The sequence below is a fragment of the Mesorhizobium sp. EU05-FHT14A09 genome (genome assembly GCF_058790995.1).
In genome coordinates this window covers 728,467-783,335 of sequence record NZ_JBYTDF010000002.1, presented here as the reverse complement: position 1 = coordinate 783,335, position 54,869 = coordinate 728,467, and the positions used below count along the sequence as shown (strand labels likewise).

Here is a 54,869-nt window from a genome sequence, read left to right as displayed (position 1 = left end):
CTGCTCGGCGCCGTCGTCAACATCTCGACGTCGCAGACCGTCAAGGGTAGCGAAGGCCCAGGCGCCGTGCCGATGCCACAGCTACCGGAAGGCTCGCCGTTCCAGAACTTCTTCGACGACTTCTTCAAGGATCGCGGCGGTCAGAAAGGCGGCGGCTCGCAGAAGGTGCAGTCGCTGGGTTCCGGCTTCGTGGTCGACGCCGTGGAAGGCATCGTGGTGACGAACAACCATGTCATCGCGGACGCCGACGACATCGAGGTGAATTTCTCCGATGGCGTGACGCTGAAGGCTAAGCTGGTCGGTACAGATACCAAGACCGATATTGCGGTGCTGAAGGTGGACCCTAAGGGCCACAAGCTGACGGCTGTGAAGTTCGGCGATTCCAATAAGATGCGCATCGGCGACTGGGTGATGGCGATCGGCAACCCGTTCGGTCTCGGCGGCACCGTCACGGTCGGTATCGTCTCGGCGCGCAACCGCGATATCAATTCCGGTCCCTATGACGACTTCATCCAGACCGATGCTGCCATCAATCGCGGCAATTCGGGCGGACCGCTGTTCAACATGAACGGCGAAGTCATTGGCATCAACACCGCCATCATCTCGCCGTCGGGCGGTTCGATCGGCATCGGCTTTTCGATCCCGTCCCAGCTTGCCGCCGGTGTCGTGGATCAGTTGCGGCAGTTCGGCGAGACGCGGCGCGGCTGGCTGGGCGTCCGCATCCAGCCGGTGACCAAGGACATTGCCGAGAGCCTTGGCATGAAGGAGCCGAAGGGCGCGCTGGTCGCTGGCATCATCAAGGGCGGTCCGGTCGATAACGGATCGGTCCAGGCCGGCGATGTCATCACCAAGTTCGACGGCAAGGATATCGAGGAAACGCGCGATCTGCCACGCGTCGTCGCCGAAAGCCCGGTCGGCAAGGCCGTCGACGTGGTCATCATCCGCAAGGGCAAGGAGCAGACGGTCAAGGTGACCCTCGGTCGGCTCGAGGACGGCGAAAAGCTGGCCGATGCCGAAGGCAAGGACGAACCCGGCAAGGACGGCAAGGTTGCGCCTGTTGCCGCCGCCAAGGTTCTCGGCATGTCGATCGGCGAATTGAACGATGACACGCGCGGCAAGTTCGGCATCGCTGCCGATGTGTCTGGCGTGGTGGTTACCGAAGTTGCCAAGGATTCGGCTGCAGCCGAGCGCGGTATACAGCCGGGCGAGGTGATCACCGAGATCGGACAGGAATCGGTGGCAACGCCCAAGGATGTCGTTGACCGCATTGCTTCGCTGAAACAGCAGGGTCGCAAGAACGCGCTGCTGATGCTGGCCTCCAAAACCGGAGAGCTGCGCTTTGTGACCGTGCGGATGGATTGATTCCGGAAATCGACGGAAATCATTGATCGTGAATTGAAAAGGGCGGCTGCTTAGCCGCCCTTTTGTTGTTCCCAATCCTTGCGCTTCAGGCTGTAGAAGGCATGAGGGCGCAGATGCGGATGGCTCTCGGGAACACCTGGGTGATCGAAGTCGCGCGCTGGATCGGCCGTCATGCCGATCCTTTCCATGACTGCCGTCGAGCGGCGGTTGTCGCGAACCGCGAAGGAAACGATCTCGTCGGGGCCGAGCGTTTCGAAACCGAACGCCAGCCAGGCACGGGCCGCCTCGGAGACATAGCCATGTCCCCAGAATTCCGGCGCAAGGCGCCAGCCGATCTCGAGAGTGCCGGCGGGCAGGAAGGGCAAGTGCTCGGTACCGGTGAGGCCTACGAAGCCAATGCATTCACCGGTGGTGGCGATCTCGGCAGGGGCAAAGCCAAAACCCCTGCGCTCGATTTCAGCGCGCAATTCGACGATTTTCGCATCCGTCTCGGCGCGGGTTCGGCGGAACGGAAAGAACTCCATCACGCGTTCGTCGCTGTTGATGCGGAAGAAGAGTTCGCGATCGCGATCTTCCCAGTTGCGCAGGATCAGTCTTGTCGTGCGCATCGGTTTCATTCGACGAAGTCCTCGCGACGATAACCCTGCAGATAGAGCAGGGCGGTAAGGTCGCCGTGATCGATGCGCACCTTGGCTTCGGCTGCAACCGCCGGTTTTGCATGAAGTGCAACGCCGGTACCGGAAAGCCGGATCATGTCGAGGTCGTTGGCGCCGTCACCGACCGCGATGGCATCCGCGGGTGTGAGGCCGAGCCTTGCGGAGATATCATGGAGGGCCTCAGCCTTGGCTGCGCGACCCAGTATCGGCTCAGCGACTTCACCGGTCAGATGGCCGTTGGCCTCCAGAAGCCGGTTGGCGCGGTTTTCGTGAAACCCGAGCATGGCGGCGATGCGGTTGGTGAAGACGTCGAAGCCGCCGGAGACGAGCGCGGTGTGTGCACCGGCCTTGCGCATCGTCTGCACGAGTGCCCGCCCACCGGAGGCAAGCGTCAGCCGGTTGGAGATGATGCGATCGACCACCGCGGTGTCGAGATTCCTGAGCAGCGCGACACGTTCGCGCAAGGCCGGCTCGAAGGCGATCTCTCCGTTCATGGAACGCGCAGTGATTGCTGCGACCTTCTCTTTCAACCCGACTTCGTCGGCCAGTTCATCGATGCACTCCTGGTCGATCATGGTTGAGTCCATGTCGGCGATCAGAATTTTCTTGCGACGGTAGGCTTCGAACTGGACCGCAATATCGATCGGCTCGCCAGCGAGGGTTGTGCGCAGGTTTGCCAGGGCTTCTTCGGCTTCGATGCCTGCCGGCAGGACCAGATCGCAGGCGATCGTTTCGGCGAGCCAGTGCGTTGTGCTTGCACCGACCGCCTGGGAGGCCTTATTCGCAAGAGCCGGCGTGAGTGCGCCGCCGGCTGGACTGGAGACGAGCGTGGCGACAAGCGGCATGGATGCAACCCAGGGAAAAGCGGCGGAAGGTGGCCGCGTGAAGGACGCGATCCTGATAGCTGGCCCGACCGCGAGCGGCAAGTCGGCGTTGGCGCTGGAGATAGCCGCCCGACTCGGTGGCGTCATCGTCAACACCGATTCCATGCAGGGCTATTCGATCCTGAACGTGTTGACCGCACGACCTGGGCCACAGGATCTGGATCGTGTTCCGCATCTTCTCTATGGCCACGTCCATCCCTCCACTGCCTACTCAACCGGGGCATGGTTGCGCGATGTCGTCGCGCTCATTGAAAGGGGTACTTTCGCCGACAGTCGGCCGGTCTTCGTCGGCGGTACGGGGCTCTATTTCAGAGCGCTTGCCGAGGGTATCTCCGACATGCCGGAGATACCCTCGCACATACGCGAGCGTTGGCGCCACGAATTGATCGAGCGCGGTGCGCCGCGCCTGCATCGCGAGTTGATGTTGCGGGATTCGGCTATGGCCATGCAGCTACGGCCAAGCGACGGCCAGCGCATCGTGCGGGCTCTGGAGGTTCTGGACGCCTCCGGTCGTTCCATCCTGTCCTGGCGAGGCCAGCGTAGCGCGCCACTGATCGACCGGGCGAGCGCGCGTTTCTTCGTCATCGAGCCGGATCGTGAAATGCTGGGCGAGCGCATCAACCGACGCTTCGATGCCATGATCGAATACGGTGCGCTGGAAGAGGTTCGACAGATCCTGGCCCTCGACCTTGATCCGGTGCTTCCCGCCATGAAGGCGATTGGCGTGCGCGAACTGCAATCAGTGCTGGATGGGGAGATTGATGCCGGAGCGGCGATGGAGCGAGCCAAGATCGCCACAAGGCAGTATGCCAAGCGCCAATCCACGTGGTTCCGTAACCAGTTTGGCGTCGAGTGGCAAAGATTGTTGCCAAATGAAACCATAGTGGAGACAGTGTGGACGGCAATCAAAAAGGAAATTGAATAGACTTTTTAGTATTAACTTTGCACTCGCAAGGATTGTGCAAGTTAACCGTGGCGTAAGCCTGCGCATGCCATAAAGCTCTCGTGTCGCGACGGGCTGGGCAGGAATGCGATTTCACAAGGCTGAACACGCCTTTTTCGTCTTTATCTTCGTGATCCTTGCTGCGGGCATGGTGACGCTGCATGCCTATGGTTTGCTGGACACGACTGCAGCGCAGATCGATGATGTTGCCGCAGCCCGTCAGAATATCGACTATCTGGGTTCATTGCTGTTTGCTGTCGGTGTGCTTCTGGCGACTGCCTTTTTCTTCGGCGTGTTCTTTATCTATCCCTTGATCCGGGATCAGGTGCGTGAGGAGGGCAAGCTCAGGGCGATGACGGCCACTCTCAGTGCCCGCTCCGAGACGCTGGAACATGCGGCGCTGACGGATGGCCTGACCGGCATGCAGAACCGACGCTTCTTCGATGATGCGCTGCGTGAATACATCGCCGAATTCCGTCGCATCGGCAAACCGGTCGGTTTGATGATCCTCGACCTTGATCACTTCAAGTCGATCAACGACACGCACGGCCATGATGTCGGCGACGAAGTCCTGCGTGCCGTTGCCGGCTGTCTGAAAGGCATGACCCGCTACCACGATGTCGTCGCGCGGCTTGGCGGCGAGGAATTCGCGGTCGTGACACCCAACATGGATATCGAACTGCTGCGGAAGTTCGCCGAGCGCATCCGCAAGGGGGTTGCCAACCTGACCATCCTCAACGGCAACGTGCGGCTGAAGGTGACCACCAGTGTCGGGCTTGCGGTCTGGGAGGATTCCGAGACCGCCGAGGCATTCTATCGCCGCGCCGACAAACAACTCTACGAAGCCAAGCGCCAGGGCCGCAATCGGGTTTGCGCCGCCTGAGGCGATCTCCGGCAAAATTGTCGTTGCCGGGTAATTTCAGGAAAAGCGCGTGGGGTTTTCCGTCCGGAATCGCGTGAAAACAAAAACAGTTGGAACGTCTCGGTAAAAACGAAAACGTTCCAACGTCCGTCGAATGCTGTCGCGATCAGTGATGTACGCGGTCAGTTGTTTTGCGGCTTGAGCCCGAACGTTGCCGGTTTGAGACCATAGCGCGTGTCGAAATCATCGTCCGGCTGCGGCCGTGGCGTCACCACAGGCTTGCGATAATCTGTATCTCCAGCCTGTCGCATCGTGTCGACGGTTTCCGAGAAATTCATCGCCGGCTGCGGCTTTGGTACATTGCGCAGCCGCTCGACGATGCCGACAAGGTCGACATCGCGGCTGTCTGCCGATGGGGCTTCCATCGCGTGTTTGGCGGCGCCCGGGATCAGGCTCTGGTCGATCTTCTCGAATTTTAATCGCATTGTGGTGGCGACACCTTCACCAAAGGCAATCGCCTCGCGCTGGCCCATCGAGGACAGGAAGGCGAGGCTCGAGGCTGAAGAATCGGCGATGGCCGACCGGATGATGGCCTGGTCCTGCTCGTTGGCGAGGCGCATGGCAAAGAAGGTCGAGCATTGCGACAGAATGGTCGGATCGAGTTCGCCCGGTCGCTGGGTGACGACACCGAGGTAGCAGCCATATTTGCGTCCTTCCTTGGCGATGCGCGAGAGCGCATGCCGGGTCGGCTCGAAGCCCAGGCGCGGGTCGGCGGGCATGTAGCGATGCGCTTCTTCGCAGAGCAGCAGCAATCGCAGTTTCCCTTCGCTCCACAGCGCCAGGTCAAAGGCAAGCCGTGCAAGGACCGAGCAGACCGAATTGACGACTTCCGATGGCAGACCTGCCATCTCGAAGCATGTCACCGGGCGGCCATGATGCGGCACTCGGAAGATGTTGCCGATCGTCTCGTGAAGGGTGTCCTCGATCAGGCGGGAATTGAACATGAAGCGGTAGCGCGGGTCAGCGGCAGCCGATTCGATGCGTATGCGCAGCGACTTGAGGACCGGCCGTTCAGCCTTGCTTTCGAGCAGGCCCATGCGTTCGTCGATCTGCTTTATGAGATCGGCGACGCGGTACGGGACCGGCGTGTCCGCGGTCATGGTGTCGGCGCCGCGGCGCACATAGCTGGTGCCACCCATATTGCGGTAGAGGTTCTTGGCGACGGGGATCAGGTCACGCAGCAGGTCGATCTCTTCGGGCGGCGCCTCGCGCCCTCGGAAGATAACCTCCGCGAATTCTTCCAGCTTGAACATCCAGAATGGCAGATCGAGTGTCGTCGCATCGACCTTGACGCATTGGTCCTGCAACGAGGCCGCGAATTCGTTATGCGGGTCGAGGATCAAGACCCTGAGGTCGGGCCTCGCGGCGATCGCCTTGCGCAAGAGCAGCGACACTGCCGTCGATTTGCCGACGCCGGTGGTGCCGACGACAGCGAAATGCCGGGACAGTGTGTCGTCGATGGCGATGTTGGCGGAGATGGCTTCGTCCTGCGACAGGGCGCCGACGGTGATGGCGCGGCGACCCGCGAGGTCGTAGACGGCCGCAAGGTCGCGGCTGCGGATGCGGTGGGCAATCGCGCCGATGTGCGGATAGATCGTGATGCCGCGATCGAACATCGGCTTGGCACCTGGTTCCGCGCCATCGCGCACCTCGCCGACCAGTTCGACGCTGACCTCGATCGGGTTCTGTCCGCTGTCGTTCCAGGCGAGGTCGGCCTTGGAGATGGCATACACCAGGCCGACAGTGCGTGTACTGCCCAGATTGATCGAGATCATCTTGCCGACCGACCAGTGGCCGGTGACGAAGCCTTCTTCGCCATCGGCGAAGGCACTGATGGTGGCGCGGGCGCCGTCGCAGCGCACGACATGGCCGAGGATGCGCTTGTCGGTCTGGGCAGCATCACGCCGCTCTTGCGATATCGGCTCGCCACCGGAAGCTGCACGTTCGACAAACATAAACGACGACGGTCCCCATTATCTCCGTGGATGCTAATCAATCTCGGTTAAGGTCGTGTGTGAGTGGATGGTGTAGAGGCGGTTAACAACATCGCGACAATTCGAACGAGGTGCAGAAAAGCCCTTCCGTTCAGGCGGCCATATGATATCTTGGACATATGTCTGATATACCGGATGATCTTTCGACCAGGATTGCTGCCCGCATTCGTGCGGAGCGTATGACCAGAAACTGGTCGCTGGCGGAACTTGCCGACCGATCCGGCGTATCGAAAGCGATGTTGAGTTCTATCGAGCGCGGCTCGGCAAGCCCGACCGCACCGATCCTGGTACGCATTGCAACGGCGTTCGAGCTGACCCTTTCGAGCCTGATCGCACGTGCCGAGTTGCAGGGTGGAAGCGTCGCCCGGCGCGGTGACCAACCGGAATGGCGAGATCCCGGAACCGGCTACATCCGGCGCCACGTGTCGCCGCAGACCGACATGCCGCTCGAAATGGTGCAGGTCGAACTCCCGGCGGGCGCGAGCGTCAGCCTGCCGGCGAGCAGTTACGCCTTCATCCGCCAGCAGATCTGGTTGATGGAAGGGCGGCTCGATTTCACCGAAGGGGAGGTGGTGCACAAGCTGGAGCCCGGGGATTGCCTGGCGCTCGGGGCACCAGCCGACTGCGTCTTTCATGCGCCCGGGCCGGAGTCTGCCCGCTATCTGACGGTACTTATCAGGACATGATCATGCCGCGACTGCCGAAGCGAAACCACAATGGCGGACCGCCGCTCGACGACTACAAAGGACCGGCATGGGGCAGTGGAGATCCGCATCGCTTCATCCACTGGCGCACAGCCCACAAAGCTGCCTGGAAGCCCAAATCGCGCGACGTCGCACTGTTTCGGTTGGTGAAAGCCGAGGCGGTTGGCTTGACCTATGAAGAATACACGCTGGAGCTGCTGGAACGCGGCCGCCATCTTGGCGCCGACGACGAGGCGCGTGTCGACGAGATCAAGCGCTCGCGCAAACGCCGCAGTTTCAGCCATTTCGACTGACCTCCCGCACTCCAATCAGAAAATCGAAAATGACTGCAATTGATATCAGGCCGCTTGCCGCTTCGGCCAGGACGACAGAAGCGCTGGCCGAGATCCTGGTCGAAACCGTCGCCGCTGGCGGGTCGGTCAGTTTCATGCATCCGCTCTCCTCCGAGGTCGCCGAGGCCTTCTGGGACAAATCGCTGGCCGCCGCGGCGCGAGGAGAGAGGGTTGTGCTCGGTGCCTTCGACGATGGTATCCTGGTCGGCACGGTGACGTTGTTGCTCGATCTGCCGGAAAACCAGCCGCACCGCGCCGAGATCGCCAAGCTGATGACGCGACATAGCCATCGGGGCAAGGGCGTCGCCACCAGGCTGATGCAAGCCGCAGAGGATCTCGCCCGGCTGCGCGGGCGTACGCTTCTGGTTCTCGACACGGCAACGGATGGCGGTGCGGGTTCGCTGTACCGGAAGCTGGATTTCACGCTGGCCGGCGAGATTCCAGACTATGCGCTGAAACCCCATGGCGGACTGAGCGGCACGCTGCTGTTCTGGAAGCGCATCGGGGCGTCCGGGCCGGCGATTGCAAGCGTGGTGGAGGCCTGATAGATGACATTTGCAATCGCGCTCGAAGATCCGGCCAAGCCCGAAATCATCGCCCTGCTTGAGGATGGCGAGCGCTATGGCGCTTCGCTCTACCCCGCCGAGAGCAATCATTTCCTGTCGATCGACGAATTGCGGGCGGACAATGTTCGTTTCGCGGTGGCGCGCGACAGTGATGGCGTTGCGGTCGCGACAGGGGCGCTGGCGCTCAATGAAGACTGGGCGGAATTGAAGCGCATGTGGGTGGTGCCGTCGGCGCGAGGGAAAGGATTGTCCAGGGCGCTGCTGACGGAGCTGGAGGCGAGGGCGCGGGAGGCTGGCGTCACCTGGCTGCGACTTGAGACCGGCATTGCCAATCACGAGGCTCTGGGACTCTACGAACGCACCGGCTTCGTCCGCATCGGGCCATTCGGCGACTATCGCCCCGACCCGCTCAGTGTCTTCATGGAAAAACGGTTGGTCAGTTTTTCATAGGCTTCAGAAATTCGGCTATCCGGGCGACGAAAGCCTGCAGGAGCGGATCATCGGCGCGGTCGGTGGCTGCGACGAAATAATAAGCGCGTGCCGCATTGATGGCGGTAGAGAAGGGTTGGATAAGGCGCCCTTCGCTCAGGTAGCTGCCTGTAAGAACATCAGACAATAGAGCGATGCCTCGCCCTTGCACGGCGGAGGCAACAGCGTGTGCCACCGAAGGTACACGCACGCGGGCACTGCCTTGCAGGTCGACGCGGGCAGCGATTGCCCATTTGTTCCATTCCTGCCCGTCGTCTTCATGCAGCAAGGTTATGCCGTTCAGCCGGCGCTCCCGATGTTGCAGGTCTAGGCGTGGAAACAACACCGGCGAACACACCGTCTTGAGCCGGACTTCGGAGAGCAATTGCCACCAGCGGCCGGCGAAGGGAGGATTGTCATAGACGACGGCGATGTCACTGCGCTCCCAATCGACGGCGTCGGCGATGATCGCCTCGTTGATGATCAGGTTGGAAATGCCCCTGCTTTCGGCGAATTCGACGACGGCGCCACTTAACCAGGCAACGCCGAGTGCTGTCGGTAGCGAGATTGACAACGAGCGCGCGTGGTCATGGCCGTCATGTCGACCGGAGTCGCGCACAGCCATCGAAAGCTGCGCCAAGGCCTGCGAGACAGTGCGGGAAAAATCCCGCCCGGCTTCGGTCAGCGCCACGTTGCGGCCGTCACGCTCGAACAGGACGATGCCGGTAGCATCGCCAAGTTTGCGCAACTGCAGCGAAATTGCGCTTGGGCTGAGATGAAGTTCGTCGGCGGCACCGCGCAGCGTTCCCAGCCGCGATACCGCTTCGAATACTTTGAGGTAGGGCAAAAAAGCCAGAGGTCGGGCCATCGGCAAGGTACCCAGCGGGCGTCTTAACACCGCGTAATGGTGAGTTATCCTGAACGATTTTGGTCAGGATAAATCGTTTTTGTCAAACGGTTCTGCCTGTTACCAATAGAAAGCATCGATCCGAGGAGGACTTCATGATTTCGGCCCAGCCGTTCGACTTTCCCTATGACGGGAACTTGTCGGCCAGTTCGACTGCTCTGGTGGTTATCGACCTGCAGGAAGATTTCCTCTCCAACACCGGCTATTTTGCCAAGAGTGGCTACGATCCCTCACCATTGCGCGCCATCCTGCCGACGGTCAACAAACTGATCGTTGCCGCCCGTGCCGCCGGTGTGCGCGTTATCCACACGCGCCAGGGGTATCGCGGCGACATGGCTGACATGACGCCTTATGAAAAATGGCGGCGCAAGCGCAACGGCCTGGAGGGGACGCAGGTGCTGTTGCGGTCCAGCCCTGGTTTCCAGATCGTCGAAGACATCGATGTTCGCGACGAAGACATCATCGTCGACAAGACGTGCAATGGCGCTTTCACCTATACCGACTTCGAACATGTGCTGCGTGCGCAGGGGATAAGCCATCTGCTCTTCAGTGGCTGCACGACGGATGTCTGTGTCCATACGACGTTGCGCGAAGCATGCGATCGCAACTTTCAATGTCTGACCATTTCAGACGCCTGCGCCAGCGGCGACCAGTATGCGCATGAGGCAGCGCTGCACATGGTGACCGTCGAGAACGGCATTTTTGGCACGATTGCCGATTCTGCCGCGGTGCTCGCCGGACTCGCCAAGCTGCCGAGGGCAAAATGAGCCGGGATCTCATTGAGGCCGGCGCAGAGGTGGTTTCCGAGCCGCAACGTTACATCTCCCTGATGCGGCTGACCGCCAAGGGCCTGGCTGAACTCTCGGACAGCGCCACACGTCGAAAGCGCAGTGAAGAGCGGGTAGCCGCACTGGGTGGCCGCTCCATCGCATTCTACGCAACCATGGGACCTTATGACTTCGTGCAGGTCTTCGAGATGCCGAGCAACGAGGCGATGATGCAGTACGTGCTCACTGCCCGCCGCGATGGCCATGTCGATCCGTTGATCATGCCTGCCTTCGATCCTCAGGCCTATGGCGGGATCGTCGCTCGCGTGGGTTAGCCGCGACAAACAAACAACAAAAAAGGGGAACGCAATGATCCGATTTTTCATCCTGGGAGCTGCCGCTTTGATGGGTACGCAGGCGGCCTTGGCAGGTGCGCCGAGCTTCGTATCGGATGGCACGATAAGTGTCTGCACGACGGCTGCGTTTCCGCCGCTGTCCTACAAGAAAGATCCCGGCGACGCAGTTCCGTCCGGCATAGACATAGAAATTGCCGAGGCTCTGGCCAAATCCTGGGACGCCAAGACCGCTTACGTCATCACCGATTTCGCTGGCCTGCTGCCAACTCTTGGATCGGGCCGCTGCGGCATGATCGTTTCCGGAATCTACGTCAATGAGGAGCGCCGCAAGACCTACGATGGCGTGCGATACATGAAGTCGGCAACGGTTCTGATCACCAAGGCCGACAATGCCGAGATCGTGGCGCCTGCCGCACTGAGCGGCAGGACCGTCGCGCTGGAAGCCGGCACCTATTATCGCGAGGAGCGGCTGGATCCACTCAACAAGGAACTCGCGGCAGCCGGCAAGCCTGAGGTGATCATCCAGAACTATCCCGCGCAGCAGGGCGCTTATCAGCAGGTGTTGGTCGGACGCGCTGATGCCACGCTGACCGAGGAGGCGGAGGGGGCCTTCCGTGTCGCCAGCGCTCCGGACCAATTGAAGGTCGCTTATACCTGGCAATCGGATTTCACCTACGGCATCTATGTCGTGCGCAAGGAGGGCGATGCCGCGGCGATCAAGCTGGCTCTGAAGACGCTGCGGGACGAGGGGTTCTTTGCCAAGCTTGCGGAGAAATACGGGCTCAATCCGGCGGTGTTCGACGTGGACTACGAGTCCTGACCGCCTCTAGCCCGAAAGGCCGCTGGCGATGACCTTTGATGTCGAACTCTTCCTGAAGGCGATGGTATCGCCAGCCATGCTGCAGGGCGCGGTCATAGCATTGCTGTTGTCGATCGTCGTGCAGACAGTCTCCTTCGCTGCCTGTCTGCCCCTCGCGCTTTGCCTCAATTCCCGAAAGCGCGGCCGCAACGCCGCAGCGCAGATCTATGTGTGGGTGTTTCGCGCGGCACCATTGCTGCTCGTGCTGCTGCTGATCTGGAATGGAGCGCCACAACTCATTCCAGCGCTGCTCAAGGCCAACTGGTATACGCCATTCTTTGCGGCCACGATCTCGTTCAGCCTGGTCACCGCAGCCTATATGGCCGAGATTATGAAGGGCGCGTTGCGGGCCATTGGTCCTGGGCAGTACGACGCTGCTCAGGCCCTCGGCCTGACGCGCATCCAGGGATTCCGCCTCGTGATCCTGCCGCAGGCTCTGAGAATTGCGCTGCCGTCCCTGGTCAATGAATTCATCAATCTGGTGAAGCTGACCTCACTTGCCTACGTCATTTCGCTGCGCGAGATCATGGCGGTGGTCAACGATGCCATTGCTGCGAGCTTTCGTTTCGTCGAGTGGTACTGCGCTGCTCTCGTCTACTATCTTGTCATCGTATCGGTGCTCATGGTGGTGCAGTCGGCGATCCAGAAACGTTTGGGGTGACAGCGGCTCGTGCGGCCGCTGCCGCCGTAATGAGGATATCCCGGTGTTGGTGTGGCAGATGCCCACCACCTAGCCCTTGTGATGCACTTCCTGCAGTCCGTAGACCTGCGTCGGAATACCCGCATGCCGGGCCTTGAGCTGCAGCGACAGGAACTGCGAATAGTGGCGCGACTGATGCAGGTTGCCGCCATGGAACCACAGCGCTTCCTGCTGCGTCGGCTTCCACATGTTGCGTTGCTCGCCTTCCCAAGGGCCAGGATCCTTGGTGGTGCTGGAGCCCAGGCCCCAGCATTTGCCAACCTTGTCGGCAACGCCCTGGCTGATCAGTTCAGCAGCCCAGCCGTTCATTGAGCCATAGCCAGTGGCGTAGACGATAACGTCTGCGGGCAGCTCGGTGCCGTCAGCGAGCAATACGGAATGTTCCTTGATCTCCTGGACCTGTCCACGCTTCAGCTTGATCTCGCCGTCGATGATCAACTGCGAGGCGCCGATGTCGATGTAGTAACCGGAGCCGCGGCGAAGGTATTTCATGAACAGGCCGGAGCCGTCATCGCCCCAGTCCAGCATGAAGCCGGCCTTTTCCAGTCCCTGATAAAACTTGGCGTCGCGTTCCTTCATCTGCTGGTAGAGCGGGATCTGGAACTCGTGCAGGATCTTGTAGGGCACCGATGCGAAGATCAGGTCAGCCTTGGCGGTGGTGACGCCGTTACGAACGGCTTGTTCCGAATAAAGCGGCCCCAGCCCAATCTCCATCAGCGTGTCCGATTTCACGATGTGTGTGGTGGAGCGCTGCACCATGGTAACATCGACGCCGTTCTCCCAAAGGGCGGCGCAGATGTCGTGGGCGGAGTTGTTGGAACCGATAACGACCGCCTTCTTGCCCGCATATCTGTCCGGCCCCGGATGCCTGGACGAATGGTGCTGCTCACCCTTGAAGGTTTCCATGCCCTTGTATTTCGGCAGATTGGGCCGGCCCGACATGCCGGTTGCGAGTACGAGCTGCTTCGGCTTCAGAACGATATCCTTGCCGTCGCGTCGTACCGTGACGGTCCATTCTTTCTTCTCGTCGTCGTAGGAAGCGCTCTTGGCCTCGGTCGAGGACCAATAGTTCAGCTCCATCACCTTGGTGTACATTTCCAGCCAGTCGCCGATCTTGTCCTTGGGCGAGAAGACCGGCCAGTTCTTCGGGAAGTCGATATAGGGCAGGTGATCGTACCAAACCGGGTCGTGCAGGCAGAGCGACTTGTAGCGCTTGCGCCAGGAATCGCCGGGGCGTTCGTTGCGCTCGATGATGATGGTGGGCACACCGAGTTGCCGCAGCCGCGCCCCGAGCGCGATGCCGCCCTGGCCACCGCCGATGATGAGTGTATGCGGCTGGGTGGTAAAGCCGAGTTCGGCCTGTTCCTTCTCGCGCTCCTCCTTCCAGCTTGGACGGTTCTTGCCCTGGCCGTGCCTGGCGCCAAGCGGACGGGTGAAGCCGGCTTTCTCTTCATGTCCCTTCAGTTCGGCCATGGTGGTGAGCAGCGTCCAGATCTTGCCGTCCTTCACCCGGATTTGGCCGTAGCCGCGGGCGGCCTTCGTCTCGAAAGTGATCCAGCCTTCCAGCAACCCGTCGCTTTCGGTAGCGTCTTCACCCTCGGCGACCGTGAAGTTCGAGGGTTTGACGGCGCCAAGCTGGCTCTTCAGCATGGCGCGGATCTGGTCGCGGCCTTCCATCGTCTTGATGTTCCAAGTGAAGGCGACGAGGTCGCGCCAGAAACAGTCGTCCTGGAAGAAGGAGACCGCCTTGTCGACGTCGGCGGCGGCGAGGGCGGCACCGAAATCGGCGAGCAGTTTGGCGAGCTTTGCGTGGGGCGCCTTGTCGAGCATGCGAGGGTTCCTCCCAAGGAAGCGTGATGGTCGTTGCGGCTTCGCCGATCCCCCGGTCGGCTCGCAAAAGTATCGGCAGAGACCGTGGCTTTCGTCACGCCCCACCATAGTTTGTCGCCTTTTCAAGGGGTTGAGCCATTTTGGCGCGAAAGAGCGTGTCATGCTGGCACGGCAATTCTTCCGCTACGGCACGTCGTTTCAAAAAAACGGTGCAGCCCGTTGACTTGGCCGGCGAACTCAACCTATTGTCCGCCACCATGAAGAAGGCACTTATTCTCGTACGAAGGCGCGTGGGCAGGGCGGTGTAACCGCCGGGCGAAATCCTCCCATGCGCAACACACAGGCTCCCTCCGGGGGCCTTTTTTATTATCCAGAATATGACAAAAATACCAGCAAGTGCTTGAAAAAGCAGGAAAAAGACGGAACGAGACCCATGAGCAACGGACAAAGCGAGCGGCGCGAGATGACAGGCGCCGAAATGGTCGTGCAGGCGCTGATCGACAACGGCGTTCAGCATCTCTTCGGCTATCCGGGCGGCGCGGTCCTTCCTATCTATGACGAACTGTTCCAGCAGGATGCCATTCAGCACATTCTGGTCCGTCACGAGCAGGGCGCCGGCCATGCTGCAGAAGGCTATGCGCGTTCCACGGGCAAGGCGGGGGTCATGCTGGTTACCTCCGGTCCTGGTGCCACCAACGCGGTGACGCCGTTGCAGGACGCGCTGATGGATTCCATTCCGCTGGTGTGCCTGACCGGGCAGGTGCCGACGTCGCTGATCGGCTCCGACGCCTTCCAGGAGTGTGATACAGTTGGCATCACGCGTCCCTGCACCAAGCACAATTGGCTGGTGAAGGACGTCAATGAACTGTCCGCCATCATCCATGAGGCATTTCATGTCGCCACGACCGGACGTCCGGGACCAGTGGTTGTCGACATCCCGAAGGATGTGCAGTTTGCCAAGGGCATCTACACGCCGCCACAGACGGCGCCGCGCACCTCCTATCAGCCCAAGGTCCAGGGCGATCTCGATAAGGTCAAGGCTGCGGTCGAAATGCTGGCCGGAGCCAAGCAGCCGATCATTTATTCCGGCGGCGGCGTCGTCAATTCAGGGCCGGAGGCAAGCCATCTGCTGCGCGAACTGGTCGATCTGACCGGCTTCCCGATCACTTCGACGCTGATGGGCCTCGGCGCCTATCCGGCATCCGGCAAGAACTGGCTCGGCATGCTCGGCATGCACGGCACCTACGAAGCCAACATGGCCATGCACGACTGCGATGTCATGCTGTGCATCGGCGCGCGCTTCGACGACCGTATCACCGGCCGGCTCAATGCGTTCTCGCCGAATTCCAAGAAGATCCACATCGATATCGATCCGTCCTCGATCAACAAGAACGTGCGTGCCGATATCGGCATCCTCGGCGACGTCGGCCGGGTGCTGGAGGATCTCGTGCGGCTGTGGCGCGCCACGGCCAAGACCGACAAGAAGACGCTCTATCCCTGGTGGGAGCAGATCGCTCGCTGGCGCGCCCGCGACTCGCTTGCCTACAAGCCGAGCAAGGACGTCATCATGCCGCAATATGCGATCGAGCGGCTCTACGAGCTGACGAAGGATCGCGATACCTACATCACTACCGAAGTCGGCCAGCACCAGATGTGGGCGGCGCAGCATTTCCATTTCGACAAGCCGAACCACTGGATGACCTCCGGCGGCCTCGGCACGATGGGCTATGGCCTGCCTGCGGCGCTCGGCGTGCAGATCGCGCATCGCGATGCGCTGGTCATCGACATTGCCGGCGACGCTTCGGTGCAGATGACCATCCAGGAGATGAGTGCTGCAGTGCAATACGAGGCACCGATCAAGATCTTCATCCTCAACAACCAGTACATGGGCATGGTGCGCCAATGGCAGCAGCTGCTGCATGGCAACCGGTTGTCGCACTCCTATACGGAGGCCATGCCGGACTTCGTCAAGCTGGCCGAGGCCTATGGCGGCCATGGCATCCGCTGCGAGAAGCCGGATGAGCTGGACGACGCCATCAAGGAGATGATCTCGGTCAAGAAGCCTGTGCTGTTCGATTGCCGCGTTGCCAATCTTGCCAACTGCTTCCCGATGATTCCCTCGGGCAAGGCGCACAACGAGATGCTGCTTCCGGACGAGGCCACCGACGAAGCGGTCGCCAACGCCATCGACGCGAAGGGCCGGGAGCTGGTGTGACGGACGGCGTGACTTTGCCACGCGTGGCATAATCAACGAGTTAGCGTAGATTCCTTAGATCGAGATTCATCTTATGAACGCACAGCACCTTCAACCCACCGGTTCCGCCTATTTCATCGCCAAGGAGACGGAAAAACCGGAAAACCACACTTTGTCGGTGCTGGTCGATAACGAGCCGGGCGTGCTTGCCCGGGTCATCGGCCTGTTCTCGGGGCGTGGTTACAACATCGAAAGCCTGACGGTGTCGGAGACCGAGCACGAGAAGCATCTGTCGCGCATCACTATCGTGACGCGCGGCACGCCGCATGTGCTGGAGCAGATCAAGCACCAGCTCGAGCGCATCGTGCCGGTGCACCGCGTGGTCGATCTTACGGTGCGATCGACCGAGCTCGGGCAGGAACGGCCGCTGGAGCGGGAGCTTGCCCTGGTCAAGGTGGCCGGGACCGGCGACAGCCGTGTCGAGGCGCTTCGACTGGCCGATGCCTTCCGTGCCAGCGTGATCGACGCCAACACCGAGCATTTCATCTTTGAGATCACCGGCAAGGGCTCGAAGATCGACCAGTTCATCGCCATCATGCGCCCGCTCGGCCTTGTCGAGATCTGCCGGACCGGCGTGGCGGCGATGAACCGCGGCCCCCAAGGCATGTAGGGCACTGCTGCTGCGGCGGCATTGTCACCGAGACAACAATTCTCGTGACTTGGACCAGAGGACAGGTCAACTAGCCTGACCTGTTTTGCCGGCGCCATACCGAACCACCGCGATGACCTTCGAAGCCTTTATCGCCCTTGTCGTCTATGCCTTCGTCACGTCGGTGACGCCAGGGCCGAACAATTTCATGCTCCTGGCCTCCGGTGTGAACTTCGGTTTCGCGCGCAGCATTCCGCATATGGTCGGCATCAGCGTCGGTTTCTTCGTTCTGGCGCTTGCCGTCGGCTTAGGCCTCGGCGCCGTGCTGACGGCATTTCCGGCACTGCATACGGGGCTGAAGATCGCAGGTGGTGCCTATCTGCTCTACCTGGCCTGGAAGATAGCGATGTCCCGTTCGATGGGGGCCGGTGGCGAGCAGAAGGCGCGCCCGATGACGCTGCTGGAGGCGGCCGCATTCCAGTGGGTCAATCCCAAGGCGTGGGTGATGGCGGTAACTGCCATGGCGGTCTACACAAATCCCGACAGACCTTTCCTTTCGGTGGCTGTGATTGCCCTGACCTTCGCCGTCGTGAACCTGCCCACCATCTCGGGCTGGGCCGGCTTCGGCGTGGCCTTGCGTGGCTTCCTGTCCGATCCCGTCAAGCTGAAATGGTTCAACATCGTCATGGGTTTGGCGCTTGCCGCGACGCTCTGGCCGATGCTGCGCTAGCGCATGACCCCGAAAATCGGGGTCGATTTTCGGGGGCATGCGCCAAGTCAAAGCGTTGGAGCGACCTTTGCGCGTCCTAAAGGACGCGTGGCACTCCAAGGCGCCGATCACGCCGCCGTGAATTTGTGCAGCGCATTAAATCTTTGTAATGAAGGCGTTTTGACCATTTTCAGTCGCGAAGTTGCGCTATCTTATCCTCGAATTCATCGCGCACGACCTCATTCGATGAGGTGAATACGGATGCGCCGTGACCGGCAGGCAAGGGCCTGACCTTTGATCGAGAGGGCGCATTGACGGTTCGCAACAAAGCACTGATCGGGCTCATAGCAGGCGTCGTTGTCGTCGCTGGGGGCGCCTATCTGTGGCCGGCCGGGACCGCGAAGGTCCTGCAGATGCTGCCATTCGGCGAAAAAGAAATCGCAGCCCAGGCCGCGACCAGAGGAAATGCAGATGGCGGCCGTGCGCAGGGCGGTGGTCGCGGCGCCGTAACCGTGGCAACCGCAACGGCGAAGGTCACCGACTTTCCGATTCAGCGCTATGCCATCGGTTTCCTGGCGTCGCCGGCAGTCGCCAACATCAACGCGCGCGTCGCCAGCCAGGTCATGACCATTGCCGTCGAGGACGGCCAGATGGTCAAACAGGGCGATGTCCTGATCACGCTCGATAACCGTGCGCTGACCGCGCAAGTGGAGAAGGACAAGGCGACGTTGGCCAAGGACCAGGCGCTGGCAGTCGGCGCCGACGCCGACCTTGAGCGGGCCAAGAGCCTGCTTGCCAGGCAGACCGGGACGCAGCAGGCCTATGACCAGGCCTTGGCGGCGCAGAAAGCCGCGCAGGCGACGGTGGCCGCTGATCAGGCGGCATTGGATGCCGATCTCGTGCAACTGGGCTACACCACCATCACCGCGCCGATTTCCGGGCGCCTGGGCGCCGTCAGCGTCAGTGTGGGCGACCTGGTGACCGCTGGCGGCACCAGCGGTACGGGCGCCACGCCCCTGGTGACGATCACCGAAATGGACCCGTTGCGCGTTGCCTTCAACCTGCCTGAGGCCGATCTTTCCCTGCTGCAACAGGCAACGGCCAAACCCGGTTCCGTTTCTGTGACGCTGCACAAGGACGGCAGTCCGGCGCCGATCGGCTCCGGCACCGTCGATTTCGTGAACTCCACGGTCGACACGGCATCGGGTACCATTACGGCGCGTGCCACTGTGCCGAACGCCGACCTCAAGCTCTGGCCAGGTCAATATGTCAATGTGACGGTCAATGCCGGCACCATGCCCCAAGTGGTCACCGTGCCAACACAGGCTGTGCAACCGAGCCAGCAGGGCTCCTTCGTCTACGTCGTCAAGTCCGACAAGACGGTCGAGGCGCGGCCCGTCAAAGTGGCGATCAGCCATGAGAACGAGAGTGCGATCGCCAGCGGATTGAAGGACGGCGAGAAGGTGGTGGTGGACGGCCAACTGAGCCTGAAGCCCGGTACCGCCGTGCGTGAGGTCGACGGTGGCGAGAGCGGCGGGACCGGCGAGAGCAAGGCCCCGAAAGCGGCCGTAAAGGCAAACGGAAACGAAACGGCGGGCTGACCGACGATGATCTCCGAATTCTGCATCCGCAGGCCCGTCGCGACACTGCTGATGTCGATCGCGCTCATTCTGGGCGGGCTGTTCGCCTACAAGTTCCTGCCGGTCGCCGCATTGCCGAGCGCGGAATTCCCGACCGTCAATGTTTCAGCATCGCTGCCGGGCGCATCACCCAATGCGATGATGACGTCCGTGGCGGTTCCGCTCATCAAGCAGATCGCGACCATCGCAGGCGTCGATTCGATCTCGACCACCAATTCGCTGGGCTCCACCTCGATCGCCGTGCAGTTCGCGCTGAACCGAGACATCGATGCCGCTGCCGCCGATGTGCAGGCGGCGATCGCGCGAACGCAGCGGCAGTTGCCGCCCGAAATGACGTCGCCGCCAAGCTACAGGAAGGTCAATCCGGCCGACGCGCCGATCCTGCTGATGGCGCTGACCAGCGATACGGTGCCCCTGACCGATCTCGACGCCATCGCCCAGAATGTCATTTCGCCTTCGCTCTCGACCATCGATGGCGTCGCCCAGGTCATGGTCTGGGGATCGAAGAAATATGCCGTGCGGATCCAGATCGACCCGACGGCGCTGGCGGCACGCGGCATCTCCATCGACCAGTTGCAGGCGGCGGTGCAGTCGGCCAACAGCAACGCGCCCGTCGGTGTGCTGCAGAACAGCCAGCAGCAGCTCACCATCACCACCAACACGCAGCTCCAGGACGCGGCCGCCTTTTCCAAGATCATCATCGCGACCAAGAACGGCAATCCGGTCCGTCTCGGCGATGTCACCCGTGTCATCGATTCCGTGCAGAGTACGACCTCGGCCTCCTGGTTCGACAAGACGCGTGGCATCATCCTCGCCGTACAGCGCCAGCCCGACGCCAACACCGTCGAGGTGGTCGACCGGGTCAAGGCAATGCTGCCGTCCTTCGAAGACCAGATGCCGGCTGCGGCATCGATCCAGCTGATGAACGATCGCTCGACCTCGATCATCGCCGCCGTGGATGATGTGCAGTTCACGCTGCTGCTCACCATCGGTCTGGTCGTGCTGGTGATCTTCGTGTTCCTTCGTCGCGTGACCGCGACGATCATTCCGGCCGTGGCGGTGCCGATCTCGCTGATTGCCACGCTGGGCGTGATGTTCCTGCTCGGCTTCTCCATCGACAACATCTCGTTGATGGGGTTGACGCTCGCGGTCGGCCTTGTCGTCGACGATGCCATCGTCATGCTGGAAAACATCTATCGGCACATGGAAGAGGACGGCCTGTCGGCATTCCAGGCCGCCGTGAAAGGTTCGCGCGAGATCGGCTTCACCATTCTGTCGATGTCGATTTCGCTGGTGGCGGTGTTCATTCCGGTGCTGTTGATGGGCGGCGTCATCGGCCGCATCTTCAATGAATTCGCCGTCGTGGTGACGGTGGCGATCCTGGCCTCGATGTTCGTGTCGCTGACATTGACGCCGATGCTGTCGGCGTATCTGCTGACCCTGCCGAAAAACCACAAGAACGGGCAGGGCGTAGAGCACCAGCACGGCTGGCTGACACGCGCCTATGACCGGATACTGACCTGGTGCCTCACGCACCATGTCGTGGTGTTCCTGGTCTTCCTTGGCACCGCCACGCTTTCGGTCTGGCTGTTTACCGTCTCGCCGAAGGGCTTCCTGCCACAGGAGGATATCGGCCAGATTTCCGTGTCGACCCGCGCGCGCCAGGACATTTCGTTCGATGCCATGGTGAAGCTGCAGGCACAGGTTGCCGAGGTTTTCGAGAAGTCGCCCTATGTGGCGCATGTCTCTTCCACGGTCGGCGGCGGTTTCGGTTCCGGCGGCCTCAACCAGGGTTCGCTGTTCGTCGAGCTGAAGCCGAAGAGCGAACGGCCAGAAATGACGGATGTGATGGCCAGCCTCAGGCGGCCGCTCGCCGATGTTCCCGGCATCAGCACCTTCATGCAGCCGGTGCAGAACCTGCGGCTTGGATCGCGCTCGTCGGCCAGCGCCTATCAATGGGTCGTCCAGGGGTTGAAGACCGACGAGACCAATGACTGGGCGCAGAAGCTTACGGAAGCCATGCAGGCCGACCATTCGATGTTCGCGGACGTCAACAACGACCTCCAGAACACCGCATTGCAGGCGTCGTTGATCGTCGACCGCGACAAGGCGGCGACCCTGGGCGTCGACACCAACACGCTGCTGAACAGCCTCTATGGCGGTTTCGGTACCGACCAGGTGACGACCATCTTCGGTGCCGCCGACAGCTATCAGGTCATCACCGAGCTCGATCCCAAGATCGACTGGTCGCCGGAGCGCATGCTGTCGATCCAGTTCCGCACGTCCAGCGGCTCGCTGGTGCCTCTCGGCGCTTTTGCCCGGGTCGATCGTACGGCCGGACCGCTTACCATCAACCAACTGGGCCAGCTGCCGGCGGTGACGATTTCCTACAACCTGCCGCAGGGCGTGGCGCTGGGCGACACGGTGACCCGCATCGAGGCCCTCAAGGCCGAGATCGGGGTGCCGAAGACGATCGCGACCTCGTTCGCGGGCACCGCCAAGACGTTCCAGGATTCACTCGCCAACCAGGGCCTGCTGATCGCAGGCGCAATCCTCACCATCTACATCGTGCTTGGCATGCTCTATGAGAGCTTCATCCATCCGCTGACCATCCTGACCAGCCTGCCTTCGGCTTTGCTTGGCGCGGTGCTGTCGCTGCGGCTTGTCGGAATGGACGTCTCGGTCATCGCAGTCATCGGGCTGCTGATGCTGATCGGCATCGTCAAGAAGAACGGCATCATGATGATCGACGTGGCGCTGGTGCTGCGCCGCGAGGGGCGAAGTGCGCGCGACGCCATTCACAAGGCCAGTGTCATGCGTTTCCGCCCGATCATGATGACGACGCTTGCTGCGATCATGGGGACGTTGCCGATCGCGATCGGCGAGGGCGCAAGCGCGGAACTGCGCCAGCCGCTCGGCGTTGCCGTGGTCGGTGGCCTGATGGTGTCGCAGGTTCTCACCCTGTTCGTGACGCCGGTCATCTATCTCTACATGGAATGGCTGTCGCAGTGGCTGCTCAGCTTCGTCCGCAAGGACAAGAAGCCTGAGCTGCATGTGGTTGAAGGATCGGCGCAGCCTTCGCTGTTCGACGAGAACAAGGACCGCCCGGTCGCTGCCGAGTAGAAAAGCGGAGCCGCGTTTCCTTGAAAAATGGAAACGTTCTTGCGGTGACGCACTGTTCGCAAAACGTTGAATTGCCGGATCGGGTGATATGAATTATTCGGCGACCGCTTGGCGCCGGCCGAGGGGACAACAGGTCACCAGGACAGTCTGGAGGCCTTCGGCGCTGGTGGCTTTTCAATCCATTTCAACCAAGGGATACTTCAATGACCAAAGTGGCCGTGCTTGTCGGCAGCCTGCGCAAGGAATCCTTCAACCGCAAGATCGCCAAGGCGCTTGCCGCGTTGACGCCAGGTCTCGAGTTCGACTTCCTCGATATCGGTGCCGTCTCCCACTACAATCAGGATCTCGACACCAACCCGCCGGCCGATTGGGCTGCCTTCCGCAAGCGCATTGCCGATGCGGATGCCGTGCTGTTCGCGACCGCTGAATACAATCGCTCGGTGCCGGGCGTGCTGAAGAACGCGATCGACATTGCCTCGCGCCCCTACGGCCAGGGCGCGCTGAACGGCAAGCCGGCAGCCATCATCTCCACCTCGATCGGTGCCATCGGCGGTTTCGGCTCCAACCATCACCTGCGCCAGTCGCTGGCCTTCCTGAACATGCCGGTGATGGGACAGCCGGAGGCTTACATCGGAGGGGCAGCCAGCCTGTTCGACGAGGCCGGCAACCTGACCAACCAGGGCACCAAGGATTTCCTCACCGCTTTCGGCAAGGCGTTCGAGCAGCACATCGCGCTGCACGCCAAGAAGTAAGCGGATTTTCGATCCCGAAAGTGAAAGGCCGGGCGAAACACCTGGCCTTTTTCGTTGGGAGACTCTGCGCGGTGGTCAGAACAGGGCAATCGAGGGCTTCGTCAGCATGAGCCAGAAGATGGCGAGGACGCTGGCGAAGGCCGGCCAGCCGAAGGCGAACCAGATCCGGTAGAGCTGGAAATACCGCGCGGGCAAAGGCCTGCCTGCTGCAGCGGCTTCACGTGCAATATCGCGCAGGCGGATCTGGATGACCACGACCGGCAGCCAGAACAGGCCGGTGACGACATAGAGACCCAGGGAAAGCACGATCCAGCCTTCTGAAAGCGGCCAGCCGAGCTGGTGGGCCAGAAGGGCACCGGTGATCGGCTGCACGATGACGGCTGCGGCTGTGAAGATGGTGTCGGCGATGACGACCGTGCCGGCGACATGGGCGATCAGTTCCGGTTTCAGGCTACGATGTGCGGCGACCATGAAGAAGGCGATGCCCAGGCCCGTGCCGAACAGCACCGTCGCGCCAAGCACATGGGCAAGTCGCAGCACATCCACCATGGCTCAGCGTTCCTCGACAATGGCAAGCGCGACAACGGCCAGCACGATCTGCGGAATGACCTTCACCAGCACGCCGAGCGGATCGAGCCAAAGCGATGGCTGAAGAACGGACGCCGTCGCCAGATAACAGAGCGAGAGGCCGATCATGCCAAGCAAGGCAGGCCGGACCGTGCGCCGAAAGGCTGCAGCCAGGCCGAGGCCGATATCCGCAAAGCTGGTCACCAGGGTGAGCAGCAGGGTCATCTCCGGTGATGTGCCGGTTTCCGTCAGGTGAGCACTGGAGACATCGAAACGCGCCAGTGACACCACGCCCGAGATGACCCAGAACAAGGCGAGCGTGCCGATGATCAGCGGCTTCAGAAGATAAAGCCGGGCGAACCACAGGTCCTGAACGCCGGACGGGTTGGCATGCAGGACTTCATCGAGCGTTCGAGGCCTGAAAGGCAATGTTGCGTCACCGGCAAGTGTCACGCCGGCGGCGGCGAGCATCGCCGTCGAGCGCAATGGCGAGCGCCAGCCCAGCCAGCCGAGCCAATCGGCCAGCCGCGACACCGCCGATGCTGCAATCATGGGAATGGTCACGGCAGGTGCTGCCGGCAGACCGAGCCAGGCCCGGTGCCGCGCAATGAGCTCGGCCAAGCTGTAACTTTGTGGTTCCGCAATCGACAAATCGCTGCCGGCTGGAATTTCTCCTTCCAGCGCTTGCGTCACGGCGAGCGCGACATCGTCCAGCGCCGTGATCTCGATCGGTACCTCTGCATTCACCAGTGGCGTGACAAATGGAAAGGCGGCCAGTGCCCGTAGCAGCGACGAGCCGCCATAAGAATTGCGGCCGATGACGAGCGCAGGCCTCAGGATCACGAAAGCTACGCCTGACTGCACAAGCGCTTCGTCAGCAACACGCTTCGTGGCAAGAAAATCCGTTGTGGCCGCTGCTCCGTCGGTATGAGCCGAAATCTGGACCACGAGCTTGATGCCCGACTGTGCCGACGCTTGATAAAGGGCGAGCATGGCAGTTTCCTGCAACGCCCTGACATCGTCGCGGGCTCCGTCCTGCAAGGCTCCCGCGCAATTGACGACGGCATCCATTCCCCCGAGCAAGGGAACCCAGGCTTCGACATCAGCAAGGCGGGCGATATCAGCCTTGCGCCAGTCAACGCCGGGCAAGCGTCGCGACGCGGTGGCAATGTCACGTCCGACCGCCACGGCTTCGTGGCCGCGCTGCGTCAGTGTCCGCGTCACAGCCGAGCCGATCAGTCCGTTGCCACCGAGAATCAAGACACGCATGACCGCATGATAGCTGGCCATTTTCCAAGATTGCAGAGACGCGAACGCTCGGGTGTCAGCGCGTATTTCAGGGTTGCTTTGTTCTCTTTACGTTCTGTTTGCGCGTTGGTAGGCTTGCGATTGCTGGAGCCATCGGTTCTTCCAACCAACAGTCTTGTGTTTTCCGTTCGAATCCGGTCTCACCTTCGCCATGGAATTTTCACCGCAGCAGGATGAAGCACTGAAGGCGGTTGCGCGCTGGCTCAAGACCGGCCAGCCGCAGGTGTTTCGTCTGTTTGGTTATGCCGGCACCGGCAAGACGACGCTGGCGCGTTATTTCGCCGAACATGTCGATGGCCAGGTGCAGTTCGCGGCCTTCACGGGCAAGGCGGCCCAGGTGCTGCGTTCGAAAGGGGCGGTGAATGCCCGCACCATCCACTCGCTGATTTATCGCCCGCGCGGTGAAGAGGCTGTTGAGGACGAGACCACCGGCAAGACCTCGATCAATCCGACCTTTTCGCTCAACCGGCAAAGTCCGATCGCCAAGGCGGCACTCGTCATCATCGACGAATGTTCGATGGTCGACGAGCAGCTCGGCCGCGACCTGCTGTCCTTTGGCACGCCGGTGCTGGTGCTGGGCGATCCGGCACAGCTGCCGCCGATCTCCGGCGGCGGCTTCTTCACCGAGCATGAGCCGGATTACCTGCTCACGGAAATCCATCGCCAGGCGCGCGACAACCCGATCATCCGGCTGGCGCTCGACGTGCGCGAAGGGCGCGAGTTCATGCGTGGCGACTATGGTGCTGCCCAGGTCATCGGTCGCGAGGAGGTCAACCAGGATCTGGTGCTGAAGGCAGACCAGGTGCTGGTCGGGCGCAACCAGACCCGGCGGCGCTACAACCAGCGCCTGCGCGAACTGAAGGGGTTTACCGCAGACTACCCGCAGGCCGGCGACAAGCTGGTCTGCCTGCGCAACGACCCGGCCAAGGGCCTGCTCAACGGCTCGTTGTGGAAGGTGATGACCTCTTCACGCGAAACGGTGAAGCCGGGTATCAACCTGCTGGTCTCGCCGGAAGAGGACGATCCCGATCGCGGCGTCGCCAAGATCAAGCTGCTCAAGGCCGCCTTCGAGAATCCGGAAGAAGAGATTTCCTGGCAGCAGAAGAAACGCTTCGACGATTTCGACTTCGGTTATGCGCTGACCGTGCATAAGGCACAGGGTTCGCAGTGGAACGAGGTGGTGTTGTTCGACGAGAGTTTTGCCTTCAAGGACACGCGCCAGCGCTGGCTCTACACGGCGATCACCCGTGCAGCCGAGAGGCTGACAGTGGTGCGGTAGCCGGATATTGCGGACTGCGTTCGTTGGCAACCCAATGCCGATCAGGTGTTTATTTCAAACAGCAACGCGGTTGCGTCGTCACTGACTTTGAAGCGTGGGTATCGCTGCCCATCGGGGTCTTCTTCACGCTCGACCCTGCGCAATTCAGCCATCAATCCGGCAAGGCCGCGTTCGGATGCTGCACGGATCAAACCGGCACCATCATAGCGCGCGTACTTATCGACCAGGGCGGAAAAACCGTCGCTGCACAGAAGCCCGCGCGCCGGCAAGGCGGGGCTGAACCGTCGAATTGAAAGATGGGAGGCTGCGTCGGGCGCGCTGCCCAGCGTCCACACCGAACCGCCCGGCTGATTGTGGCGTGCCCGCGAACGACGCAGGGCTTCGCGCACCACAGGCTCTTCTGCCAGCGAACGCCACGCGGCCAGGCCTCCAGCCTGTGCCACGGCGCGGCGTGCACCCTCGCTTTCAGTCTTGCTGTAATCCCCATTGGTTTCGAACGCCGTGCCATCAGCGCTGACCAGGAACAGCCGGCAGTCGCCAAGCCCGTAAACGATCAGTTCCTGGCCTTCGACACGTACCAGTTGAAAGCTCGCGGTCGGCAGCGCCCAAGCTTCGATCGTCTCGCCGGCAGTAGCGTCGGCAATCCGTTGTTGAACATCGGCGTTCAAGCCGCGAACCACGTCTGCAATCGGATTGATCATGCCGACTTTGGTCTCGAAAACAGTCGCCGCAAAAGCGGCGAGCCAGGCGGCATCGGATGCGGCATCGAGCAGCGGCCTGCCGCCAAGCCCGGTAGCGCCGTCTACGACGAAGGCACAGGACGCGTTGCCGCCGGCGGTGTCCTCGTTGCGGCGGGCCGCGCTGCCGGGATCGGAAAGCGAATCGAGAAGGCGCAGTGTCGGCATGGGATTCCCTGAGGTACGGCTTATGTTGCCCATCGCTTCATGACACGCAACCGAAAGCGGAAGGCTGGAACAGCCGAAAAGGATGTTTGTTTTGATGTCGCTGGGCTATAGCTGCTGCCGCCCGCAACTGCCCAAGGCCGACCATGCCAGCCAAGCTTTCCGTGAACCTCAATGCCATAGCGCTCCTGCGTAACCGTCGCGACCTGCCTTGGCCGAACGTGTCGGGTCTCGGCCGCATCGCGCTTGTCGCAGGCGCGCATGGCCTGACCGTGCATCCGCGCCCCGACGAGCGACACACCCGCAATTCCGATCTGCCGGAGCTTCGCGCGCTGATCGACGACGAGTTTCCCAACGCCGAGTTCAACATCGAAGGGTATCCGACCGAGGATTTTCTCGAGCTTGTGGAAAAAAACCAGCCCGAGCAGGTGACCCTGGTGCCGGATGACCCGGCGCAGGCGACCTCCGATCATGGCTGGAATTTTGTCGCGCAGGCCGATTTTCTTGACCCCATCGTCAGGCGGCTGAAGAAAGGCGGCTTTCGCGTTTCGCTGTTTTCCGATCCTGATCCTGCCGGCGTGACAGTGGCGCGCCGCATCGGCGCCGATCGCATCGAACTCTACACTGGCCCATATGGCGGTTATCATTCTGATTTGGAAAAGGCCGCCAAGGAACTGGAAAGGCTCGGAAAAACGGCGGACGCCGCGATAGCCGCGGGGCTTCAGGTCAATGCCGGGCACGATCTGGTGGTATCCAATTTGCCACCTCTGGTGAAGCGGATTCCGGGGCTGGCGGAAGTCTCCATCGGACATGGCTTGACAGCCGATGCGCTGGAGTATGGCATGGCAGGCACGATTGGGCGGTTTCTCAAGGCGTGCGGGTGGTAGAGACAGCTTTTCGAACCCGCGAATGTCAGCGTCATGACGCCGGGGCACTTGATATTGCATTGCGGCAAGCGTAGAGCACCGCGCGCTTGAAACGGAGTGTCACCGATGGCCGCTGCCAACCATGGCGCTGAGGCTGAAGGAACCGAACTGCCCGAGCATGCAGGGGTTGAGCAGCACAGCACCAAGGTGCTGATGCTCGGCGCTCTCGGTGTCGTCTATGGCGATATCGGTACCAGCCCGATCTATGCCTTTCGCGAAGCACTGGTCGCGGCCTCCGGCAGCGAACTTTCCAAGCGGGAAGACGTTCTCGGCGTCCTGTCACTGGTGATCTGGGCGCTGACGATCATCGTCACCATCAAATACATCATGTTCGTGTTGCGTGCCGACAACCGCGGCGAGGGTGGCACGCTGTCGCTGATGGCGCTGGCGCGGGCCACTTTCCAGAAGCGCTCGGCGATCGTGCTGGGCATCGGCATGGTCGGCGCCTCGCTGTTTTACGGCGATGCCGTCATCACCCCGGCCATCTCGGTGCTGTCGGCGGTGGAAGGCATGAAGGTCGTCACTCCGGCGTTCGATCCCTATGTCGTGCCGCTGACGCTGGTGATCCTGGCGATCCTGTTTTCGGTGCAGCGGTTCGGCACCGGCAGCGTGGCCTTGATCTTCGGGCCGATCACCGCGCTCTGGTTCCTCGCCATCGGTGCATCCGGTATCGTGCATATCATCGACGACCCGGAAGTCCTGCTGGCGATCAACCCCTATTACATCGTGCATTTCCTCCTCAATTCGCCGGGCGTTGCCTTCGTCACCGTGGGAGCGATCTTTCTGGCGGTGACGGGCGCGGAAGCGCTCTACGCCGACCTCGGCCATTTTGGCCGCAAGCCGATCGTGCTGGCCTGGCTTTGGGTCGTTTTCCCTTGCCTGCTGCTCAACTATGCCGGCCAGGCGGCCTACGTCCTGGCCAGGGGAGGCGAGATCGGCCATCCGTTCTTTGAGATGAACGAAGGCTGGGCACTGATCCCCATGGTGGTGCTTGCGACCGCCGCGACGGTCATTGCCAGCCAGGCGGTGATTTCGGGTGCCTTCTCACTCACCCGTCAGGCTGTGCAGCTCAACATGCTGCCGCGTCTTGAAATCCAGCACACGTCCGAGAAGCAGTCGGGCCAGATCTACATGCCGCGCGTCAATTTCATCCTGGCGATCGTGGTCATGCTCCTGGTCGTCGGCTTCCAGCAGTCGAGTGCGCTGGCTTCGGCCTATGGCATTTCGGTCACCGGCAACATGCTGGTTACCACCGTGCTGTTGTTCGTGATCATGACCCGCATCTGGAAATGGCACATCGGCCTCGCCGTGGCGCTGACGGCGCTGTTTGCCTTCATCGATGTCGGCTTCTTCGTCTCCAACATCGTCAAGGTGTTTGAAGGTGGCTGGGCCTCGCTGGCCGTCGCCTTCTCGGTGGTGCTGGTGATGTGGACCTGGGTGCGCGGCAGCCGTTATCTGTTCGAGAAGACGCGGCGCAACGAAATCCCGCTCGATTTCCTCGCTGGCAATCTGCTCAAGAAGAAGCCGCAGGTGGTCGCCGGTACTGCCGTGTTCCTGACCAGCGATCCGTTGAGCGCGCCGACGGCGCTCATGCACAGCCTCAAGCACTACAAGGTGCTGCACGAGCAGAATGTCATCCTCTCGGTGGTGACGGCGCCGCAGCCGATCGTGCCAGACAGCGAACGCGTCAAGATGGAAGCCATCAACGAGCTGTTCATGCGGGTGTCGCTGACCTTCGGCTACATGGAACAGCCCAACATTCCGAAGGCGCTGGCGATCTGCCGCAAGCAGGGCTGGAAGTTCGACATCATGACGACGTCCTTCTTCCTGTCGCGTCGTTCGCTGAAGGCTTCGCCGAATTCCGGCATGCCGTTGTGGCAGGACCGGCTGTTCATCGGCCTGGCACGGACCGCCGCCGATGCGACCGAATACTTCCAGATCCCGACCGGTCGTGTCGTGGAAGTCGGAACGCAGGTGACGATCTAGGGCAATGTTCCGCCCCGAATTGTCTAGGAACAAGGAGCTGTAGCGTTTCCCCGAAAAGCGGAAACACTACAGCGACAATCAGGCTGCAGCCGAAGTCGTGGTCTTGAGGGCGGCGATCACGTTGCTGGTGTCGGTCACCCAGCCGAAGACGTTCTCGAAATTCCACACGGAGGCCTGGCGATTGAAGTCGGGCCCCGAATGGTTCACCGCATCTTCGACGAGGATCGGCCAGAATTCGGCAAAGAAGGCATCGCGCGCCGTGCTTTCCACGCAGACATTGGTGGCAACGCCCGTGAACAGCAGATGCCGGATGTCGGCGCCAAGCAGGCGCTGCTCGAGGTCGGTTCCGCAGAAGCCACTGTAGCGTGATTTACGGATGACCCAGTCTTCCGGTTCCGGGGTGAGTGCGTCGATGATCTGCCAGTCCCAGGTTCCGTCGACAAGCAGCCTGCCGCCAAGCTCGGGGCGCTTGCGCATCGTGACGATGCCGAGCTCCTTGTGATAGTTCGGCGACGAGACGTCACCCGCATCGCCGAGATCGCCGCGATAGGACATCTGCAGGTAGACGACCTTGATGCCGGCATGTCGGCAAGCCTCCAGCAGTCGCCGGTTGGCGTCGATCACGGTCGGCGCACGGGATATGTCGACACCCGCCAGATCGAACATGCCGCCTTCTGAAACAAAGGCATTCTGCATATCCACGACCACGGCTGCGGTGTGTTCCGGATCAATGCTCACCGGCTCCGGTCTTGTCTTCAAGCTGATCATCGACGCCCCCATGATGATACGTCCAGCCTAGCAAACGAATTTGCCTGGGGGAAAGCCTGGAAGCACGCCTCGCAGGATCGATGTTTCCTGCAGAACGCGCCAAGGGTGACGGATCACCGCGTTGACAGCGAAAGCCGCAACGACAACTCTCAGCCGTGTTTCCACGAGGGTCACAATGCACGCCTTGCTCAAACGCCGCGCGGTTCTGATCCGCATCCCGATCGTCGCTGTCCGGCCGCTGTAGCGTTGCTTCCCGCTCTCGACATTGCGGTCGCCGGCGGCGGTCCGGCCGGCCTTGCTGCGGCGCTCTATTTCCATCGAGCCGGCCACAGTGTCACCATCTTCGAGCGTTTCAGCGAGCCGGAGCCTGTCGGATCCGGCCTGATCCTGCAGCCGACGGGGCTGACGGTGCTTGCCGATCTTGGCCTGCTGGATGCCATTCTTGCGCTCGGAAGCCGTATTGCGCGCCTGCACGGCGCGGACGCCACGAGCGGCCGCACGGTGCTCGACGTGCGCTACAATGCAAGGCCGGGCGGCCGCTTCGGTCTCGCGGTGCACCGCGCCGCGCTGTTTGGGGTGCTCTACCGCGCGGTGCGCGACGCCAATATCACGATAGAAACCGGGGTCGAGCTGGAGACGCTGGAGATCGGCGAACGGGTTCGCCTTGTTGCCGGTGGTGCTCGCAGCATTGGCCTGTTCGATCTCGTCGTCGATGCGTCCGGCTCGCGTTCGAAGTTGCGGCACCATGCGGCGGTGCCGGCCGAACCGCGCCCGCTTGCCTATGGTGCTTTCTGGGCTTCGCTCGGCTGGCGCGGCGACGGTTTTGACGAACACGCGCTTACGCAACGCTATCATCGTGCTTCGGTGATGATCGGGGTGCTGCCGATTGGTCGCCCGGTGCCGGGCGGCGACAGGATGGCGGCATTCTTCTGGAGCCTCCGGCCGGCAGACGCCGAGGTCGTGCGGGCGAGGGGGCTGCAGGCCTGGAAGGAGCGGGTACTCTCGTTATGGCCCGAGACCGCGCCCTATCTGGCGCAGATTGACAGTTTCGACGAACTGACGCTTGCCCGTTACGGCCACCACACGCTGAAGCTGCCGGCAGGCAGGCGGCTGGCCATCATCGGGGATGCCGCGCATTCGACGAGCCCACAGCTCGGGCAGGGTGCCAATATGGCTTTGCTGGATGCGGCGGCGTTGAGCCATGCCCTCAAGACGAGCGGCAATCTGGAAGACGCCCTGGCATCTTATGCAAGCGCGCGGCGCTGGCATGTGCGCGCCTTCCAGGCGCTGTCCTTGCTGTTCACACCTTTCTATCAATCGGACTCAGTGTTTTTGCCGTTCATCCGCGACCGGCTGGTCGCAACTGCAGCGCGGATGCCGCCGACGCCGCAATTGCTTGCCTCGACCGTGGCTGGAACACTGGTTGATCCGTTCCAGCCGGCCGGTCTCACGGAACCGGACTGGAGCAGGGCTGGCGCCGGCCCGGCCGGATCAGCGTCTAGCAGCGCGCTGTAGCAGCCTCCACAGGCACGAGCGCCTGCCTCTGTTCGCGACGGATGGCGATGGTCGCGATGACCAGCGCCAGCACGGGTGAGAGAGCCGCGAACAGCGGGACTGCTGCCAGGCCTGGGCCATGGTCGATGACCAGTCCGAGCAGCCAGGCACCCAGTGCATTGCCGAGGTTGAAGGCGGCGATGTTGAAGGACGAGACAAGGCTCTGGCCACCATCGCCGGCTTTGCCCAGCACCCAGAGCTGCAGCGGGGCCACCGTGGCGAAGCCGACCGCGCCGAGCAGGCCGACGAAGATCACCGCTGCGATCTGCTGATGGATGGCTGCGCCCATTGCCACCAGTGTGAGGGCCAGAACCGCCAATGTGCCGATGACCGTTGCAGTCAGCCGTTTGTCGGCGAGCTTACCGCCAAGCAGGTTGCCGACGAGGAGGCCGCCGCCGAAGACCAGGAGTATGGGGGAAACGGCAGCCTCCGGAAAGCCTGCAACCTGGGTTAGCAAAGGCGCGATATAGGTGAATGCGCCGAAGACACCGATCCAGGACAGAACGGTGACGGCAAGACCGATCAGTACGGCGGGGCGTACCAGGGCGGAAAGACCGCTGCCATCTTTCGTTTCGGTGTCATCGGCCGGCAAGCGTCTGGGCACCGCGAACTGAATCACTGCAAGCGCGACGATACCGATCAGCGTCACCGCCCAGAAGGTCGAGCGCCAGCCATAATGCTGGCCGAGCCAGGTGCCGAAGGGCACGCCAAGGATGTTGGCGGCGGTGAGGCCGGTGAACATGATCGCGATTGCTGTCGCCTTCTTGTCAGCGGCGACGAGGCTGGTCGCGACCACCGAGCCCACACCGAAGAACGTGGCGTGCGCGAAGGCGGTGACGACCCGGGCCGCCATCAATGTCCAGTAGTCCGGCGCCAGCGCACAGGCGGCATTGCCCAGCGTGAAGACCACCATGAGCGCCAGCAGCAGCGGTTTCTTCGGCAGTTTGGCGGTTGCGATACCGAGCAGCGGCGCTCCGAGGACGACGCCGAAGGCGTAGCCGGAGATGAGCAGGCCCGCAGCGGGGATGGAGACGCCGAGATCCTTGCCGACATCGATCAGCAGACCCATGATGACGAATTCGGTGACACCGATGCCGAAGGCACCGGCTGCGAGGGCATAAAGAGCAAGAGGCATGATAGCAGGTTTCCGAGATGCGGAGCGTTCGCACCGGAAAATGGACAGGCCTGCTGTCTTGAACTAGGCTGCCGTCAGGCAAAACATTCATGAACTGATTTCACAAACATGGCTGCGTCTCGCATAGATACCAATCGCCTCGGCGAAATGGACGTTTTCGTGCGTGTTGTGGAACTGTGCGGCTTTTCGCCGGCGGCGAGGGCGCTCAGGCTGTCGCCCTCTGCCGTCAGCAAGCTGATCGCGCGGCTGGAAGCCCGTCTTGGAACACGCTTGTTCAACCGCTCCACGCGCAAGCTGGCCCTGACTGCCGAAGGCGACATCTTCTACGAGCGTTGTGTGCGCATTCTGGCCGACGTCGACAGCGCCGAACATGAGGCTGCGGCAGGCGCTGCGCCGCGCGGACGCCTGAGGGTCAACTGCAACACGGCCTTTTCGCAGTGGCTGCTGACGCCGATACTGCCGGAATTTCTCGCCCATTATCCGGAAATCGTTCTCGATCTCGTCGTCTCGGATGTGGTGGTGAATCTCCTGCAGGAACACGCCGACGTGGCGATTCGCATCGGTCCGCTCGCCAATTCAAGCCTGATCGCGCGCAAGCTGGGCGAGAGCCGGGCAACAGTCGTGGCTTCGCCGGCCTATCTGCAGCGCGCCGGCACGCCGAAAACGCCGGCCGACCTTGCCAGCCACAATATGCTCGGTTTCGGGTTTTCGCGTCTGATCGAAGGCTGGCCATTCCTCGATGAAAACGGGCAGGTGGTGCGCATCGCCCCGCAGGGCAACGCACTGGTCAGCGATGGCGATACGATGAGGCGGCTTGCCATTGCCGGCCTGGGCATTGCACGCACCGCCCGCTTCCACATGGAAGAAGACCTTGCCGCCGGTCGCCTTGTGCCGCTGCTGGAGGACTACAGCCCAGGCGAAGTCGAGCCGATCCACGCGGTCTATGTCGGGCAAGGCGGTGCACTGCCGGCGCGCGTGCGTGCCTTTCTCGATTTCCTCGCCGAGAAGGTGCGGCTACGATAGGCCTGCCAGACGCAAACCCGCAGGTCTGGACGTTGTCCCTCGTGAGAAAGTCTGGTCGCGCCGCTCGAAATCGCGGCGGACGCCTGCAGATCGTTTGAGATCGGGCCGTGCGCAATTTTCCTTGAGCGGGATTGACGGCGCCGGTTCCTGTTGTTAAAGCCGAACCGTAACGTACGGTACGGTAACAATCGGCGATGGAAACGGACACCAGTCAGAGCGGAGCGGAGGCGCAGAATGCGCAGCCCGAAGCGCTGACCGATCGCCAGAAGGATGTGCTGGACACCGTCCTGAGGCTTCTCGTTGAAGAGGGCGATCACCTGTCGATGACGACGGTGGCGCGGCGGGCTTCCTGCTCCAAGGAAACACTCTACAAATGGTTCGGCGACCGTGACGGGCTGCTCACCGCCACCGTGCGCTGGCAGGCGTCGAAGGTGCGGGTCACCCCGGTCGACCAGGGCAATCCCGATCTGATCTCCCTGGTGGAAAGCCTGGAGGGATATGCGCGCGACTGGCTGAAAGTGATCGCCAGCGACACGTCGATCGCCCTGAACCGCGTTGCGGTCAGCCATGCCGGTTCGGGCAAGGACAATCTCGGCGCCATCGTGCTCGAAAACGGCCGCTTCGCGCTCGCCAAGCGCCTGAAGCCTGTGCTCGACGCAGGCAAGCGGGCAGGGCTGCTTGCCTTTGAGGATGCCGAAACCGCTTTTCGCACTTTTTTCGGATTGGTCGCGCGCGACGTACAGATCCGCCTTTTGCTCGGTGACTGGCCCGGCCTGACCGAAGCCACCATCGAAACCGATGCTGCGCGGGCCACCCAACAGTTTCTCGCTCTCTACGGGCAAAACCCCGGCCGCAAGGCCACTGACTTCAACGGGAAGGAATGAAGAAATGCGTGTCTATTACGATCGTGATGCCGATCTGAACCTGATCAAGGGCAAGAAGGTCGCTGTCATCGGCTATGGTTCACAGGGCCGTGCCCATGCGCTGAACCTCAAGGATTCCGGCGTCAAGGAAATCGCCATCGGCCTCAAGGCCGGCTCGGCGACCGCCAAGAAGGTCGAAGCCGATGGTCTCAAGGTGCTCACCGTCGCGGAAGCAGCCAAGTGGGCCGACCTGATGATGATGGCGACGCCTGACGAACTGCAGGCCGACATCTACAAGAACGAGATCGCTCCGAACATTCGCGACGGCGCGGCAATCGCCTTCGCACACGGCCTCAACGTGCATTTCGGCCTGATCGAGCCGAAGGCGACCGTCGACGTGCTGATGGTTGCGCCCAAGGGCCCTGGCCACACCGTGCGCGGCGAATACCAGAAGGGCGGCGGCGTGCCGTGCCTGGTTGCCGTCCATCAGGATCCGTCGGGCAATGCGCTCGATCTGGCGCTTTCCTATGCCTGCGGCGTTGGCGGTGGTCGCTCCGGCATCATCGAGACCAATTTCCGCGAGGAATGCGAGACCGACCTGTTCGGCGAACAGGCAGTGCTGTGCGGCGGTCTGGTCGAACTGATCCGCGCTGGTTTCGAGACGCTGGTGGAAGCCGGTTACGCACCGGAAATGGCGTATTTCGAGTGCCTGCACGAAACGAAGCTGATCATCGACCTGATCTATGAAGGCGGCATCGCCAACATGAACTACTCGATCTCGAATACCGCCGAGTGGGGTGAATACGTCTCGGGTCCGCGCATCATCACCGCCGAGACCAAGGCAGAGATGAAGCGCGTTCTCACCGACATCCAGACCGGCAAGTTCACGTCGGAGTGGATGCAGGAATACCGCTCCGGTCTCGCCCGCTTCAAGGCAACCCGCCGTCTCAACGACGAACACCCGATCGAACAGGTCGGCGAGAAGCTGCGCGGCATGATGCCGTGGATCTCGAAGAACAAGCTGGTCGACAAGGCCAAGAACTAAGACTGTCCGGCCGCACATCGATGCGGGACGCGCACCCTCAAACGATGCGCAGTGACAAAATCAAAGGCCGGCGAGTCACTTCGCCGGCCTTTTTCATGTGCCATTCCGGCACGGGTCCAACTGGCATGAAGCTCGCTTGTCATTGATTGACAGGGGCGAGATCCAGAACGGGTGAGCCCCGGGCGACCATCTTCACTCCGTGACGGGGTGAACCAGGTATTTCCGTACCGATTCGGCCGGTCCCGCGGGGGGCTCCCGGCGACGGTGCGAGAGCCGGCGCGGCGGGGGGCCGCGCCGGCTCAGTCAACACCTCAATAACGGTAGGGCGAAACACATTGCCGGCGCGGTCCGTAGTTGGGCTGGAAGGTGTTGTCCCAGGCCCGGTACGACCGATAGCGCGAATAGCACCATTGCACGTGGCCGGATGCGCGTGGGGCGCGATAGATACGTGGACGCGGCTGATAATAGTTGTCGTTGTACATCAGGCCGGAGCCGAGCAGGCCAAGCCCGAGATAGACGCCGGAGTTGTCCCAGCCGCGGCGGTAGTGGCGGCGATAGCGCCAACCGTCGTCGCGCCAGCCACGGTCGCCACGCCAATGGCGGCCACGCCAGCCATCGCCACGCCACCCGTCACCGCGCCATCCGTCGCGACGCCAGCCACGATCGCCGCGCCAGCCGTCACCACGCCAGCCGCGGCGCCATTCATTGTTCCTGATGCCGCCACCGCCACCACCGCCGGCCCAGCTGTCGCGAACCTTCACGATGTCGGACTGTGCCGGGGTTGCCGGTACTGCCGGTGCGGGCATGGGAACAGAAAAGGCCGGCGCCGAGAGGCCGACAAGCAGGCCGAGCGTCACGAGCCCGGTGCGGAAGTTGATGAGCCGTTTCATAACACTCTCCATAAACCACAGGCCCCGCGCCCTTGGATTCCGAGGGAGAGCACGACAATGGGCTTCGATCCATGAACGGGCGATGAATGGAAAGGTTTCATCAACTATTCCAAACGGCTTGTCGCGTCCCGTTATCGAACAGGTTCAGCCCATGGTTCAACCCTAGGGATCAGCCCTTGTCTTTGATGCCGCTTGCAGGCAAAGCTCGGGTCATGTCGCTGCGCCTCGCTACCTTCAATGTCGAGAACCTGATGAACAGGTTCGATTTTTCGGGCTACCGCAACCAGCTCAACGAAGATCGAACGCTGGCGCTCTTCGATATCCGCAGCGAGGCCGAGTACCGGCAGCTCGAGCAGGCCAGGGTCATCGCCCATTCCGACGACACCCGCCAGCTTACGGCGCTGGCGATCGCTGCGACGCGCGCCGACATCATCTGCCTGCAGGAGGTGGACAATATCGAGGCGTTGAAAGCCTTCGAATATGGCTATCTGTTCAAGATGGTCGGCGAGGGCTACCGCCAGAAATACACCACCGACGGCAACGATTCCCGCGGTATCGATGTTGCCGTCATGATGCGCACCGAAACTGCGCATGGCCAGCCTATCGACTTCGTGCGCATGACCAGCCATGCCTATGTCACTTTCGAGCAGTTCGGCCTGTTCACGCCGGAGCTCGCCGCGCTCGGCTATGAAGCCAACGAGCGCATCTTCCGGCGCGATTGCCTGGAGATCGACGTCACGGTCGGTGGCGTGCCGCTGACGCTCTATCTGGTGCATTTCAAGTCGATGGGGCCGCCACGCAATGGTCTCGACGGCCGCGCCGCGACCATGCCGCTGCGCAATGCGGAAGCGCGCGCGGTTCGCCGCATCATCGAACAGCGTTTCGGCGCCGAACATGCCGCCTCCAAGCGGTGGGCGATCTGCGGCGACATGAACGACTACCGCCATCGCGTCCTGATCGGTGGCGACGGTTATGCCGGGTACAACTTCAAGCCGGTGGCGGAGGCCGAATCCTGCCTGAACGTTTTCCTGGCGGACGGTTTTGCCGAGAACATCGTCGAACGACGTCCCGAAATGGATCGCTGGACGCTCTATCACACGCGCGGGCCGCAGGAGCGGCATCTCTGCCAGCTCGACTACATCCTGTTGTCAAAAGGAATGGCGGCGCGCAACGCCGCCATTCCCGACATCATCCGCAACGGACAGCCCTGGCGCACGCCGTTTCCGCCGGGCCAGGAGATCGAGCGGTTCCCGCGCATCGGATGGGACAGGCCGAAGGCTTCCGACCATTGCCCAGTGGCGGTCACGCTGGATCTCGTCTGAGCATGGCGCGTTTCGAGATTCCGCGCGGCATCATCCTGCCTGTCGCTTCGGTGGACGTGCGACTCGACCCCGAGCCGCACCCGTTCGAAATCGACAACATGACGCTGATCGAAGAGAACTGGCGGCTGGAGCATGCAGCCAACCCTCATCTCTACGATGGCATCCTGACGCTGCCTTCGGAGCTCAGGTTCAACGCTGACGGCGAACTTATCGGGCGATGCCATTTGGCACGGTTCGCAACGATGCTCTACTGGCGCAAGAACAAGGGCAGCCCCGACATCGAGCATTGTTTTGCCCAGGCCGCCTTGGTGGCGCGCGACGGTGCGCTGGTGGCTGTGCGGATGGGGGCGCATACGGCCAATGCCGGCCGCGTCTATTTTGCCGCGGGCTCGTTCGAACCCGAGGATTTTGTCGACGGCCGTGCCGATACGGTTGGCAACATGCATCGCGAAGTGATGGAAGAGACCGGGCTTGACCTGACCCATACGCCGCGCGAGCCCGGCTACCATCTGCATTCGATCAACGGTTCGACCATGCTGTTTCGCCGTTATTATCTTGGCGAGGATGCCGAGACAGCGGCCGAGCGGATCCGCGCCTTCGTTGCCTCGGAGGCCGAGCCGGAGATCGAAGGACCGGTGGTCATCCGTTCGGAAAGCGATCTGCCCGAAGGGACGCTCAACCATCTCGCCGCCGTCGCCCGCTGGCATTTCGCCTGACCTCGGTAACCCCCTTGCTACCGGCGTGCCGTTGCGTCACTGGTTGGCGTCGGCGACCCTTGCCGATGGCTCGAGAGGGAAGAGGCGATCATGCAGGCTGTTCGAATGCGGCTTTGGGCCGGCGTCCTTGCGCTGGCAATGGTGTCCTATAGCGGTGCTGCTGGTGCGCTCGACAGCGGCAATACGGGCGCCAAGGTGGTCGTTAAGCCACTGGCTTCGGTGACGACGACCGCCAGCGGACAACCGATCGTCCTGCCGCAGAAAAATGTGCAGGTTCTGGTCTCGACCTATGAGATCCCGAGCGGAGCGACCTTGCCCGTGCACCAGCATCCGTCAGCCCGCTATGCCTATGTGCAAGGCGGCACTTTGCAGGTGACCAATGTCGAGACCGGCAAAAGCAAGACCTACCAGACCGGCGATTTCATCGTCGAAATGATCGGTACCTGGCATCAGGCCGTCAACGTTGGCGCCGATCCGGTCAAGCTTCTGGTCATAGACCAGGTCGAAGAGGGGACGGCAAACACGCTGCTGCGGAAGTAATACCAACGGTCATATTGAATGACCGTTGGAGCGCACGCCAATTGACTGTGTTCTTGGGCGCCGCGCCCATTGGCGCGTAAGCCTAGAGCGTTTCCGTTTTTTCACGAAAACGCGGAAACGCTCTAGTTTTTTGTTTTCGTCGCATTTTTGTAACGCCAAGTGATTCCACTTGGCTACAAAATGCTCTAGCGGCCCGGATGGGCCGCGCCGGCGATTGAGGCGTCCTGGATGTGTCAACATCCAGGACCTTTGGCATAAGCTCTATTCGTGGCGCAGGGCTTCGATCGGGTCCAGCCGCGCGCCGCGCAGGGCCGGGAAGAAGCCGAAGACCATGCCGATCAGGGCCGAGAAACCGACGGCGAGCAGGATGACGGCAGGGCTCGGCGAGAAGGGGATAGACATCGTCAAAGCCGCCAGTCCCGCCAGGGAGAGGCCGAGCATGATGCCGATGATGCCACCGAGCAGGGACAGCACCGTCGCCTCGACCAGGAACTGGATGAGGATGTGGCGCTCATGTGCGCCGATGGCAAGTCGGATGCCGATCTCGCGCGTGCGCTCGGTGACCGATACCAGCATGATGTTCATGATGCCGATGCCGCCGACCAGCAGGCTCACGCCGGCAACGGCGCCCAGCATGCCGGTCATGGTCGCGGTGGCGGACGCCATCGTGTCGGCGATCTGCGTCATGTCGCGGATGTCGAAGTCGTTTTCGCCGTCAGGCGGCACGCGTCGTGCATCGCGCAAAATGCCTTCGACGCGCGGCAGAAGCTCCGACGTCGGCGTGGCTTCATCGGCGGAGACATAGATGTTGTCGACGTTGCGATTGCCGGCGATGCGCCGCTGAAAGGCGTGCAGCGGCATCAGCACGACATTGTCCTGGTCCTGGCCGAAACCGGTGTAGCCCTTCGCCTCGAGCAGGCCGATGATCTGACAGCTCATGCGGTTTACGCGGATTGCCTCGCCGACCGGATCGCCGGCGCCGAAGAATTGCTGGCGCACCGTCTCGCCGATCAGGCACACGCCCGCGCCCGAGCGGGTCTCGGATTCGGAAAAGGCGCGGCCGGAAGCGAGCTTCCAGTCGCGCGCATCGAGGAAGGCGCTTTCGGTGCCGGTCACGCTGGTGACCAGGCTTTCCGTACCGAAAACGGCACGCACCTGCTTTTGCGCCGCAGGCGCGATCGCCCGCGCTCCGGTCAATTGTCTGGACAGCGCCTCTGCGTCCTTTTCTTCGAGCGGCCGGGCGACGGAATCGGAGGTTCTCGGGCCGTTGAAGCGGCCGGAGCGCACCACGAGCAGGTTCGAGCCCAGCTTGGAGATGTCCGCTTTCACCTTCTGCGTGGTGCCGGAGCCGATGGTCAGCATGGCGATGACGGCGGCGACGCCGATGACGATGCCGAGCAGGGTGAGGAACGAGCGCAACGCATTGCGGCGCACCGAACGCAGCGCGAGACGAATGGTTTCCCAGATCATAGGGCGGCCTCCGCGGTTCTTGCGTCGGAAGCGACATGTCCGTCGAGGAAACGGATGGTCCTGCCGGCATAGGCGGCGATGTCCGGCTCATGCGTGACCATGACGATGGTCAGGCCAAGTTCCCGGTTCAGCCGGGTGAGCAGATCCATGATCTCGTGGCTGCGCGCCGTATCGAGATTGCCGGTCGGCTCGTCGGCCACCAGGAGCGTCGGACGGCTGACGATGGCGCGGGCAATGGCCACGCGCTGCTGCTGGCCGCCGGACAGCTCGGCGGGCGTATGGTGTTCGCGCCCGGTCAGCCCCACTTCGGCCAGTGCCTGCATGGCAAGTTGCCGGCGTTCGGTGTGGGCAGCACCGCGATAGATCAGCGGCAGTTCGACATTCTCGACGGCGGTGGTGCGCGGCAGAAGATTGTAGCCCTGGAAGACGAAGCCGATATGCAGGTTGCGCAAGGTCGCGCGGCGGCCGCGATCGAGGCGGCCGGCATCGACGCCCATGAAGCTGTAGGTGCCGGCGGTCGGCGTATCGAGGCAACCGACGATGTTCATCGCCGTCGATTTGCCCGAACCGGAAGGGCCCATGATGGCGACGAATTCGCCACGCGGAATGGCAAGATCGATGCCGGCCAGGGCATTCACCCGCGCCTCACCGTCGCCATAGGTCTTCCAGACTTTGTCGAAATTGATCAGCGGAGCCCTAGCCCGCATTTCTCACACTCCATGCGGTCTGCGTTGCTCTTTGGGCGAGGTGGATACGGCGTCGAGGGGCGAAAAGCGTATAGGGACATACGGTTGAGCCACTCGACGCCGTAGACGCCCGCCGAAAGGCAACCCGGAGGGCCGGTTGAAGAAGCCGACAGAGTGCGTCGCCGTGCTTGCGCGATGCCCCGCATCGCGGCTGTGCACGGCTCCTACCCTGTCGGCTTCTTGAACCGGCGCAGGCCGCAGCGAGTGTAAGAAATGCGGGCTAGACATGGTCAGCTGCGCTGCTGGGCGGCGGTGATGACGAGATCGCCTTCGCCCAGTCCCGAGAGAACCTCGGTCAGGTCGCCATTGGTCGAGCCCACGGTGACATCCACGGGGTGGGGCCGGCCGTCCTTCAGGATGAACAGTCGGCGTGTTCCCTCCGGCCCGCGTGCCTGCTGGCGGTCGCGCGGGCCGGCGTTGATGCGGTTCGGGCGACCAGTGAACATCGACAGCAGGCTGAATTCGCGGTTGCGCGTATCGGCGCTTGGCCGGAAACGGAACGCGGATGACGGGACGGTCAGGGCGCCCTTGGCCTGCTTGGTCACGACGGAGACGGTCGCGGTCATGCCGGGGCGCAACAGCAGTTCGCCATTGTCCACCTCGAGGCGCGCCTTGTAGGTGACGACGCCATCGGTGGTGACCGACGCGTAGGCGATTTCGCGGATCTGCGCGTTGAACGGGCGTTCGGGGAAGGCATCCACAGTGAAACGCGCATTCTGGCCGGGTTGCACGGTGCCGATGTCGGCCTCGTCGATCGCTGCCTGCACTTCCATCTTCTTCAGGTCGGCGGCAATGACGAACAGGACGGGCGCCTGCAGCGACGACGCGACGGTCTGGCCGGGATCGACCGACCGGGTCAGCACGATGCCGTCGATCGGTGCATAGATCGTGCTCTTGGCGAGATCCGTCTGCTGTGCCTTGAGATCAGCATTTGCAATCGCCAGGCTGGCTTCCGCGCTGTCCAGCGCGGCCTTGGCGCGGTCGCGGGCGGCCAGCGCGGTGTCGAGCGCCTGCTGAGTGGCCATGCCACGCTTGGTCAGTTCGGAGGTGCGCGACAGGCTCTGCTCGCTTTCACGCAGCGTGACCTGGGCAGTTTCGACTGCCGCGGCTGCCGCTTTCGCCGAAGCCTTGGCGCGTTCGATCTGGACTTCCAGCTTGGTGGTGTCGAGTGAAGCCAGCACGTCGCCCTTCCTGACCTGCTGGTTTTCCTCGACGGAGACGGTACGGACGATGCCAGAGAGTTCAGATGAAATGTCGACCTGGGTCAACGGCTGCAAGGTGCCGGTTGCCGAAACCTGGACGGTGAGGTCGGCGCGCGCGGCGGGTTGTGTGGTGTAGTCGATGCGGGCAGGGGTGCCTGCATACCAGCGCCAGCCACCGAAGGCGGCCGCGATGACAAGCACGGCCAGAACGGCAAAAAACCAGCCGCGCCGGCGTCGTTTGTTTGTTCCTGGTCCGTCGAGGTCGAGGGACGCCCTGATGGCGGAAGCCTCTTCCGCCCCTGGCTGCTTGACAGTCTGGTCCACGCCGGACCCCTATGCTGCTCGTAATGTCCCTACTTGCGACACATCAGGTTTTGTGTGGGCAATAGCAAATTAATTTTCAGTCATGTTGGAAAAAGGACGAGCGGGAATTCGGTCATGGCGGCACGCAACTATCTGATTTATGACGTTTTTACGGATGACCGGCTGGCCGGAAATCCACTGGCTGTGGTGCTCGACTGCGAAGGGCTGGACCTCGAGGCCATGCAACGCATCGCCCGCGAGTTCAATTTGTCCGAATCGGTCTTCGTGCTGCCGCCGGAGAACCCGCGTCACCGGGCCCGCATCCGTATTTTCACGCCGGACTACGAGATGCCTTTTGCCGGGCACCCGACCGTTGGCAGCGCCATCGCCCTGGCCGAGCTGGAAGAGCGCACGGAGGATGCGATCTTCGTGCTGGAGGAAAACATCGGGCCGGTGCGCTGCGCCGTCAGCCGCGGCGAGGGCGCCACCTTCGCCGAGTTCGACCTTGCCAAATTGCCTGAGCAGCTCAAGCTCACAGCCGAGCCTGATGCGATCGGCGCGGCGCTGGGGCTCGGGCCGCACGAGATCGGCTTCGAGAACCACCGTGTCGCCTTTTTCAGCGCCGGCGTGCCCTATGTCACCATCCCGGTTGCCAATCTGGCGGCCGCGGCCAAGGCACGGCTCAACAACGACATGTGGGCACAGTTGGCGCCGAAGAAGAGCGAATGGGCTTTTGCCAGCCCCTACGTCTACTGCCGCGAAACCGTGAACAGGGAAAGCGCCTTCCACGTGCGTATGATCGTGCCCGGCAATCCGTCCTATGAGGATCCGGCAACCGGTTCGGCCGCGGCCGCCTTTGCCGGTGCCATCATGCATTTCGACCAGCCGGGCGATGGCATGACGCGCTGCTGGATCGAACAGGGCCTGGAAATGGGGCGCCCGTCGCGAATCCGTCTCGAACTCGATGTCGCGGGCGGCAGGCTGGCGTCCGCCCGCATTGGCGGGCAGGCGGTCAAGGTGGGCGAGGGCAAGCTGTTCGTGTGATCGAACGGCCGTTGATCGGCCCGCAAAAGGGTGCGGCAAAAAGAACCGTAACGATTTGTCGGGAAATGAAGCGACAGGGGCTGGACAGGAGGGGGAGCGGCGGCTATATGCCCGCCCAAGCTGGTTTTCACCAGCCCCGTGGGTGATTAGCTCAGTTGGTAGAGCAGCTGACTCTTAATCAGCGGGTCGTAGGTTCGATCCCTACATCACCCACCATTTCAATCACTTAGATGGCATTCCGAAAGCGACCTGTTCTCACAGGTTGCTTCTGTGTCGTGGAAGTCGCGCCGGTTCTGCTCCGGCGCGATATGCTTGGATGTCCTGCTATGGCTGGCGAGGCAGGAGCCGAAACAGTTCAGTCCCGATAGACTTCGACGTTGATGAAGTCGGGATAGACATCGACCCGGATCGCCGGTGTTCCGTTCAGAATCGCCTGCCGCGACGCCTTGCTCGCGGCTCCCCGGTTCAGCATCTCTTCAAGCCTGGCCCGGTTGCCCTTGTCCGCGAAGAACGAATCCGTCTCGTCCTCGGAATCACCCTTGCCGTAGACATAGAGGTTGGCTCTGTCCTGCCGGATGATCGCGGCAACGCTGGTGAGGCGCTCGCCATTGGAATTGAAATGGTCGGCGGCGCTCAGCCTGGCGACATAGGATTCGATTGGCTGCGCGAAAGCGGCGCATGGTGCCACGGCCATCAACAGGCCTACGGACAAGAACAACGATTTCATGATGACCCCTCATTTGGACGGGGACACTTATCCGGTAGCGCTGCGGCTGTCATCTCAGCCCGATGAAATAGGCCGCAACGATCTGAACGCAGGTGATCGGGCTCGCCTCCCTCCAGACCGACTGTGTTGCCTGAGCGCGCCGAGAACTGCTGTCAGGCGACCCCGATCGGATGGGAACCTATCGATCGCTGGGCGGAGGCGACAAGTGCGACGATCGTCGTATAGGCAGCTTGGAGGAGCGACCTGTCTGTTGCATCGGACCAAGAGGCGGTACGCTACGTCTGCTATCTCAGCGAAGTAACATTTTGTCAGGCTATGAGGATCTTCGCTTCCTTGGCCGCGGCCAGGAAGGCCTCCCGGGCAATCCTGGGTTCGCCGCCACCGCCGAGTACGCGCATGCAGGCCATCCTTGCTACGATCCGCTGTGCCGTTTCACCAATCGGCCAGTGGTAGAGCAGCAATTCCGCGGCGTCGCGCGTGCTCTTTACCATTTTCTTTCCTGCAGGCAGTCGCACAGCGACCGGTTCGTCGAATGTGCCTGTTTCGCGATGATCCATGAGCAAGTCTCCAACGAGGCCCCACGGAACATCATACGGCGCAACACGTCTGTTGGTTTCTTCACATTCTCGCATGCACGCTCACGTTGCGTGATGTGCCACAGCGCCCGTCCCTGTATCAGCTGTCTTCCGAGACAGTTTTGCCGTCGTCCTCATCGACAAGGATGAGCGCGCTGACTTGTCACTTCTCGAACGAGGCCTCGCAGTACTCACGTTGACCGCTATTTCCCGCAATAGCGGTCGTTGATGTCGTTTGCCGCATTGGCGTCGGGGCCGACGCGATGATAGGCGCAGGGGCCGGCTGCGGTGGTGAACAGCTGCTTGTCGTAATAACGCGGTCCGCCGAACAACATCTCCACCAGCGTCCGCCCGGCCGGTAAGTAGCGTTCCTCGTGGTGGACGCGCTGCTTCTTGTGGGGGTGCTTCTTCTCGCCGGCAAAGCTCGGCGCGGCGAGGCCGACTGCCAGGACCGCCGTGAGTGTGCAGGTCGCGAAACGCTTCATCACCAATCTCCTTGCTTTGGCTCAGGAAGCTGGAGCCACGGGGAAAGTTCCCCCGCGCTTCGGAAAATCTCTGAAAAGCCGTGCGTTGGCAATGCCACGCGACGGAGGCTCGCCGCAGTTGGCAGGCAAGACCAGGGGCTATTTTTCCGAAACGCCGGCTTCAGCGAAACTTGCCATGCCGGCGTGGCACGCGAGCGCCGAGCGGATGAGATTGACGGCGAGGCAAGCGCCGGATCCTTCGCCGAGGCGCATGCCGAGATCGAGCAGCGGCGTCAGGCCCAGCGCCTGCAGCAGGCCGCGATGGCCGGCTTCCGCCGAGACATGGGCGGCAATGGTGTGGGCGAGGCCTGCCGGATGCAGCTTGGCCAGGGGAGCGGCCGCAGCGGTGCAGACGAAGCCGTCCAGCAGCACCGGCACATTGCGATGCCGTGCAGCAAGCGTCGCGCCGAAGATGGCTGCCAGTTCACGCCCACCGAGCGCTGCCGCGGCCCTGAGCGGGTCGGCAAGCACCGCAGCATGGCGGTCCAGGCCGGCTTCGATGGCGACGATCTTGCGTTTCAGGCCGGCATCGTCGACGCCGGTGCCGCGACCGGTCCATTTCTCCGCGCCACCGCCGAACAGGGCAGCCGAAATCGCCGCGGCCGGGGTGGTGTTGCCGATGCCCATTTCGCCCAGGCAGACGAGGTCGAGATCGGCATCCACGGCGTCATAGCCGGCGGAGACGGCGGCAAGGAAAGCCGCCTCATCCATGGCGGCACCCTGCGTGAAGTCGCCGGTCGCATGGTCGAGATCGAGCGGGATGACATCGAGTTCCGCACCCGTCGCGCGGGCGAGCTGGTTGATGGCTGCTCCGCCATGGGCGAAGTTGGCCACCATCTGCACGGTGACTTCCGAAGGGTAGGCCGATACGCCCTGAGCGGTGACGCCATGGTTGCCGGCGAAGACGAACACCTTCACCCGGTCGAGCCGAGGCATGTCGCGGCCCTGCCAGCGCGCCAGCCAGGCGGCGATGGTTTCCAGCCGGCCGAGGCTGCCCTGCGGTTTCGTCAACGTATCCTGACGGCGCGCGACAGCCGCCGCGGCCGTTTCACTGCCATCCGGCAGGTTGCGGCAGGCGGCATGCAATTCGTCAAAGGATTTGAAGGACATGGCGGGTTTGTCTCCAAAACGGAATCAGGTGAGTGCGACGGACGCGACGATGAGGATGGCGATCTCGCAAAGCTGCTGCAGGGCGCCGGCGGCATCGCCGGTGTGGCCGCCAATCTGGCTGAGGCAGAGCTTGCGGAAATAAGCGAAGATCACGGCGAGCAGGATCGCGGCAGCGATCGCGCTGCCAAAGCCCAGCACCAGCAGCGCAACGGCGCCCAGGATGATGCCTGACTGGGCAGTGCCCAGCGAAACCGTACCGATGCGGGAAGAAAGACCTTCGGCGGTGGCAGACGGCAGCCAGTGCAGGAAGGCGCCGAGCAGGCCGCGCGAGGCGGCATGGGCAGCGACCAGCGCCAGCAAGGCGGACCAGCCGTTGGAAAACTCCGCGAGCGCGCTCCAGCGGATGAGGATGCTCAGGCCGAGTGCGGAAGCACCATAGGCGCCGATGCGGCTGTCATGCATGATCTCGAGCTTGCGTTCCGGAGTGCGGCCGCCGCCGAAACCGTCGGCGACGTCGGAAAACCCATCCTCATGCAGGGAGCCGGTGGACAGCATCATGGCAGCCAGTGCAAGCGCTGCGGCGGGGCCCGATGCGACGCCGAAGCTCGTTGCCAGCGTGAACACGGCCGCGCCGATGATCGCCACCACCACACCGGCAATCGGAGCTGCCCAGATCGCGTCTGCCAGCTTGCGGTCGCCGAAATCCAGAACCGGCAAAGGCAATCGCGTGAAGAAGACCAGTGACAGTGCGATGTCGGTGGCGATTCTGGCCGAGGCTGAGTTCGTGCTCATGGGTTCATCGCGATGGCATGGAAGAAGGTGCCGCTAACCAGGCCACGCCGCGCGCCCGAAGAGCCGAGCGAGTTGCCGAGGCCATCGGCAAGATCGGCAAGCGGCGCGTCCGAACCGGCGTCGATCACTTGCGCATAGTGGAATTCATGGCCGCGCACGACCGTGCCGGACGTCCCAAGGGCGCAGTCGCTTTTCAATCGCGCTTCGCGATAGCCGAGATTCATCTTGCGCTTGGCAAATGACGTGGAGTGGCCGAGCAGGCCAAGCATCGCATGGGTGACGCCGTCGGCGTCTTCGAGCGTGTTACCCAGCGTCATGAAGCCCCCGCACTCGCCGTGAACCGGTTTGGACGCGGCAAAGCGCAGCATGCCGGCGCGGAAATTCGCTGCGGCGGCGAGCGTGCCTGCGTGCAGTTCCGGATAACCACCCGGCAGCCAGCAGATATCACAGCCGGCATCCGGCGCTTCGTCGGCGAGCGGCGAGAAGGGCACGATCTCGGCGCCGGCCCCGCGCCAATGCGTGGCGACATGTGGATAGACGAAGGTGAAGGCAGCATCCTCGGCGAGCGCGATGCGCTGGCCGGGCGGCGGCAGCGCCGCGCCGAAATCGCCTGCAGCCGGTTGCAGCGGCGCCGCCAGCGCCATGATCGCATCGAGGTTGAGAGAGGTTTCGGCCATGTCGGCGAGCCGGTCGAGATGCGACATCAGGCCGGCATGTTCGCTGGCCTGGACCAGACCGAGATGGCGCTCAGGCAGAGCCAGGGCGGAATCGCGCTGGATCGCGCCCACCACCGGCAGGCCGAGCGCCTCGATGGCATCGGCGCACAGCTTGCGATGGCGCTCGCTGCCGAGACGATTGAGCACGACGCCGGCGATGCGCACATTGGGGTCGTAGCAGGCAAAACCCTTGGCGATCGCCGCGGCCGTCGTCGACTGGCCGGAAACGTCGAGCACCAGGAGCACCGGCAATCGGTAGAGCCGGGCGAGGTCGGCCGCCGAACCGGTGCGGCCATCCGGGGAGGGAATGCCGTCGAACAGGCCCATGGCGCTTTCCAGCACCACCAGTTCGGCATCGCCGGCAGCGCGTGCCGCCAGGCCGTTGAGCAGGGAAGGCGGCATCGCCCAGCTGTCGAGGTTGACCCCGGGAAGACCGGTGGCGGCGGCATGGAAGCCTGGGTCGATGTAGTCCGGGCCGGACTTCGCGCCGCGCACGCGCACCCCGCGCCTTGCCAGCGCACGCAGTATGCCGATGGTGACGCTGGTCTTGCCGGAGCCGGAGCGCGGGGCGCCGACGATGATGGCGCCAGCGTTCATGGCTTGGCCGCCAGCCGTTCACGCATGGCAACGATGCCGCCGATGACGATCAGCGCCGGCGACACGATCGCTTCGCGTACAGCGGTCTCCACCAGCGTGCCGAGGGTGGCAATGACGGTGCGTTCCTGCGGCAGCGTGGCATTTTCGATCAGCGCGGCAGGGGTATCGGATGCCAGCCCGCCGGCCAGCAGGTCGGCGATCGTCGCTTCCATATGGGTCAGGCCCATATAGATGACGATGGGCTGGCCGGTGCGGGCGAGCGCCTGCCAGTCCGGGCGATCGTCGGAAACCGCGGCAAAGCCGGTCGCCAGGATGATGGCACCGTTGATGCCGCGCATGGTGGCCGGAATGCCGGCCGAGGTCAGTCCGCCAAAGGCCGAGGTCACGCCGGGCAGGACGCGATAGGGTATGCCGTGTTCGGTCAGCGCCAGCGTCTCTTCGCCACCGCGCCCGAAGACGTAGGGGTGGCCACCCTTCAGGCGCACCACCTTGCGGCCTTCCCTGGCGAGCTTGACCAGCAGTGTGTTGATCTCACCCTGCGGGATGGACAGCCGGCCGCCGCGCTTGCCGACATAAAACTTCTCGGCCTGCTCGGCGACGTCGATGATCTCCCGGGAGACCAGCGCGTCATGCACCAGCGCATCGGCCTGGCCGAGTGCTGAAAGCACTTCCAGCGTCAGCAGGCTCGGATCGCCCGGGCCTGAGCCGGCCAGCCAGACATGACCGGGTTCGAGTTGTGGCTTGTGTGCGGTCAGCTTTTCGAGCGTCGCGGAAAGCGTCATAGCCGGTTCCTGAAACGGCGCTGGTAATAGGCGTCGTAGAGTGAACTCTCGGTGAAGTCCTCTGCGGCGAGCGAGCGCCCGACGAAGATCAGCGCGGTGCGCTCGATCGGGTCGGCGGTCAGTATGGCGGCGACGGTCTCCAAAGTCGCGCGGATGACGCGTTCGTCCGGCCAGCTGGCACGAAAGACGATGGCGACAGGGCAATCGCCGCCATAATGCGGGGTCAGTTCCGTCACCACCTGCTCGATGGCGTGAATGGCGAGGTGTATGGCCAGCGTCGCGCCCGTTCGTCCGAAGGCCGACAGGGTCTCGCCGGGCGGCATCTTGGATGCGCGGCCCGAAACGCGGGTCAGCACCAGGCTTTGCGCCACTTCCGGGATGGTCAGCTCGCGTTTGAGCGCTGCCGCGGCCGCGGCGAAGGAAGGCACGCCTGGGGTGAGCGTGTAAGCGATGCCGTTGCGTTCGAGCCGGCGGATCTGCTCGGCGACGGCGCTCCACACCGAGAGATCGCCGGAATGCAGCCTCGCCACGTCCTGTCCAGCCTTGTCGGCGGCGACATATTCGGCCTCGATCTCGTCGAGCGACATCGGTGCGGTGTCGACCAGCCGTGTGCCCGGCGCGCAATGCTCGAGCAGTTCCGGCGCCACGATCGAACCGGCATAGAGGCAGACCGGGCAGGAGGCGAGCAGCCTGGCGCCGCGCAAGGTGATGAGATCGGCAGCGCCGGGACCGGCGCCGATGAAATGTACGGTCATGCCGAGGCTCCGCTGACAGCGATGGCGCAGGTGACGGCGCCGGTGACGAGGCGCGGGCCAAGCAGGCGCGCGTCCTTGCCGGCCGCCGCGAGTGCCGCGCTTTCCGAAACGGATGGCGAGCCGGCAATAGCGCGGGAAATATCGGAACGGGTGAGGGTGTCGTCGCTCTCATCGGCGCCTTCGACGACGATCACCGCAAGGCCAAGCCGCTCCGCAGCGGCAAAGATGGCGGCCTCGTTCCGCTTGAAACTGGTGGTGGCGAGCGCGGAGAGCGCGGAGCGATCAAGGGTGTGGCTGTGAAGGGCCGCGTCCAGTGCCGCCAGAACACTGGCCGTATCCACGCCTTTGCGACAGCCTATGCCCGCGACGATCATGGTTTGACCCAACTCCACTGCGTCACCGGCAGGGCGGGTCGCCAGGCCTGCATGGTGCCGACGGGCGCGGCGCGCGAAATGGCGATGCGCGTCAGTGTGCCGCCCAGTTCCGCCTGGCGGGCGACCAGCAGCGCCTCCATCTCCAGCGTGACCGCATTGGCGACGCAGCGGCCGCCGGAAGGCAATGCTTTCAAGGCGGCATCGAACACGCCGGCATCGGTGCCGCCGCCGCCGATGAAGATGACATCGGGCGCACTCAGGCCGGACAACGCTTTCGGAGCCTCACCTTCGATCACGGTCAACTCCGGCACGCCGAAAGCAACGGCGTTGCGCCGGGTGCGTCCCGCGCGTTCGGCGTTGGCTTCGATGGCGACGGCGCGCAGCGAAGGATGCGACAGCATCCACTCGATGGCGACGGAGCCGGAGCCGGCGCCGATGTCCCACAGAGTTTCGCCACGACGTGGCGCCAGCGCGGACAGCGTCATGGCGCGCACTTCGCGCTTGGTGATCTGGCCGTCGGTTTCGAACAGCTCATCAGGGAGACCGGAAGCCAGGGGCAGGATGCGCGCCTGCGTTTCCGATTCAATTTCGAGCGCCAGGGTATTGAGTGGATTGATGTTTTTGAGATTGAAGGCATCGGCGCGCGCGCCGCGGACGAGTTCGTCCGGACCACCGAGTGCCTCCAGCGCAGTCAGCCGGGACGGGCCGAAGCCCAGTTCGGAGAGCAGCGCTGCCAGCCTGGATGGTGCTGCCCCGTCGGAGGTCAGAGCCAGGATGCGAGCACCGGGTTGCAGCAAAGGCCGGATGAGGTCGAGCGGGCGTCCGTGCAGGGAAATCGTCTCGATATCCTGCAGTGGCCAGCCAAGCCGAGACGCAGCGAGCGAGAAGGATGAAGGAGCAGGCACCACCACCATGTCGGCGGCGGCCACCTTGCGCGCCAGCGTCACGCCAACGCCGTAGAAGAACGGATCGCCGGATGCCAGCACGCAGACACGGCGGCCGGCGCGGTCGAGAACCGCATCCATCTCCGCATCGAAAGGCGTTGGCCATGGGTGCATCTCGCCGGTGACCAAGGATCCGGCGAGGTCGAAATGACGCCTGCCGCCAAAGACGAACTCGGCCTCGGCGATCAGCCGCTTGGCCTCATCGCCCAGACCCGCTACACCGTCCTCGCCGATGCCGACGATGGCGAGCCAGGCTGGCAAGGCGCGCGTTTCTTTCTCAGCAGGCATGATGTCCCACCGCATTCTCATCCTGGGCGGCACGACCGAGGCAAGGCAACTGGCCAGCCATCTGGCGGCGAAGCCCGATGTCGAATTGACCCTTTCGCTGGCGGGTCGCACGGAAAATCCGCTGGCCCAGCAGGTGCCGACGCGCGTCGGTGGCTTCGGCGGTGCCGAAGGCCTGGTTGCCTATCTGCGCGACACCGGGACCGATTTGCTGATCGACGCCACGCATCCTTACGCGGCACGCATTTCGGTCAATGCTGCCAGGGCGGCGCAGCTTGCCGGCGTACCGATCCTGGCGCTGCGGCGCCCGGGCTGGGAGCGAAGAGAAGGCGATTGCTGGACGGAAGTGGACGATGCCGCCGCTGCCGCCGTTGCGTTGGGCCAGCCCGCCCGACGTGTCTTTCTGGCGCTCGGGCGCCAAGAGGTCGGCGCTTTCGAGAGCGCGGCCCAGCACCACTATCTCCTGCGCAGCGTCGATCCGGTCGAGCCGCCGCTCGGCGTTCCGCATGTCGACTATCTTCTGGCACGCGGACCGTTTCGCGAAGCTGACGAACATCGATTGCTGCTCGAACACGGCATCGATGTCATCGTTTCCAAGAACAGCGGTGGTGATGCGACCTACGGCAAGATCGCCGCGGCGCGGGTGCTCGGCATCGAGGTGGTGATGATCCGCAGGCCCATCCTGCCGACGGTGGCTTCGGCGCCAGGCATCCCGGAACTGCTGGTTATGGTCGATCATTCTCTGCGTCCCGTCGCCGAGCGCGGCGTGTAGACCAGCGCCGGCTTGCCGCTGCGCTTGATGATACGGGTTTCAGGCGATCCGATGATCACGCAGGTCGCCATGTCGGCCATGTCGGTGCGGGCGAAAGCCAGCGAGGCGACTTCGATGCGCTCGTCGGGGCGGCCGGCCGCGCGACCGAAGATCACCGGCGTGGTGCCCGGCAACACAGCGGCAAGTGCCTCGAAGGCGCGGCCGAGCTGCCAGGGGCGGGCCTTGCTGATCGGATTGTAGAGCGCGATCACGAAACCCGCGCCGGCGGCGGCGAGCAGCCTGAGCTCGATCAGATCCCAGGGCTTCAGATTGTCGGACAGCGAGATGGCGCAGAAATCGTGACCGAGCGGAGCGCCGGCGCGCGCGGCTACGGCGAGCATCGCGGTAACACCCGGCACGATCTGCAGGTCGATGTCACGCCATTCGGCAGGACCTTCCTCGATCGCCTCGCACACTGCTGCGGCCATGGCAAAGACGCCAGGATCACCGCCGGAGACGACGGCCACCGCATGACCCTCGGCGGCCTTGACGATCGCTTCCTTGGCGCGCGCCAGTTCCTCGCGGTTGTCGGAGGCGACCGGGGTCTGATGCGGCTTCAGCTCAAGCCGGTCGACATAAGGTTTGTAGCCATAGAAGAATGTGGCCTCGGCGACTGCGTGGCTGGCTTGCGGCGTGACCTGGTCGGCGTTGCCGGGGCCAAGGCCGATGACATAGAGACGGCCGCTCACAGGCTTGCCTCCGGGCGGCCGGACCAGCCCGCGACCAATACCACGGCGAAATAAGGCGCCTTGTCGTCCGGCTTGTCCTGCAGCCGCATCGAGACCGAGCCAGGCATGGTGCCGCGCTCGACATAGACGGCGCGGGCAAGCTTGCCTGTGGTTTCCAGCGCGCGACGGATTTTCGGCAGGTTGCGGCCAACCTTCATGATGACGGCGGCATCGGTGTCGGCCAATCGCCGGGTCAGTTCGAACTCATTCATCGTGCCGGGCAGCACGGTCAGCACATCGTCG

Annotated in this window: 55 protein-coding genes and 1 tRNA gene (2 of these 56 only partly in view); 30 read left to right on the top strand and 26 right to left on the bottom strand. The window is 62.8% G+C overall.

Annotated elements, in window-relative coordinates; genetic code table 11:
• A protein-coding gene (locus AC3WTO_RS11180) for a DegQ family serine endoprotease (RefSeq protein WP_492460772.1) crosses the window boundary here: on the top strand, positions 1 to 1,362 show its 3' portion. 171 nt of this gene lie to the left of the window's left edge; the window shows 1,362 of its 1,533 coding nt (coding positions 172-1,533); its start codon lies off the left edge, out of view; its stop codon occupies positions 1,360 to 1,362.
• Positions 1,363 to 1,412: 50 nt separating this feature from the next.
• Here AC3WTO_RS11180 and AC3WTO_RS11175 read toward each other — a convergent pair whose 3' ends face one another.
• Complete coding sequence (locus AC3WTO_RS11175; RefSeq protein WP_492460771.1) at positions 1,413 to 1,979, bottom strand: GNAT family N-acetyltransferase; 567 nt, start codon at positions 1,977 to 1,979, stop codon at positions 1,413 to 1,415.
• Entirely contained in the window at positions 1,976 to 2,863 is an 888-nt protein-coding gene (serB, locus tag AC3WTO_RS11170) for a phosphoserine phosphatase SerB (RefSeq protein WP_492460770.1), read from the bottom strand. Before serB ends, AC3WTO_RS11175 begins: the two co-directional genes overlap by 4 nt.
• Between serB and miaA the strand changes: the two genes are divergently transcribed.
• Both miaA and AC3WTO_RS11160 read left to right on the top strand, forming a co-directional pair.
• Entirely contained in the window at positions 2,862 to 3,827 is a 966-nt protein-coding gene (gene miaA / locus AC3WTO_RS11165; RefSeq protein WP_492460869.1) for a tRNA (adenosine(37)-N6)-dimethylallyltransferase MiaA, read from the top strand. The two genes, serB and miaA, sit on opposite strands and share 2 nt — an antisense overlap.
• Before the next feature lie 103 nt (positions 3,828 to 3,930).
• Positions 3,931 to 4,728, top strand: coding sequence for a GGDEF domain-containing protein (locus AC3WTO_RS11160; protein WP_492460769.1), 798 nt, complete (start codon positions 3,931 to 3,933; stop codon positions 4,726 to 4,728).
• A gap of 161 nt (positions 4,729 to 4,889) precedes the next feature.
• On the opposite strand, the gene AC3WTO_RS11155 is transcribed toward AC3WTO_RS11160, so the two are convergent.
• The gene (locus tag AC3WTO_RS11155) at positions 4,890 to 6,722 is read right to left on the bottom strand and encodes an ATP-binding protein (RefSeq protein WP_492460768.1); all 1,833 of its coding nucleotides are present in this window, start codon (positions 6,720 to 6,722) and stop codon (positions 4,890 to 4,892) included.
• Between the two features lie 158 nt (positions 6,723 to 6,880).
• On the opposite strand from AC3WTO_RS11155, the gene AC3WTO_RS11150 reads away from it, so the two are divergent.
• The 4 genes from AC3WTO_RS11150 to AC3WTO_RS11135 are packed head-to-tail and all read left to right on the top strand — an operon-like array spanning position 6,881 to position 8,813.
• Positions 6,881 to 7,447 (top strand): helix-turn-helix domain-containing protein, encoded by a 567-nt coding sequence (locus AC3WTO_RS11150; protein WP_492460767.1) that lies wholly within the window; start codon positions 6,881 to 6,883, stop codon positions 7,445 to 7,447.
• Positions 7,448 to 7,449: 2 nt separating this feature from the next.
• Complete coding sequence (locus AC3WTO_RS11145; RefSeq protein ID WP_492460766.1) at positions 7,450 to 7,758, top strand: hypothetical protein; 309 nt, start codon at positions 7,450 to 7,452, stop codon at positions 7,756 to 7,758.
• 29 nt (positions 7,759 to 7,787) lie between these two features.
• The gene (locus AC3WTO_RS11140; protein WP_492460765.1) at positions 7,788 to 8,342 is read left to right on the top strand and encodes a GNAT family N-acetyltransferase; all 555 of its coding nucleotides are present in this window, start codon (positions 7,788 to 7,790) and stop codon (positions 8,340 to 8,342) included.
• Positions 8,343 to 8,345: 3 nt separating this feature from the next.
• A complete protein-coding gene (locus AC3WTO_RS11135; RefSeq protein WP_492460764.1) occupies positions 8,346 to 8,813 on the top strand; it encodes a GNAT family N-acetyltransferase in 468 nt (155 codons plus the stop codon).
• Here AC3WTO_RS11135 and AC3WTO_RS11130 read toward each other — a convergent pair.
• Entirely contained in the window at positions 8,800 to 9,699 is a 900-nt protein-coding gene (locus AC3WTO_RS11130) for a LysR family transcriptional regulator (RefSeq protein ID WP_492460763.1), read from the bottom strand. The two genes, AC3WTO_RS11135 and AC3WTO_RS11130, sit on opposite strands and share 14 nt — an antisense overlap.
• 134 nt (positions 9,700 to 9,833) lie before the next feature.
• Here AC3WTO_RS11130 and AC3WTO_RS11125 point away from each other — a divergent pair, with 134 nt between their 5' ends.
• Genes AC3WTO_RS11125 through AC3WTO_RS11110 form a run of 4 tightly spaced genes read left to right on the top strand, consistent with a single transcriptional unit; the run spans position 9,834 to position 12,381 of the window.
• On the top strand, positions 9,834 to 10,505 hold the full coding sequence (locus tag AC3WTO_RS11125) for a cysteine hydrolase family protein (RefSeq protein ID WP_492460762.1): 672 nt from the start codon (positions 9,834 to 9,836) through the stop codon (positions 10,503 to 10,505).
• On the top strand, positions 10,502 to 10,840 hold the full coding sequence (locus tag AC3WTO_RS11120) for a GYD domain-containing protein (protein ID WP_492460761.1): 339 nt from the start codon (positions 10,502 to 10,504) through the stop codon (positions 10,838 to 10,840). The genes AC3WTO_RS11125 and AC3WTO_RS11120 overlap by 4 nt, the downstream gene beginning before the upstream one ends.
• A gap of 34 nt (positions 10,841 to 10,874) precedes the next feature.
• A complete protein-coding gene (locus tag AC3WTO_RS11115) occupies positions 10,875 to 11,681 on the top strand; it encodes a transporter substrate-binding domain-containing protein (RefSeq protein ID WP_492460760.1) in 807 nt (268 codons plus the stop codon).
• 28 nt (positions 11,682 to 11,709) lie between these two features.
• Positions 11,710 to 12,381: an amino acid ABC transporter permease gene (locus tag AC3WTO_RS11110; RefSeq protein ID WP_492460759.1), complete on the top strand. Its 672-nt coding sequence runs from the start codon at positions 11,710 to 11,712 to the stop codon at positions 12,379 to 12,381.
• 69 nt (positions 12,382 to 12,450) lie between these two features.
• On the opposite strand, the gene AC3WTO_RS11105 is transcribed toward AC3WTO_RS11110, so the two are convergent.
• Complete coding sequence (locus AC3WTO_RS11105) at positions 12,451 to 14,250, bottom strand: NAD(P)/FAD-dependent oxidoreductase (protein ID WP_492460758.1); 1,800 nt, start codon at positions 14,248 to 14,250, stop codon at positions 12,451 to 12,453.
• 433 nt (positions 14,251 to 14,683) lie between these two features.
• On the opposite strand from AC3WTO_RS11105, the gene AC3WTO_RS11100 reads away from it, so the two are divergent.
• The 6 genes from AC3WTO_RS11100 to AC3WTO_RS11075 all read left to right on the top strand — a co-directional run bounded on the left by AC3WTO_RS11100 (position 14,684) and on the right by AC3WTO_RS11075 (position 23,317).
• A complete protein-coding gene (locus tag AC3WTO_RS11100; RefSeq protein ID WP_492460757.1) occupies positions 14,684 to 16,465 on the top strand; it encodes an acetolactate synthase 3 large subunit in 1,782 nt (593 codons plus the stop codon).
• 73 nt (positions 16,466 to 16,538) lie between these two features.
• Entirely contained in the window at positions 16,539 to 17,114 is a 576-nt protein-coding gene (gene ilvN, locus AC3WTO_RS11095) for an acetolactate synthase small subunit (protein ID WP_129414337.1), read from the top strand.
• A 112-nt stretch (positions 17,115 to 17,226) separates the two neighbouring features.
• On the top strand, positions 17,227 to 17,823 hold the full coding sequence (locus tag AC3WTO_RS11090) for a LysE family translocator (protein WP_492460756.1): 597 nt from the start codon (positions 17,227 to 17,229) through the stop codon (positions 17,821 to 17,823).
• Between the two features lie 290 nt (positions 17,824 to 18,113).
• The gene (locus tag AC3WTO_RS11085) at positions 18,114 to 19,403 is read left to right on the top strand and encodes an efflux RND transporter periplasmic adaptor subunit (protein WP_492460754.1); all 1,290 of its coding nucleotides are present in this window, start codon (positions 18,114 to 18,116) and stop codon (positions 19,401 to 19,403) included.
• 6 nt (positions 19,404 to 19,409) lie between these two features.
• On the top strand, positions 19,410 to 22,565 hold the full coding sequence (locus tag AC3WTO_RS11080; RefSeq protein WP_492460753.1) for an efflux RND transporter permease subunit: 3,156 nt from the start codon (positions 19,410 to 19,412) through the stop codon (positions 22,563 to 22,565).
• 203 nt (positions 22,566 to 22,768) lie between these two features.
• A complete protein-coding gene (locus AC3WTO_RS11075) occupies positions 22,769 to 23,317 on the top strand; it encodes an NADPH-dependent FMN reductase (protein ID WP_492460751.1) in 549 nt (182 codons plus the stop codon).
• Between the two features lie 75 nt (positions 23,318 to 23,392).
• Here the strand turns inward: AC3WTO_RS11075 and AC3WTO_RS11070 are convergent, their stop codons facing one another.
• Together AC3WTO_RS11070 and AC3WTO_RS11065 are read right to left on the bottom strand one after the other, a co-directional pair.
• Complete coding sequence (locus AC3WTO_RS11070; protein ID WP_492460750.1) at positions 23,393 to 23,866, bottom strand: DUF2269 family protein; 474 nt, start codon at positions 23,864 to 23,866, stop codon at positions 23,393 to 23,395.
• Positions 23,867 to 23,869: 3 nt separating this feature from the next.
• Entirely contained in the window at positions 23,870 to 25,174 is a 1,305-nt protein-coding gene (locus AC3WTO_RS11065) for an SDR family oxidoreductase (protein WP_492460749.1), read from the bottom strand.
• A gap of 169 nt (positions 25,175 to 25,343) precedes the next feature.
• Here AC3WTO_RS11065 and AC3WTO_RS11060 point away from each other — a divergent pair, with 169 nt between their 5' ends.
• Positions 25,344 to 26,471, top strand: coding sequence for an ATP-dependent DNA helicase (locus tag AC3WTO_RS11060; protein WP_492460748.1), 1,128 nt, complete (start codon positions 25,344 to 25,346; stop codon positions 26,469 to 26,471).
• A gap of 41 nt (positions 26,472 to 26,512) precedes the next feature.
• On the opposite strand, the gene AC3WTO_RS11055 is transcribed toward AC3WTO_RS11060, so the two are convergent.
• Positions 26,513 to 27,376 carry a hypothetical protein gene (locus AC3WTO_RS11055; RefSeq protein ID WP_492460747.1) on the bottom strand — a complete coding sequence of 288 codons (864 nt, stop codon included), beginning with the start codon at positions 27,374 to 27,376 and terminating at the stop codon, positions 26,513 to 26,515.
• Positions 27,377 to 27,519: 143 nt separating this feature from the next.
• Here AC3WTO_RS11055 and AC3WTO_RS11050 point away from each other — a divergent pair, with 143 nt between their 5' ends.
• Together AC3WTO_RS11050 and AC3WTO_RS11045 are read left to right on the top strand one after the other, a co-directional pair.
• Positions 27,520 to 28,260: a pyridoxine 5'-phosphate synthase gene (locus AC3WTO_RS11050; protein WP_492460746.1), complete on the top strand. Its 741-nt coding sequence runs from the start codon at positions 27,520 to 27,522 to the stop codon at positions 28,258 to 28,260.
• A 105-nt stretch (positions 28,261 to 28,365) separates the two neighbouring features.
• Complete coding sequence (locus AC3WTO_RS11045) at positions 28,366 to 30,285, top strand: potassium transporter Kup (protein WP_492460745.1); 1,920 nt, start codon at positions 28,366 to 28,368, stop codon at positions 30,283 to 30,285.
• A 78-nt stretch (positions 30,286 to 30,363) separates the two neighbouring features.
• On the opposite strand, the gene AC3WTO_RS11040 is transcribed toward AC3WTO_RS11045, so the two are convergent.
• Entirely contained in the window at positions 30,364 to 31,053 is a 690-nt protein-coding gene (locus AC3WTO_RS11040; protein WP_492460744.1) for a cysteine hydrolase family protein, read from the bottom strand.
• A gap of 246 nt (positions 31,054 to 31,299) precedes the next feature.
• Here AC3WTO_RS11040 and AC3WTO_RS11035 point away from each other — a divergent pair, with 246 nt between their 5' ends.
• The gene (locus AC3WTO_RS11035) at positions 31,300 to 32,568 is read left to right on the top strand and encodes an FAD-dependent oxidoreductase (protein ID WP_492460743.1); all 1,269 of its coding nucleotides are present in this window, start codon (positions 31,300 to 31,302) and stop codon (positions 32,566 to 32,568) included.
• On the opposite strand, the gene AC3WTO_RS11030 is transcribed toward AC3WTO_RS11035, so the two are convergent.
• Complete coding sequence (locus AC3WTO_RS11030) at positions 32,552 to 33,742, bottom strand: MFS transporter (RefSeq protein ID WP_492460742.1); 1,191 nt, start codon at positions 33,740 to 33,742, stop codon at positions 32,552 to 32,554. The genes AC3WTO_RS11035 and AC3WTO_RS11030 overlap by 17 nt on opposite strands.
• A gap of 108 nt (positions 33,743 to 33,850) precedes the next feature.
• Between AC3WTO_RS11030 and AC3WTO_RS11025 the strand changes: the two genes are divergently transcribed.
• The 3 genes from AC3WTO_RS11025 to ilvC all read left to right on the top strand — a co-directional run bounded on the left by AC3WTO_RS11025 (position 33,851) and on the right by ilvC (position 36,673).
• Entirely contained in the window at positions 33,851 to 34,765 is a 915-nt protein-coding gene (locus tag AC3WTO_RS11025) for a LysR family transcriptional regulator (RefSeq protein ID WP_492460741.1), read from the top strand.
• 194 nt (positions 34,766 to 34,959) lie between these two features.
• A complete protein-coding gene (locus tag AC3WTO_RS11020; RefSeq protein WP_492460740.1) occupies positions 34,960 to 35,649 on the top strand; it encodes a TetR/AcrR family transcriptional regulator in 690 nt (229 codons plus the stop codon).
• A gap of 4 nt (positions 35,650 to 35,653) precedes the next feature.
• Complete coding sequence (gene ilvC, locus AC3WTO_RS11015; protein WP_492460739.1) at positions 35,654 to 36,673, top strand: ketol-acid reductoisomerase; 1,020 nt, start codon at positions 35,654 to 35,656, stop codon at positions 36,671 to 36,673.
• Positions 36,674 to 36,984: 311 nt separating this feature from the next.
• On the opposite strand, the gene AC3WTO_RS11010 is transcribed toward ilvC, so the two are convergent.
• Positions 36,985 to 37,563, bottom strand: a complete 579-nt coding sequence (locus AC3WTO_RS11010; protein ID WP_492460738.1) for a BA14K family protein — start codon at positions 37,561 to 37,563, stop codon at positions 36,985 to 36,987.
• A gap of 212 nt (positions 37,564 to 37,775) precedes the next feature.
• Here AC3WTO_RS11010 and AC3WTO_RS11005 point away from each other — a divergent pair, with 212 nt between their 5' ends.
• From AC3WTO_RS11005 to AC3WTO_RS10995, 3 genes are all read left to right on the top strand, one after another.
• Positions 37,776 to 38,885: an endonuclease/exonuclease/phosphatase family protein gene (locus AC3WTO_RS11005; protein ID WP_492460737.1), complete on the top strand. Its 1,110-nt coding sequence runs from the start codon at positions 37,776 to 37,778 to the stop codon at positions 38,883 to 38,885.
• A gap of 2 nt (positions 38,886 to 38,887) precedes the next feature.
• Entirely contained in the window at positions 38,888 to 39,601 is a 714-nt protein-coding gene (locus tag AC3WTO_RS11000) for a hypothetical protein (protein WP_492460736.1), read from the top strand.
• Positions 39,602 to 39,739: 138 nt separating this feature from the next.
• On the top strand, positions 39,740 to 40,141 hold the full coding sequence (locus AC3WTO_RS10995; protein ID WP_492460868.1) for a cupin domain-containing protein: 402 nt from the start codon (positions 39,740 to 39,742) through the stop codon (positions 40,139 to 40,141).
• A gap of 261 nt (positions 40,142 to 40,402) precedes the next feature.
• On the opposite strand, the gene AC3WTO_RS10990 is transcribed toward AC3WTO_RS10995, so the two are convergent.
• The 3 genes from AC3WTO_RS10990 to AC3WTO_RS10980 all read right to left on the bottom strand — a co-directional run bounded on the left by AC3WTO_RS10990 (position 40,403) and on the right by AC3WTO_RS10980 (position 43,883).
• Positions 40,403 to 41,611 carry an ABC transporter permease gene (locus AC3WTO_RS10990; protein ID WP_492460735.1) on the bottom strand — a complete coding sequence of 403 codons (1,209 nt, stop codon included), beginning with the start codon at positions 41,609 to 41,611 and terminating at the stop codon, positions 40,403 to 40,405.
• Positions 41,608 to 42,318, bottom strand: coding sequence for an ABC transporter ATP-binding protein (locus AC3WTO_RS10985; protein WP_492460734.1), 711 nt, complete (start codon positions 42,316 to 42,318; stop codon positions 41,608 to 41,610). Before AC3WTO_RS10985 ends, AC3WTO_RS10990 begins: the two co-directional genes overlap by 4 nt.
• Before the next feature lie 269 nt (positions 42,319 to 42,587).
• A complete protein-coding gene (locus AC3WTO_RS10980; protein WP_492460733.1) occupies positions 42,588 to 43,883 on the bottom strand; it encodes an efflux RND transporter periplasmic adaptor subunit in 1,296 nt (431 codons plus the stop codon).
• 114 nt (positions 43,884 to 43,997) lie between these two features.
• On the opposite strand from AC3WTO_RS10980, the gene AC3WTO_RS10975 reads away from it, so the two are divergent.
• Together AC3WTO_RS10975 and AC3WTO_RS10970 are read left to right on the top strand one after the other, a co-directional pair.
• Positions 43,998 to 44,906: a PhzF family phenazine biosynthesis protein gene (locus AC3WTO_RS10975; protein WP_492460732.1), complete on the top strand. Its 909-nt coding sequence runs from the start codon at positions 43,998 to 44,000 to the stop codon at positions 44,904 to 44,906.
• A gap of 140 nt (positions 44,907 to 45,046) precedes the next feature.
• Positions 45,047 to 45,122 (top strand) — tRNA-Lys (locus AC3WTO_RS10970).
• Positions 45,123 to 45,261: 139 nt separating this feature from the next.
• Here the strand turns inward: AC3WTO_RS10970 and AC3WTO_RS10965 are convergent.
• The 10 genes from AC3WTO_RS10965 to cbiE all read right to left on the bottom strand — a co-directional run bounded on the left by AC3WTO_RS10965 (position 45,262) and on the right by cbiE (position 53,090).
• The gene (locus tag AC3WTO_RS10965) at positions 45,262 to 45,633 is read right to left on the bottom strand and encodes a hypothetical protein (RefSeq protein ID WP_492460731.1); all 372 of its coding nucleotides are present in this window, start codon (positions 45,631 to 45,633) and stop codon (positions 45,262 to 45,264) included.
• Positions 45,634 to 45,941: 308 nt separating this feature from the next.
• Entirely contained in the window at positions 45,942 to 46,190 is a 249-nt protein-coding gene (locus tag AC3WTO_RS10960) for a DUF982 domain-containing protein (RefSeq protein ID WP_492460730.1), read from the bottom strand.
• A 221-nt stretch (positions 46,191 to 46,411) separates the two neighbouring features.
• Positions 46,412 to 46,693, bottom strand: coding sequence for a hypothetical protein (locus tag AC3WTO_RS10955; RefSeq protein WP_492460729.1), 282 nt, complete (start codon positions 46,691 to 46,693; stop codon positions 46,412 to 46,414).
• 138 nt (positions 46,694 to 46,831) lie between these two features.
• On the bottom strand, positions 46,832 to 47,842 hold the full coding sequence (gene cobT / locus AC3WTO_RS10950; RefSeq protein WP_492460728.1) for a nicotinate-nucleotide--dimethylbenzimidazole phosphoribosyltransferase: 1,011 nt from the start codon (positions 47,840 to 47,842) through the stop codon (positions 46,832 to 46,834).
• A 24-nt stretch (positions 47,843 to 47,866) separates the two neighbouring features.
• Positions 47,867 to 48,634 (bottom strand): adenosylcobinamide-GDP ribazoletransferase, encoded by a 768-nt coding sequence (locus AC3WTO_RS10945; RefSeq protein WP_492460727.1) that lies wholly within the window; start codon positions 48,632 to 48,634, stop codon positions 47,867 to 47,869.
• Positions 48,631 to 49,947, bottom strand: coding sequence for a cobyrinic acid a,c-diamide synthase CobB (locus tag AC3WTO_RS10940; protein ID WP_492460726.1), 1,317 nt, complete (start codon positions 49,945 to 49,947; stop codon positions 48,631 to 48,633). Before AC3WTO_RS10940 ends, AC3WTO_RS10945 begins: the two co-directional genes overlap by 4 nt.
• Entirely contained in the window at positions 49,944 to 50,729 is a 786-nt protein-coding gene (gene cobA / locus AC3WTO_RS10935) for a uroporphyrinogen-III C-methyltransferase (protein ID WP_492460725.1), read from the bottom strand. Before cobA ends, AC3WTO_RS10940 begins: the two co-directional genes overlap by 4 nt.
• Positions 50,726 to 51,484 carry a precorrin-4 C(11)-methyltransferase gene (gene cobM / locus AC3WTO_RS10930; protein ID WP_492460724.1) on the bottom strand — a complete coding sequence of 253 codons (759 nt, stop codon included), beginning with the start codon at positions 51,482 to 51,484 and terminating at the stop codon, positions 50,726 to 50,728. The genes cobA and cobM overlap by 4 nt, the downstream gene beginning before the upstream one ends.
• The gene (locus AC3WTO_RS10925) at positions 51,481 to 51,858 is read right to left on the bottom strand and encodes a cobalamin biosynthesis protein (RefSeq protein ID WP_492460723.1); all 378 of its coding nucleotides are present in this window, start codon (positions 51,856 to 51,858) and stop codon (positions 51,481 to 51,483) included. The genes cobM and AC3WTO_RS10925 overlap by 4 nt, the downstream gene beginning before the upstream one ends.
• On the bottom strand, positions 51,855 to 53,090 hold the full coding sequence (cbiE, locus tag AC3WTO_RS10920) for a precorrin-6y C5,15-methyltransferase (decarboxylating) subunit CbiE (RefSeq protein ID WP_492460722.1): 1,236 nt from the start codon (positions 53,088 to 53,090) through the stop codon (positions 51,855 to 51,857). The genes AC3WTO_RS10925 and cbiE overlap by 4 nt, the downstream gene beginning before the upstream one ends.
• A gap of 1 nt (position 53,091) precedes the next feature.
• On the opposite strand from cbiE, the gene AC3WTO_RS10915 reads away from it, so the two are divergent.
• Entirely contained in the window at positions 53,092 to 53,859 is a 768-nt protein-coding gene (locus AC3WTO_RS10915) for a cobalt-precorrin-6A reductase (protein WP_492460721.1), read from the top strand.
• Here the strand turns inward: AC3WTO_RS10915 and AC3WTO_RS10910 are convergent.
• Entirely contained in the window at positions 53,823 to 54,587 is a 765-nt protein-coding gene (locus tag AC3WTO_RS10910; RefSeq protein WP_492460720.1) for a precorrin-3B C(17)-methyltransferase, read from the bottom strand. The genes AC3WTO_RS10915 and AC3WTO_RS10910 overlap by 37 nt on opposite strands.
• Positions 54,584 to 54,869, bottom strand: partial view of a precorrin-2 C(20)-methyltransferase gene (locus AC3WTO_RS10905; RefSeq protein WP_492460719.1) — the 3' end only. 464 nt of this gene lie beyond the right edge of the window; the window shows 286 of its 750 coding nt (coding positions 465-750); its start codon lies off the right edge, out of view — the gene reads right to left on this strand; it ends in the stop codon at positions 54,584 to 54,586. Before AC3WTO_RS10905 ends, AC3WTO_RS10910 begins: the two co-directional genes overlap by 4 nt.

Excerpts from the sequence above, each read along its gene's own strand:
- AC3WTO_RS11175 (WP_492460771.1), bottom strand. The coding sequence starts at position 1,979 with ATGAAACCGATGCGCACGACAAGACTGATCCTGCGCAACTGGGAAGAT.
- miaA (WP_492460869.1), top strand. The coding sequence starts at position 2,862 with ATGGATGCAACCCAGGGAAAAGCGGCGGAAGGTGGCCGCGTGAAGGAC.
- serB (WP_492460770.1), bottom strand. The coding sequence starts at position 2,863 with ATGCCGCTTGTCGCCACGCTCGTCTCCAGTCCAGCCGGCGGCGCACTC.
- AC3WTO_RS11160 (WP_492460769.1), top strand. The coding sequence starts at position 3,931 with ATGCGATTTCACAAGGCTGAACACGCCTTTTTCGTCTTTATCTTCGTG.
- AC3WTO_RS11155 (WP_492460768.1), bottom strand. The coding sequence starts at position 6,722 with ATGTTTGTCGAACGTGCAGCTTCCGGTGGCGAGCCGATATCGCAAGAG.
- AC3WTO_RS11150 (WP_492460767.1), top strand. The coding sequence starts at position 6,881 with ATGTCTGATATACCGGATGATCTTTCGACCAGGATTGCTGCCCGCATT.
- AC3WTO_RS11145 (WP_492460766.1), top strand. The coding sequence starts at position 7,450 with ATGCCGCGACTGCCGAAGCGAAACCACAATGGCGGACCGCCGCTCGAC.
- AC3WTO_RS11140 (WP_492460765.1), top strand. The coding sequence starts at position 7,788 with ATGACTGCAATTGATATCAGGCCGCTTGCCGCTTCGGCCAGGACGACA.
- AC3WTO_RS11135 (WP_492460764.1), top strand. The coding sequence starts at position 8,346 with ATGACATTTGCAATCGCGCTCGAAGATCCGGCCAAGCCCGAAATCATC.
- AC3WTO_RS11130 (WP_492460763.1), bottom strand. The coding sequence starts at position 9,699 with ATGGCCCGACCTCTGGCTTTTTTGCCCTACCTCAAAGTATTCGAAGCG.
- AC3WTO_RS11125 (WP_492460762.1), top strand. The coding sequence starts at position 9,834 with ATGATTTCGGCCCAGCCGTTCGACTTTCCCTATGACGGGAACTTGTCG.
- AC3WTO_RS11120 (WP_492460761.1), top strand. The coding sequence starts at position 10,502 with ATGAGCCGGGATCTCATTGAGGCCGGCGCAGAGGTGGTTTCCGAGCCG.
- AC3WTO_RS11115 (WP_492460760.1), top strand. The coding sequence starts at position 10,875 with ATGATCCGATTTTTCATCCTGGGAGCTGCCGCTTTGATGGGTACGCAG.
- AC3WTO_RS11110 (WP_492460759.1), top strand. The coding sequence starts at position 11,710 with ATGACCTTTGATGTCGAACTCTTCCTGAAGGCGATGGTATCGCCAGCC.
- AC3WTO_RS11105 (WP_492460758.1), bottom strand. The coding sequence starts at position 14,250 with ATGCTCGACAAGGCGCCCCACGCAAAGCTCGCCAAACTGCTCGCCGAT.
- AC3WTO_RS11100 (WP_492460757.1), top strand. The coding sequence starts at position 14,684 with ATGAGCAACGGACAAAGCGAGCGGCGCGAGATGACAGGCGCCGAAATG.
- ilvN (WP_129414337.1), top strand. The coding sequence starts at position 16,539 with ATGAACGCACAGCACCTTCAACCCACCGGTTCCGCCTATTTCATCGCC.
- AC3WTO_RS11090 (WP_492460756.1), top strand. The coding sequence starts at position 17,227 with ATGACCTTCGAAGCCTTTATCGCCCTTGTCGTCTATGCCTTCGTCACG.
- AC3WTO_RS11080 (WP_492460753.1), top strand. The coding sequence starts at position 19,410 with ATGATCTCCGAATTCTGCATCCGCAGGCCCGTCGCGACACTGCTGATG.
- AC3WTO_RS11075 (WP_492460751.1), top strand. The coding sequence starts at position 22,769 with ATGACCAAAGTGGCCGTGCTTGTCGGCAGCCTGCGCAAGGAATCCTTC.
- AC3WTO_RS11070 (WP_492460750.1), bottom strand. The coding sequence starts at position 23,866 with ATGGTGGATGTGCTGCGACTTGCCCATGTGCTTGGCGCGACGGTGCTG.
- AC3WTO_RS11065 (WP_492460749.1), bottom strand. The coding sequence starts at position 25,174 with ATGGCCAGCTATCATGCGGTCATGCGTGTCTTGATTCTCGGTGGCAAC.
- AC3WTO_RS11060 (WP_492460748.1), top strand. The coding sequence starts at position 25,344 with ATGGAATTTTCACCGCAGCAGGATGAAGCACTGAAGGCGGTTGCGCGC.
- AC3WTO_RS11055 (WP_492460747.1), bottom strand. The coding sequence starts at position 27,376 with ATGCCGACACTGCGCCTTCTCGATTCGCTTTCCGATCCCGGCAGCGCG.
- AC3WTO_RS11050 (WP_492460746.1), top strand. The coding sequence starts at position 27,520 with ATGCCAGCCAAGCTTTCCGTGAACCTCAATGCCATAGCGCTCCTGCGT.
- AC3WTO_RS11045 (WP_492460745.1), top strand. The coding sequence starts at position 28,366 with ATGGCCGCTGCCAACCATGGCGCTGAGGCTGAAGGAACCGAACTGCCC.
- AC3WTO_RS11040 (WP_492460744.1), bottom strand. The coding sequence starts at position 31,053 with ATGATCAGCTTGAAGACAAGACCGGAGCCGGTGAGCATTGATCCGGAA.
- AC3WTO_RS11030 (WP_492460742.1), bottom strand. The coding sequence starts at position 33,742 with ATGCCTCTTGCTCTTTATGCCCTCGCAGCCGGTGCCTTCGGCATCGGT.
- AC3WTO_RS11025 (WP_492460741.1), top strand. The coding sequence starts at position 33,851 with ATGGCTGCGTCTCGCATAGATACCAATCGCCTCGGCGAAATGGACGTT.
- AC3WTO_RS11020 (WP_492460740.1), top strand. The coding sequence starts at position 34,960 with ATGGAAACGGACACCAGTCAGAGCGGAGCGGAGGCGCAGAATGCGCAG.
- ilvC (WP_492460739.1), top strand. The coding sequence starts at position 35,654 with ATGCGTGTCTATTACGATCGTGATGCCGATCTGAACCTGATCAAGGGC.
- AC3WTO_RS11010 (WP_492460738.1), bottom strand. The coding sequence starts at position 37,563 with ATGAAACGGCTCATCAACTTCCGCACCGGGCTCGTGACGCTCGGCCTG.
- AC3WTO_RS11005 (WP_492460737.1), top strand. The coding sequence starts at position 37,776 with ATGTCGCTGCGCCTCGCTACCTTCAATGTCGAGAACCTGATGAACAGG.
- AC3WTO_RS11000 (WP_492460736.1), top strand. The coding sequence starts at position 38,888 with ATGGCGCGTTTCGAGATTCCGCGCGGCATCATCCTGCCTGTCGCTTCG.
- AC3WTO_RS10995 (WP_492460868.1), top strand. The coding sequence starts at position 39,740 with ATGGTGTCCTATAGCGGTGCTGCTGGTGCGCTCGACAGCGGCAATACG.
- AC3WTO_RS10990 (WP_492460735.1), bottom strand. The coding sequence starts at position 41,611 with ATGATCTGGGAAACCATTCGTCTCGCGCTGCGTTCGGTGCGCCGCAAT.
- AC3WTO_RS10985 (WP_492460734.1), bottom strand. The coding sequence starts at position 42,318 with ATGCGGGCTAGGGCTCCGCTGATCAATTTCGACAAAGTCTGGAAGACC.
- AC3WTO_RS10975 (WP_492460732.1), top strand. The coding sequence starts at position 43,998 with ATGGCGGCACGCAACTATCTGATTTATGACGTTTTTACGGATGACCGG.
- AC3WTO_RS10965 (WP_492460731.1), bottom strand. The coding sequence starts at position 45,633 with ATGAAATCGTTGTTCTTGTCCGTAGGCCTGTTGATGGCCGTGGCACCA.
- AC3WTO_RS10960 (WP_492460730.1), bottom strand. The coding sequence starts at position 46,190 with ATGGATCATCGCGAAACAGGCACATTCGACGAACCGGTCGCTGTGCGA.
- AC3WTO_RS10955 (WP_492460729.1), bottom strand. The coding sequence starts at position 46,693 with ATGAAGCGTTTCGCGACCTGCACACTCACGGCGGTCCTGGCAGTCGGC.
- cobT (WP_492460728.1), bottom strand. The coding sequence starts at position 47,842 with ATGTCCTTCAAATCCTTTGACGAATTGCATGCCGCCTGCCGCAACCTG.
- AC3WTO_RS10945 (WP_492460727.1), bottom strand. The coding sequence starts at position 48,634 with ATGAGCACGAACTCAGCCTCGGCCAGAATCGCCACCGACATCGCACTG.
- AC3WTO_RS10940 (WP_492460726.1), bottom strand. The coding sequence starts at position 49,947 with ATGAACGCTGGCGCCATCATCGTCGGCGCCCCGCGCTCCGGCTCCGGC.
- cobA (WP_492460725.1), bottom strand. The coding sequence starts at position 50,729 with ATGACGCTTTCCGCGACGCTCGAAAAGCTGACCGCACACAAGCCACAA.
- cobM (WP_492460724.1), bottom strand. The coding sequence starts at position 51,484 with ATGACCGTACATTTCATCGGCGCCGGTCCCGGCGCTGCCGATCTCATC.
- AC3WTO_RS10925 (WP_492460723.1), bottom strand. The coding sequence starts at position 51,858 with ATGATCGTCGCGGGCATAGGCTGTCGCAAAGGCGTGGATACGGCCAGT.
- cbiE (WP_492460722.1), bottom strand. The coding sequence starts at position 53,090 with ATGCCTGCTGAGAAAGAAACGCGCGCCTTGCCAGCCTGGCTCGCCATC.
- AC3WTO_RS10915 (WP_492460721.1), top strand. The coding sequence starts at position 53,092 with ATGTCCCACCGCATTCTCATCCTGGGCGGCACGACCGAGGCAAGGCAA.